Here is a 57,671-nt window from a genome sequence, read left to right as displayed (position 1 = left end):
TTGAGTATATCAATGGGATTGAGGTTATTAAAACATTTAATCAAGGCGAAAAATCTTATAGAAAATACAAGGACAATGTGTATAAAAAGGCGAATTATTATTACGATTGGATGGGAGAAAATACAAGAGACTATGCGATAAGTATGTCTATTGCTCCAGTTGGTATTTTGACAATTATACCATTTGGTTTATATTTCTGCATGGATGGTTCACTAGATGGTGGTGTATTTTTAACATTGATAATCCTTTCTTTTGGGACTATTCAAAATATTATGAGAGTAATGACTTTTGAAGATGATATTGGAAGAATGTCAACTATTTTCAAAGAGATTAAAAATATACTTTCTGCGAGAGAATTATCTCATAAAAATGAAAATGTGGATATGAAAAATTATAATATAGAGATGAAAAACGTAGATTTTTCTTATGAAGAAGATAAACAAGTCCTAAAAAATATAAATATAAATGTAGAAGAAGGAAGTGTGAATGCTTTAGTAGGCGAATCTGGTTCGGGAAAGTCGACTATTGCAAAACTAATTTCAGGATTTTGGGACGTAGATAGTGGTTCTATAAGTATAGGAAATGTAAATATTAAAGATATATCTCTTGAAAAGCTATCTACTATTATTTCCTATGTATCACAAGATAATTTTCTTTTTGATATGTCAATTAAAGATAACATCAGGATAGGAAATAAAAATGCTAGTGATGAGGAAGTAATTGAAGTATGTAAGAAATCAGCCTGCCATGATTTTATAATGAACTTGTCAGATGGATATGATACAAGAGTAGGAGAAGCTGGTAAACATTTATCTGGAGGAGAAAGGCAAAGAATATCAATTGCAAGAGCTATGATAAAGAATGCTCCGATAGTTATTTTAGATGAGGCTACCTCTTATATCGATCCTGAAAATGAGGCTTTGATTCAAGATGCAATATCAGAACTTGTCAAAGGAAAAACTCTAATTATAATTGCCCATCGTTTAAAGACAATAACAGATGTAGATAATATATTTTTAATTAAAAATGGAGAACTTGCATGTAAAGGAAGTCATGAAGAGCTTTTGAAGGAATCAAAAGATTATCATGATCTATGGGTAACTGCATTGAAAGGAGAAAAAGATGCTTAGTGTTTTTAAAAAAATATGGAATTTTTCTAATGAAGAACAAGTGTTCATAAAAAAATCAATCTTTGCTAATTTTTTCGGTTCTATTTTTAATGCTTTACAATTTGCAGCAATTTATTATGCGATTTTCGGGATAGTAAATAAGGATATAAGTTACAAAACAATTGGAATATCAAGTTTACTTTTATTAATTAGTATAGCTGGAGTAATTATTTCAAAAAATTTATCTATGCTCAAACAAACACATGCTGGATATTTTATGGCTGGACACAAGAGAGTTGAATTAGGTGAAAAAATAAAAAAAGTTCCCATGGGATTCTTCTCAAGTCTAAGTTTAGGAAATTTAACAACTATTGCGACTACTAACTTAGATAATGTAGAAACTTGGGTTCCAACTTTGTATATTATGGTTTTCGGTGGTATGCTTAATGCTATTGTTTTTATCTTATCCTTATTTTTATTTTCTTATAAGGTAGGTCTTGTAGCAATAGTTGGCTCTATTGTATTTTTGTTGATTGTTGCTCGTATGAAAAAAAGGTCTAGTAAAAATGCAGACAAGATTCATGAGATTCAAGTATCACTTACCAAAGAAGTCTTATCAACATTGCAAGGAATGCAAATTATAAAATCATACAATCTAAGAGGAAGTAACAATAAAAAACTTGATAAAAGCTTTGATGGTGCAAGTAAATATTCTTTTGATTTAGAAAAAACTATAATGCCATATAGTTTATTAGCTAAAATAATAATAGCTATAACAATTTGTTTGATGTTATTTATATCAATAAAATTATATTTTGTTGAAAACAGTCAAATAGTCAATACTATTATGATACTTATAGCAAGTTTTGTAATATTTGATGGGCTTATAACATCTGGTTCTGCTATGGCAATGCTAAGAATGGTTGAGAATGCAATAGATTCTTATTCCTATGTAAATGATATGGAAGATATGGAAGAAGGAGAAGTTTCAGAGCCTATAAAAAATCACAATATAGTCTTTAAAAATGTCAGCTTTTCTTATGATGACAGACCAATTTTAAAAAATGTATCAGCAGAGATAAAAGAAAACACCATGACTGCCATAGTTGGTCCATCGGGATCTGGTAAGACTACATTTTGTAATCTAATAGCGAGATTTTGGGATATAAATTCTGGTGAAATTTTAATAGGTGGAAAAAATATAAAAGACTATAAGATAGAAAACCTTATGAATTCAATTTCCATGGTATTTCAAGACGTCTATCTCTTTGAAGATACAATTGAAAATAATATAAAATTTGGAAGACAAAATGCAAGCCATGAAGAAGTAGTTCAAGCTGCAAAAAAAGCAAGATGTCATGAATTTATAGAAAATCTCCCAGATGGATATAATACTATTATCGGAGAAGGTGGAGCAAGTCTATCTGGCGGAGAAAAACAAAGAATTTCCATTGCAAGAGCAATGCTAAAAGACGCAGATATAATTATCTTTGATGAAGCAACTGCAAATATAGACCCAGAAAATGAAGATAAGCTTAAAGAAGCAATAGAATCATTAACAAAAAATAAGACAGTAATAATGATTGCTCATAGGTTAAAGACAATTAGAAATGCTGACCAGATTTTAGTCTTAAAAGATGGAGAAATAGTAGAACGTGGAAATCACGAAGAACTGATTAAAAATAATGGACTTTATTCTGACCTTATAAATGCAAAAGCTAAGGCAGAATCATGGAAATTAAATAATTGATAGGAAGAAAGATTTAAAGTCTTTGAATAGGAAAATTTAGATTAGAGGATTTATGCCTAGTAGCATAAGTCCTCTTTCTATTTAAAAAGAAATCTAAACAATATTTGAACTTTAACAATCGAATATATCAAGACAAGGCGTTATCAGTATTTAGATTGATACACAAAATTATTTACACTTCTAGAGAAATCTAAGGGAGTAACGAAAAGTTACACCCTTAAATAACCACAATAACAAGACTTCCTAAAAGCAGAAGTCCAGACTTCCGAAAATCAGGAAATCAAGAATTTCGATTTTCGAAAATATGGAAAAATACAAGGTAGATAGGATATAAAATTGAATAAATGTAAAATTTATGGTAAAATGATATTAATAATAGTTATCAACTGGAGATAAAAATGTTAAAAAAATTTTTTGAAAATGTAAAAAATCCTAAAAATAATTTTGGCGGTCGTTTCATGGTGAAAGGAATGAACGTTGGTCACGAAAAATTGGCGAAATGGGGCAGATCCTTTCTGCATATTAAAAGCTCGGATGTGGTTTTAGATCTAGGGTGCGGTGGTGGACGTAATGTTCAATACTTCTTAACAAAGGCTAAAAAAGTATATGGAATGGACTATTCTAAAACAAGTGTAGATATCGCAAGTTCAGTAAATAGCGAATCTATAAGAGATGGCAGGTGCAAAATTATTGAAGCAGATGTGGCTAAGTTACCTTTTGAAGATGAATCCATAAATATAGTAACTGCCTTTGAAACTATTTATTTTTGGAATAATATAGAAGTACCCTTTAAGGAAATCCATCGTGTTCTAATTAAGGACGGTCAGTTTCTAATATGTAACGAAGGAGCATATAGAGATCATAAAAATATAAAGAAATGGGCGGATATGCTAGATTTTGAAGTTTATTCTCCCGAATATCTCACAGAAACATTGAATAAGATAGGATTTAAATGCGAATACCATCTGGACGAGAAAAAGCATCTAGCTTTTTTAGCTAGGAAATTATAAAAAATTTGTGAATAATGAAAAATAAATTATAAAGAGAAGTAGAGAAAAAGTCTACTTCTTTTTTATTGCAAGGATGATTAGAATTGCAATAAATAAAAGATATTATTGGATAGAATTAAAAGAAGAATTTTTCACAGACAAAAGGATAAAAAGATTAAGGAGAATATCGAGAGGAGGAACTGATATAATAATATAAATAAAAAATACGTAAACATGAATTTTTCAAACAAAATAAGGAATGGTAAATATGAAGATTAATTATAACGGACTTTGGAAAGTACTTATTGATCAAAATATGAATAAAAAGGAATTGATGGATAAGGTAGGGCTATCACCAGCAACTGTTGCAAAAATGTCAAAAGTAGGAGAATTTAATGATATTATAACAAAAGTATTATCGACAGCTATAGTACCATTTTTACCATTTTTTATATTTGATAACTTTTCAAAGATGGCTTTTACAGGATCAGGATTTGCAGTACTTTCCATATTTTGGAAAATATTCTTATGTGTAATAGCACTTCATTTAGTATATATTTCAATACTCTTTATAATAAATGGTGTATACACAAAGAAAAACCCTATTACACTTATGAAAAACCAAGTGAAAGGATATTTAACAGCAGTTGGAACTCAATCATCAGTTGCAACAATTCCTGTAAACTTAGAATGTGTTAAGCAAAATAGTGTAACTAAAGGAATAAGAGACTTTGTAATACCCTTAGGAGCAACAGTACATATGCCAGGCTCCATGATTACAATTACAGCTTGTACATTTACAATTCTTGTAATGTATGGAATGGATCATTCTTACCTACTAATGCTAAAATATATGGCGATTTTGGGAATTGCAATGGTTGCAGCACCAGATGCACCAGGTGGAGCGGTAATGAGTGCCCTACCATTTTTACCTGTAGTAGGTATTCCATCTGAAGGAGAACTTGCATCACTTTTAATAACACTTTACTTGACACAAGACTCATTTGGAACAGCAGCAAATATATCAGGAGATACAGCAATCTCAGTTGGTATAGATAAGATATTAAAGGAAATTTTATAGAAAATTTAGCACCAATTTTTAAATCAAGAATTTTTATTTCTCCTCCGTGTATTTTAATAGTTTTATAAATAAGGGAAAGACCAAGACCTGATCCCTTTTCTTTTTGATTTTCCTTATTTATCCTATAAAAGGGAATGAAGACTTTATCTCTTTCATTATTTTCTATACCTATACCTGAGTCTTCTATAAAAATTTTAATACTTTCTTTTTTTATCTTAGAATAAATTTTAATATAGCCATCTTTTTTATTATATTTCATGGCATTTTCTATAATATTATAAAATACCCTATATATTAGGATGTCATTTCCTAGAATATAAGACTCATCACATTTATTTTCTATGCTTATATTTTTCTTATCTGAAAGGTATGCTAAGTCCTGGTTTACCTCTTCTATAAGTGATGATATTTCTATTTTTTCATCTCTTTTTATTGAATTAAGTTCGCTTATATCTAGAAGATTTGTTACAAGTTTTTTTAGTCTATCACTTTCATTTTTAATCATGTGAATTAAATCTTTAACCTCATCATCATTCATATACATCTCATCATATAAGTCTATTTGAGAATTTATTATTGCAAGTGGAGTTTTAAGCTCGTGAGCTGCTACTCTTGTAAATTCTTTTTCGGCCTTATAAGATTCATCAAGTCTTTTAAGCATTCTATTAAATGAATTTTTAATCTTTTCAAATTCTTTTATTTCTTCATCTCTTATTTGGTATTCTTTAATATTTTTCAACTCAATCTTTTCAATTTTTTGAGAAAAATCATCCAAGGGCTTAAGTGATTTTCCACTTATAATATAGGATAAGATTCCACCACTTAAGCTTATTATAAGAGTTATAAATGCAGATTTTTTTGAAAAATTTATCTTTATATTAACTACTTGGTTTGAAAATGTACTGAAAAAATCATCAATCTTATCCTCATCTATCTTTATATAAATTTTCTCATCACTTTCTACATCAGCAATATATCCATTTAAGGAGTCCATGTAGTAATAGGCTGTTTTATTAAGAAAAAAGTTCATAGCTATGCAGCTTATACCAACAAGGAGGGCTGTCATTATGGCAATTCTTAATCTTAAGGAAATTTTTTCATTTTCTTTTCCTTAAAAGATATCCTACGCCTATCCTATTTTCTATAGGATCATAGGATAGTTATTTTTTTAGTTTTCTTCTAAGGGCTGATATGTGAACTCTTATAGAATTTGATAGCATATCTATACTGGAATCCCACACATGTTCAATTAACTCTTCCTGACTTATAGGTCGACCTTCATTTATAAGTAAGTATTCTAAGATTCCTGTCTCTTTTCTGGTTAAGATAATAGATGAATTATTAATTTTTGTAAGTCTTGTTTTTGTATCCAAAGTTATTCCGTCAAAAGAAAGTAGGCTATTATTTTGAATAAATCTTCTTCTTGTTAATGACCTTATTCTTGCCTTAAGCTCATCTAGGTGAAATGGCTTTTCTAAAAAGTCATTGGCTCAATAATCAAGACCTTCAACCTTATCTTCGATTTGGCTACGAGTGGATAAAATGATTATTTTTATTTCATCATCATTTTTTCTTATAGTCTTTAATACATCCATTCCATCTATAAATGGTAGATTTAGGTCGAGTACAATTAAATCATAATTTTCAACTAAGAACAAATCTAAGGCCTTTTTTCCGTCATAGGCTGATTCAACCACATAACCTGATTCTTTTAGGCTTGTATTTATAGTCTTATTTAAAATCACTTCATCTTCAACTATCAAAATTTTCATAAGATTCACCTTTATAATAATTATAACAAAAGTCAGTAAATTTTTGCTTAATATTATTTCTTAACATAAATTTTATATGGATTTTTGTAAGATAAATCTATAAGAAAAAAGGAGTGATTATTATAAAAAAGAAAAAATATGTACAAGTTTTTAGTCTTGTTCTCGCTTTAGTATTTATAATTTATGGTGCATATCGTGGTGAAGTTGATACTGTATTTTCTAAAGCTATAAACTTGTGTTTGGAGTGTGTTGGAATTGGATAAGTTAAAATCAAAAATAATATCAAAGTATAGGTTTCTTATACAAATTTTGGCAAGTCTACTTACTAATTTTCATCTTACAAACTTCATAAAAGGAAAAATTTATAGGGGGGATTTTAAAAGAATTTGTGTACCAGGACTTAATTGTTATTCTTGCCCTGCTGCTAGTGGGGCTTGTCCTATAGGTGCTTATCAGGCAGTGGTTGGATCAAGTAAATTTAAATTTTCATATTATATAAGTGGATTTTTGATACTAATTGGAGTTTTATTTGGAAGACTAATTTGTGGATTTTTGTGTCCGTTTGGGCTTTTTCAAGAATTACTACATAAAATCCCTACTAAGAAAATTTCTACTAAAAAACTAAAACTACTTAAGTATTTAAAGTATATAATTCTTGCTGTTTTTGTAGTGATTTTACCTATTACTATAAATAATGACCTAGGGATGGGTAATCCATATTTTTGTAAATATATTTGTCCTCAAGGTGTTCTTGAAGGTGCTATTCCTTTATCTATTGTTGATACATCTATAAGGGCAGCACTTGGACCTTTATTTAATATGAAGCTTACTATCCTTATAATTTTTATAATACTAAGTATATTATTTTTTAGACCATTTTGTAAGTGGATATGTCCTTTAGGAGCCTTTTATGCTTTATTTAACAAAATTTCTCTATTTAAGATAATTTTAGATAAAAAAAAGTGTATATCTTGTAACAAGTGTGTTAAGTCATGTAAAATGGATGTAAACGTAAGGAAAAGTCAAAATCATTCTGAATGTATAAGATGTGGTATGTGTATTAGTTCTTGTCCAACTGATGCAATTAAATTTAATTTTGGACTAGAAAGAGGAAATAAAAATGATAATAAAAAATGAGAAGAAAATTAAAAAAATAGTTAAAGCATTAGCAATTACTTTAAGTCTATCTTTGGTATTAGGAGCATGTGGACATAAAAATAATGATACAGATAATAAAAATGTAGTTAAAACAGAAGAAAAAGACTCATCATCAAATACAGACGATAAAATTATAGAACTTACTAGTAAGGAAAATGACATTATTGCAAATAACAAGAATCTTTGGAATAAGGTTTTTGAAAAAGCTGATAAGAATGATACGGAAAAAAGTAAGGAGATGCCTTATGATGAATATCTAAAGAGTCTTGTTGAAAAATCAAAAGATAAGCTTAGTGAAGAAGATATGAAAAAAATAGATAATGATCTGGCACAAATAAAAGATATTGAAAGCAAACTTTCAAAATTAAAAAAAGATACTGAGAAGTCTCAAAGTTCAAATGAAGAAAGCGATGATTTACAAAAATTTCCAGCTTTTAATGCAAAAACTTTAAATGGGGAAGATATATCTAATGATATTTTTAAAGATAAGAAAGTAACTTTAGTAAATTTCTGGTTTAATGGTTGTTCACCTTGTGTAAGAGAGCTTCCAGAACTTCAAAAGCTAAATGACGAGATTGATAAAAAAGGAGGTCAAGTTATAGGTATAAATACAGAAGCAATTGATGGGAATAATACGGCTATTAAAGAAGCTAAGGATATATTAGATAAACAAGGAATAAAGTATAAAAATATATCACTTGATCCATCTAGTGATCTTGGAGAATATGCAGGAAAAATTATGTCTTATCCTACATCTATTCTTGTAGATAAGGATGGAAACATAGTTGGAGAGCCTATAGTAGGTGGAATTGATAATGAAAAAATTATGGAAAGTGTAAAAGATGGAATTGACAAAATACTTAGTAAATCTAAGTAAATAAAAAATATCGTATTTATAAAATTTTTTCATTGCTTACTTAAGTAAGTTTGTGAAAAAATGTGATTAACTTAATATTCTACCTCATATATAGGTGGAGTATTGAGCTTAACTTCAAGTGACTAAAAATCAAAATATAAAAATGAAATATAAATTTTAGTAATAGAGGTATTATATTATGTTTATATTGTAGATAAAAAGAAAATAAAAAACCACTCTTAAGAAATAGTTGGTAAATACTGTGGTTGATATAATATTTTACAGTTTAATTCTGTAAGTATATGAATTATGTATTATAGAGGCTTGTGCAAACTACCAGATAAGCTGGGAATATCTTATTTGAGACTGTGTAAAGTTTTGTGTATAGAAACCTCCTGATTAGGGTAAAGAAAAACTAACCAGGAGGAATTTTTATGCCAAGAAAAAGACCAGAAACAAAGTTAAACAAAATATCTAAGATGTTAATTAAAAAATATCAGCCTCAAAGTACACAAGATATTCAAGAAGCACTAAAGGCGATACAATGCAAGAGCTTTTAAAAGCAGAATTAGATAAGCATTTAGACTATGAGTATGGTGAAAAACCACTTTCCCTAAATACAAGAAATGGAACAAGTAAAAAAACAGTTAGATCATCGGTAAGTAAAATAACAAATAAAATACTACCAACCATAGAAGAGTGGCAAAATAGACCACTAGAAAAAATCTATCCTATGGTCTTCTTAGACGCCATACACTATCACGTAAGAGAAAACAACATAGTAGTCAAAAAAGCAGTATATATAGCCCTAGGCTACAATCTAGAAGGCTTTAAAGAAATACTAGGAATGTGGGTAGGAGAAAACGAATCAAGCAAATATTGGCTCTTAGTATTAAATCAGCTAAAAGAAAGAGGGATAGAAGATGTATTAATATTCTCAACAGACAACCTTCCAGGATTTATCCAAGCCATAGAAGCAGTATACCCAAAAGCAGAAATCCAAAAATGCATAATCCACCAAATAAGAAACTCAACTAAATATGTATCCTACAAAGATATAAAAGAATTAATGAAAGACTTAAAAGCAGTATACAAGGCACCAACAGAAGAACTAGCTTTAACAAACCTAGAAATATTTGAAGAAAAATGGGATAAAAAATACCCAATGTGTGTAAGCTCTTGGAAAAATAACTGGACTTAAACTTCTCACATATTTCAAATACCCAGAAGGAATAAGAAAACTAATATATACAACAAACGTGATGGAAAACTTCAATAGACAACTAAGAAAAGTAACCAAAAATAAAACAATATTTCCAAATGACTACGCACTACAAAAAAGCTTGTACCTTGCAATGGTATATGCCTCAAGCAAATGGACAAGTAGAATTCGTGGCTGGGATCAAATCTTATCCCAATTATCAATATTTTTTGAAGGGAGGTTTTAAAAACAGGTAAAAAAACTATAAAATCAGCTGGAAATTTTCATGAAAATTTGACAGTTTATTCAGTTCGTATAAAATTAAAATAAGCTCCATTCCTATAGGAATGGACAGATATTGATACATAAAAAATTGTATCAACCCTTACCCTTTTATCAGGAGTCAGGTTGATACACAAAACTATTTACAGACCCGACCCTCTTATTAAAGAGTAAACTTTCTTAATTCTTTCATATTTTTTATAAGGATTTTTCCCTTATCTTCTAAATCTATGATTCCCATATCCTCAAGGTAAGATAATTTTCTAGACATGGTTTCTCTTGATATACCTGCGTATGAAGCAAGCTCTTGGCGCGTTATATTTGTATCAAGTAGAATAGTTCCATTAGCTTTAATCTTTCCATAGATTCCAATTAAATCAATTAATAGCTTTGCAACTTTCATATCAGCATTTATTACAATAAGTCTATCTATGAGTTTTTCACTTTTTCTTATTCTCTTATAAGATTGGTCTATAAGTCTTCTAAGAAAAATCTTGTTGTTTATAAGTACACTAAAGTCATATTTATCAAGCTCAATTATCTTGACATCACTTGTAGCAAGACCATGATATATATAATCTTCGTTTTTCAACATGTTGTGTCCTCCAACAAATTCACCTTTGCCATAAATATATAGAATTTGTTCGCGTCCATCTGATATTAGCATAAATATTTTTATAAAACCTTCATATATTACAAACATTTTTTCTGGCTTATCTCCAGGAGAGAAAACAGTTTCTCCTTTTTTATATTCTTTTATTTTAACATCTTTAGAAAGTCTATCAAGTTCTTTTTTTGTCAAAAAATTAAATAAGTCAATTTTTCCATAATCAAGGCTCATTTTATCACTTTTGCGTTTTTTCTTTTACGCTTTCCTTTCTATACAATTCTAGCAAAGAGTTAGCGTAAGATTCAAGTGACTTAGCTTTTTTCTTATCCATTGCTTCAACACCTTTTAGTTTATAGTCTTTTCCGATTTCCTCATATTTTTTTATTCCTAGGGTGTGGTAGGGTAGAATTTCAATTTTCTCTATATTTTTACTTATTGGATGAATGAATTTAACAAGGTTTTCCATATCTTCTTTGCTATCAGTAAAGCCTGGGACCATGACATGTCTTATCCAAATAGGGGTAAAGGAGTTTTTTATATAGTCTATAAATTTTAAAAGCTTATCATTTGAAAATCCAACCATTTCCTTGAAACCTAGGATGTTATAGTGTTTTATATCTAAAAGTATAAGATCGACTTTATCTATTATTTCTTCGTAGTAATTACTATTTCCAATTCCTGATGTATCAAGACATACATGGATATTTTCTTTATGTAGACTATCTATCAATTTGATTAAGTCTTTTCCGTGAATAAGAGGTTCTCCACCTGAAATAGTTACACCGCCACCATTTTTGAAATAAGGCTTCATTCTTTTTGCTTTTTCTACAAGATAGTCTACACTTACTTCTTTACCCTTTAGTGTATTTTGGGTGTCAGGATTATGACAGTAAATACAGTGAAGAGGACAACCTTGTAAGAAAAATATAGTTCTAATTCCTGGTCCATCAACAAGTCCCATAGTCTCTATAGAATGTAATCTTAGCATATTGTCCTCTCCTTATCTTTTATTTTAATATATTTAAGCTATATCGTGGAATGTCCTTTGAAGAACTTCTCTTTTTTGCTCATTTGTTAACCTATTAAATCTTACAGCATATCCTGAAACCCTAATAGTCAAGTTTGGATATTTTTCCGGATTATTGTAAGCATCCATCAATTTTTCTCTTTGAAGGACATTTACATTTAAATGAAAGGCATCTTGTCCAAAGTAGCCATCCATTATATTTACAAGATTTTCTACTCTTTGTTTATTTTCTTTACCTAAGGCATCTGGAACTATAGTAAAAGTATTTGAAATGCCATCTTCACAAACACACTCATATGGAAGTTTAGCTACAGAATTAAGAGATGCAAGTGCACCATTTTCATCACGTCCGTGCATTGGGTTTGCACCTGGGGCAAATGGTTCACCAACTTTTCTTCCATCTGGTGTGGAACCAGTTTTTTTACCATACATTACATTTGAAGTGATTGTAAGGGCAGATAGGGTATGGTGGGCGTTTTTATATGTTGGGTGTTTTTTAAGTTCATCTGAGAAATAGGATAAAATTTCTACAGCAATATCATCAACTCTTGAATCATCATTTCCATACTTAGGGAAGTCCCCAAAAGTCTCAAAGTCAACCGCTATACCATCTTTATCTCTTATTGGCTTAACTTTAGCATATTTTATGGCTGAAAGTGAGTCAGCAGCAATTGAAAGACCCGCAACTCCACACGCCATATTTATCTTGACTTTTGTATCTAAAAGACCCATTTGTCCAGCTTCATATGCGTACTTATCATGCATGAAGTGAATAGTATTTAAAGCTTTTATATACATTTTAGCAACTTCCGCTAAAACTTTCTTGTAGTTTTTCATTACCTTATCATAGTCAAGGTAATCATCTTCAATTTTTTCTATATCATCAAATACTTTTATAAATGATCCATCCTTATTTCTCTTCTTTTCATCAATTGAACCATTTATAGAGTAGAGGAGTGATTTAGCTAGATTTGCACGTGCTCCGAAAAATTGCATTTCTTTTCCAACTTCCATAGCAGATACACAGCATGCTATAGCATAGTCATCACCATACATATTTCTCATCAAATCATCATTTTCATATTGGATTGAATCTGTATTAATTGACATTTTTGAACAGTAATTTTTCCAAGCTTTTGGTAAATCTTTTGCCCAAAGTACAGTCATATTTGGTTCAGGAGATGGACCAAGATTTGTAAGGGTGTGAAGGAAGCGGAAGGCTGTTTTTGTAACAAGACTTCTCCCATCTAGTCCCATACCACCGATTGATTCTGTAACCCAAGTTGGGTCTCCACCAAACACTTCATCATATTCAGGTGTTCTTAAGTGTCTTACAAGTCTTAGTTTAATAACAAGTTGATCTATTAATTCTTGAGCTATCTTTTCATCAATTAGTCCTTTTTTCATATCTCTTTGGATATAACAGTCTATGAATGTAGTATTTCTGCCAAGGCTCATTGCAGCACCATTATTTTCTTTAACTGCAGCAAGATATCCAAAATATAGCCATTGAACAGCCTCTTTTGCATTCTCAGCTGGTCTTCTTATATCAAAACCATACTTATCTGCCATATTGATAATTTTACCTAAAGCCCTAATTTGTTCAGAAACTTCTTCCCTAAGTCTAATGGAAGCTTCTATATCTTCTTCACTTATAGGAAGTCTATCTAAGTCTTTTATCTTTTCTTCAATTAGTCTATCCATACCATATAGAGCTACTCTTCTATAATCACCGATTATTCTACCACGTCCATAGGCATCTGGAAGACCTGTTAAAAGTCCTACTGAACGAGCCTTTCTAATTTGCTTCGTATAAGCATCAAACACACCTTGGTTGTGAGTTTTTCTGAATTCTTTAAAAGTTTTTTCTAAAGTTTTATCCATACTTTGACCATAAGCATCTAGTGCTTGTTCAACCATCCTATATCCACCATATGGATTTACAATTCTTTTAAGAGCTTCATCTGTCTGAAGACCAAATATAACTTCATTTTCTTTATCAATGTAGCCTTCGTCATATCCATCTATTGTTGCAAATCTTGTAGTATCAGCATTTCTATAATTTTCAGTGACTTCTTTTTTAATCATTTCATCAACTATATGGTGAAGTTTTTTAGTTTTTTCACTCATACCTACTAAAAAAGATTCATCACCTTCGTAGGGGGTGTAATTTTCTTGGATAAAATTACGAACATTTATTTCGTCTTTCCAAATCTGACCCTTAAAATTTTCATATGCCTTCATTGTAGCCTCCTATAATTTATGTTAATTTAAATAGTTTCTTTATTTATATGTCAATTATATAAGGAAGGGGAGAGTTAAGTCAGTGATTTAAATCACATAATAAAAATTTTTATGAATTTATAATGAATTTTAGAGAGTAATAAAAAGTAGATGAAAATTGATTTTCATCTACTTTTTTATATTATTTTTTCCTAGGATTTTCTATAGCTGCTTGTGCTGCTGCAAGTTTTGCTATAGGAACTCTAAATGGTGAACAAGATACATAGTCAAGTCCTACTCCATATAGGTATTTAACTGTAGTTGGCTCTCCACCATGTTCTCCACATATACCTAAGTGAAGGTTAGGATTTGCTTTTTTTCCCTTTTCTACTGCAGTTTCTACTAAGAAACCAACACCCTTTTGATCTAGTACTTGGAATGGGTCTTTTGCAAAGATGTCCTTATCAAGGTATAAGTCTAAGAATTTACCAGCATCATCTCTTGAAAGTCCAAATGTCATTTGTGTAAGGTCATTTGTACCAAATGAGAAGAAGTCAGTTATTTCTCCAATTTCATCAGCTGTTATGGCAGCTCTTGGGATTTCAATCATTGTACCTAGTAGATAGTCGATTTTTTTACCTTTTTCTTCAAATACTTTTTCAATTTCATCTTTTACTTCTTCTTTTACATAAGAAAGTTCTTTTGCATCAGATGAAAGTGGAATCATTATTTCTGGAATAACTTTAATTCCATCTTCATGACAATGTAAAGCAGCTTGAATTATAGCTCTTGCTTGCATTCTTGAGATTTCTGGGTATCTTACCCCAAGTCTAAGTCCTCTAAATCCAAGCATTGGGTTTACTTCTTCAAGGTCTAATATCCTTTTCTTAACTTGAGCTATTTCCATATTTAAGTCTTCAGCTAGAGTTCTTATCTCTTCTTGTCCACGTGGTAAGAATTCGTGAAGAGGTGGATCTAATAGTCTTACTGTAACTGGTCTTTCACCCATGAGTGAGTAGATTTTATAGAAGTCATCTTCTTGCATTGGAAGAATTTTATCTAGGGCTTCTTTTCTAGTTTCTTTATTGTGAGCTAGAATCATCTTTCTTACTTGGAAGATTCTATCAGCTTTAAAGAACATATGTTCTGTCCTACATAAACCAATTCCCTCTGCTCCAAATTCGAGGGCTTGTTTAGCATCATTTGGTGTATCGGCATTTGTTCTAACTTTCATATCACGATACTTATCAACCCAACCCATAAATTCACCGAAGTCACCTTCAAGTTTTGGATTTTGTGTTTCAAGCTCTCCTAGATAGATATTTCCTGTAGAACCATCTATAGAGATTATGTTTTCATCTGTCAACTCTTTACCGTCAACTAATACAACTCTTTCATCTTCTATAACTTCTATATCATGGGCACCAGATACACAACATTTTCCCATACCTCTTGCAACTACGGCAGCATGGCTTGTCATACCACCCCTTGCAGTTAGTATTCCTGTAGCTGATACCATGCCTTCTAAGTCTTCAGGGCTTGTTTCTTCACGTACAAGAATTACATCAACACCCTTAGCAGCTCTTTCCTTAGCTTCTTTTGCTGTAAAGGCAATATAACCTACAGCAGCTCCTGGACTTGCTGCAAGACCTTTTGCAATTGGGGTATTTTCATCTATTGCTTTTTGAGATAGGGTAGGGTGAAGGATTCCATCTAAGTCCTTAGGATTTACCCTAAGAATTGCTTCTTTTTCATCGAGTAGACCTTCATGAACCATATCTACAGCAACTTTTACTGCAGCTTGAGCAGTTCTTTTACCATTTCTTGTTTGGAGTAGATATAATTTACCATCTTGTATAGTAAATTCCATATCTTGCATATCTTTGTAATGTTGTTCAAGTTTTTCGCTTGTGTCATAGAATTCTTGGTAGACATCAGGCATAGCTTCCTTTAAGGTGGCAATTTCTTTAGGTGTTCTAACTCCTGCTACTACGTCTTCACCTTGAGCATTTATTAAGTATTCACCAAATAGTTTGTTTTCACCTGTAGCTGGATTTCTTGAGAAAGCTACTCCTGTACCAGAATTATCACCCATATTACCAAATACCATTGATTGAACATTTACTGCGGTTCCCATAGAATCATCAATATCATTAAGTTTTCTATAAAGGATTGCTCTTTCGTTATTCCATGATGCAAATACTGCAGTTATTGACGCATCAAGCTGTTCTCTAGGATCTTGTGGGAAGTCTTCGCCTTTTAGAGTTTTATAAACTAACTTGTATTCTTCTACAACCTCTTTTAAATCTTCTGCTGTAAGGTCAGTATCTTCTTTTACACCATTTGCTCTTTTCTTGGCTGTAAGTACTTTTTCAAAATTATTTTTATCAATTCCCATAGCAACGTCTGCAAACATTTGTATAAATCTTCTATAAGAATCATAAGCAAATCTTTCGTTATTTGTTTTTTTGCTAAGGCCTATAACTGCATCATCATTTAAACCAAGGTTTAAGATTGTATCCATCATACCTGGCATTGAAACAGGAGCACCACTTCTTACTGATACTAATAATGGGTCTTCGGTAGAACCAAAGGTTTTCTTATTGTGTTCTTCAAGGTCTTTGATATGCCTTGTGATTTCATCTTTTAGACTGTCCCAAATCTTTTTATCTTCCTTATAAAATCTTGCACAAGCTTCTGTTGAAACTGTGAAACCATATGGTACATTGATGCCCATATTTGTCATTTCTGCTAGATTTGCGCCCTTACCACCAAGTAATGAGCGCATTGATTTGTCGCCCTCGTTAAAATTGTATACGTATTTTTCTGTCATTTTTTTCCCCTTTCGTATTCATTTAACGTATTAACTATGATATCAGAAGTTTCTTCTATTGACTTATTTGTAACATCTATAATTTTACAAGATAAGTCATCCATAATATCTTTAGCATATTTAAGTTCTTTTCTTATTTCATTAATATCTGAATACTTACTTTCACTGAAGATATTTAAACTTTTCAGTCTTTCTTCCCTAAGACTTTTTAACCTATTCTCATCTATAGTGAGACCAAAAATCTTATTTGAATCTATTTCAAATAATTCTCTAGGTAGGCTTGCCTTTAATAGTATAGGTATATTACATACCTTAAGACCCTTACTAGCAAGATAGATAGATAGGGGGGTCTTAGATGACCTAGAAACTCCAATAATAGCTATATCACAAGCTTTTAGTGATCTAAAATCCTTACCATCATCATATTTTATGGCAAAGTCAAAAGCATTCATAGTCTTAAAGTGAATGCTCTCATAAAGACTTTGGCTAGAGTACCTATTTTTAGGTTTTAGTTTGAGTTTTTTTGATAAATTCCTTATAGAATATCCAGTAATGTCTACATATGATATATTATTTAGCTCACAAAAGTTATTGATATACACATTCATCTGTGAATCTTGAAATGAGTGGTAGATGAAAAAGTTTTCATTAGTCTTTCTTATAAATTCTAAGTTATTTTTCAAAGAATCAATATCTCTTATATCAGGATATATATTTATAATAGTATCAACATCAAATTGACTAAGAGAAACTTTTACAATTTGCTCAGTTGCATATCCGCTAGTATCTGAAAGAATATTTATACTTAGCTTCATTAAGCTACCACCTCCTTACATTAGATTCTAATATAATTATAGCATTTTTTTATAAAAATCCAAGCATAATAATCGTTTTCTATTTTTATATATTTATACAAGCTTATATTTAAAGGCTTTTATTTTATCTTTTCCTTTTATTCGATATTTATGGTATTTTTTCTATTTATTCATAGAAAAGTATAAAAAAAGGAATAATATAAGAATATTGACATTTTTTTAAAGTAAAATATAATGATTAAAGAATTAAATACTAAACTTTGACAAAAAGGAGTAGTAGGTGGATCTTTATAGAGAGAAGACGGTTGGTGGAAGTCTTTAAGAAAAACCTATGAAGGTTAGTTTGAAATAGTTTAATTGTAGCATGCATATATGCAAATAAGAGCCTTTTATAAAAGGAATATAGGTGGTAACGCGATAATCTCGTCCTAGAGAATGTGTTACCATTTTTTAATTTATTTTAGTTAGGAGATTTTATGCAAACAAAGTACGAACCTAAAGATTTTGAGAAAGATATTTATAAAAAATGGGAAGAGGGTGGCTATTTTAAGTCAAAAGTTAATAAGGATAAAAAACCATTTACTATAGTTATGCCACCACCAAATATAACTGGAAAACTTCATCTAGGTCATGCCTTAAATAATACTATTCAAGACATTATAATCAGATATAAGAGAATGCAAGGTTTTGAAGCTTGTTGGATACCGGGAACAGATCATGCCTCAATTTCAACTGAGGCTAAGGTTGTTGAAAAAATAAGAAATGAAGGAAAGAGCAAGGATGAGCTTGGTCGTGATGAGTTTTTAAAAGAATGTTGGGATTGGACCGAAGAATATGGTGGAACCATAAAAAAACAATTAAGAACGATAGGAGTTTCTTGCGATTGGGATAGGGATTCCTTTACTATGGATAAAAATCTTACAAAAGCTGTAAGACGTGTCTTTAAAAAGATGTATGATGAAGGTCTAATCTATAGGGGAAATAGGATTGTAAACTGGGACCCTGAAGCAAAAACTGCTTTATCAGATGCAGAAGTATATCATAAGGATCAAGAGGGACACTTATGGTATATAAAATATTTCTTTGAAAATAGTGATGATTATATAACCATAGCTACAACAAGGCCTGAAACCATGTTTGGAGATTTGGCAGTAGCAGTTAATCCAGAAGATGAGAGATTTAAGGATAAAATTGGGAAAAACTTAATACTTCCTCTTGTAGGAAGAAAGATTCCCTTAATTGAAGATTCCTATGTAGATATGGAATTTGGTACAGGTTGTGTAAAAATCACTCCATCCCATGATCCTAACGACTTTGAAGTTGGAAAAAGACATAAGTTGGGACAATGTGTAGTTATAGATGAGGCTGCCCACATTAAAGAAGGCTATGGTAAATATTCAGGTCTTGATAGGTATAAGGCAAGAGAGCTAATAATAGAAGATTTAGAAAAAGAAAATCTTTTAATTAAGACTGAAACTATAGAGCATGCTGTAGGTTATAGTGAAAGGACAAAGGTTGTTATAGAACCATTGATTTCTAAACAATGGTTTGTTAAGATGGAAGATCTTGCCAAAAAAGCAATAGAAGTCTATAAAAATGGTGAATTAAATTTAATTCCAGAATCTATAGGAAAGACCTATATGAATTGGCTTTTAAATATCAGAGATTGGTGTATATCTAGACAATTATGGTGGGGTCATAGACTCCCAGTTTTCTATACTGAAGATGGAGAGATTATTGTGTCTGAAGATGATCCAGATGAAAATGGAATGCTAGAAGGTAAGAAGGTTACCCAAGAAGAAGATACCCTCGATACTTGGTTTTCATCAGCTCTTTGGCCTTTTGCAACCTTAGGTTGGCCTGATGAAACAGAAGATTATAAATACTACTTCCCAACAGATATTCTTGTTACTGGCTATGATATAATCTTTTTCTGGGTTATAAGAATGGTATTTTCTTCTCTTTATAATACAGATAAGATTCCGTTTGACCATGTTTTATTCACAGGTCTTATAAGAGATCCTCAAGGTAGAAAGATGTCAAAATCCCTTGGAAATGGAGTTGATCCAATTGATGTAGTAAATAACTATGGCGCAGATGCCCTAAGGTTTACAATAATAACTGGGAATTCTCCAGGAAATGATATGCGTTATGATGAAAAAAGAATTATTGCAAGTAGAAACTTTGCAAATAAACTTTGGAATGCAACAAGATTTGTTTTAATGAATATAGATGAGTCTGACGATGTAGAATTTAAAGATTTTGACCTAAGTCTTGAGGATAAGTGGATACTTAAAAGATTAAATAATGTTATAGAAGAGGTATCTAAAAACCTAGATAAATATGAAATTGGTCTTGCTGCAAGTAGGATTGAAGACTTTATATGGGAAGAGTTTTGTGATTGGTATATAGAATTTGCCAAGGAAAGACTAAACTCAGAAGATGATAAGGCTAAGTCCACAGTTAAAAAAGTTTTAGTATATGTTCTAAAAGATATGATAGCCCTTCTTCATCCTTTTATGCCATTTATAACAGAAGAAATCTACAAGCAATTGCCAAATAAAAAGGATATGCTTATAGTTGAAGATTGGCCAAAGGCTAGTGATGACTTTAACTTTGATAATGAAGCAAGAATTGTAGATGGAGCAATTGAAGCTATAAAATCAATAAGAAATCAAAGACAAACTTTAAATCTTGGTTCAAAAACTAGACAAGATCTTGTAATATATTCATCTGATGAGAAAACAAGAAGTTTCTTAGATGATTTAAAGGGTCAATTTATTAATCTTTCTAAGTCTGGTGAAATATCTATAATAGCTGAAGATAAGGAAGTAGAAGATGCAGTAAATCTTATCTTTAATGACTTTAAAATATATATTCCTTTAGAAAATCTTATAGACTATGATAAGGAAAGAAAAAGACTAAGAGATGAGATTAAAAACATTGAATCTGAAATAAAAAGAGCAGAAGGAAAATTAAACAACCAAGGTTTTGTATCAAAAGCACCAGAAAAAGTAGTAAATGAAGAACGCGAAAAGCTTGAAAAATATCAAGACCTTTTAGAAAAAACAAAAGAGTCTTATAAGGTAATTGAATATAAGTAATGTATAAAGATTTTGCCTATATATATGATAAACTATCTTTTGATTTGGAATATGAAAAGTATAGCCAAAATATAAAAAGACTATGTGATGAATATAAGATAAAAAAAGTTAAGATGTTGGAGTTAGCATGCGGCACTGGTATGCTAACCCAATACTTTTTTGATGATTTTGACCATATAGATGCCCTTGACTTATCTCAGTCTATGCTTGAGGTTTTTTCTAAAAAACATCAAGAAGATAATGTAAGCTTATATAATTACAATATGGTAGATTTTTTAAATGAAAATTCGTATGATTTAATAGTAATCCTTCTTGATTCTATAAACTATGTTACTGATGAAGATGAGTTGAGAAAATTATTTAAAAATTCTTATAAGAATTTAAAAGAAGGTGGACTTTTAGTCTTTGATATAAATTCAGCCTATAAAATGGATCAAGTTTTCGGGTCGAACTCATTTGTATATGAATATGAAGATATATTCTACACTCGGGATAATATAAAAGAAGGCGACATAATTGATATGGAACTTAATTTTTTTATAAAAAATAATGATGGTTCATACAAAAGAATTGTAGAAAATCAAATAGAAAGATACTATTCAATAGATTTTATGAAAGCCTTACTTAAAAACAATAACTTCACTGATATAAAAATATTAGATGAGGACACATTTGCCCAAGTCAAGGATTATAGCTTAAGGATTTTATTTTCTGCTAGAAAGGATAAAAATGAAAGAAGGTAGGGTTAAATTTTTTGACAATAAAAGAGGATATGGTTTTATTGAAACAGATGGTGGAGAAGATTATTTCTTTCATTATTCTGAAATTATATCTGATGAGTCTTACAGGACTTTAAAAAAAGATACTAAGGTTGAGTTTGAGACAAAAGATTTTGGTAGGGGAAATACTGCCTTTAATGTAAGGGAGATTGGAAGATGAAATATATAATTGTTTTATTATTTTTTATCCTTCTACCTCAAATCTTTTATGCCTTTAAGTATAAAAATTATAAAGATTTAAAAAATGGATCTAGGTTTTTTATAAAAGAGGAAAAAAACCTTAAGGATAGGAAAAAAATAATTTTAACTAATAGCGATGGATTCGATTTATATGTAAATTTATTTGATTTAGAAAAGCCCAAAGCTGTAGTTCAGATAATCCATGGAATGCTAGAACATTCTTTAAATTATTTAGAATTTGCAAAATACCTAAATGATAAGGGATATGCTGTAGTTATAGCTGATAACAGGGGACATGGGAAAAGTATTTCAGAAAATCATCCTTCAGGCTTTATAAGAGACTATCATGAGCTTATAGATGACCAGGTAATTGTAAATAAGTATATAAGGATGCTTCATAAGGATAAAAAAATTTATATGCTTGGTCATTCCATGGGTTCCTTAATTGCAAGAAATTATTTGAAAGAGAATGATCAAACTATAGATAAATTAGTTCTTACAGGAACTGTTTCTTATATTCCAATAGCTAGTATAGGTGTATTTTTGGGAAATATAATCTCTTTTTATCTAGGAGAGAAAAGAAGGTCAAAGCTTTTAGATAAACTATCAGGAATCACTTCAAAAGATTCATCTTGGATATCTTATAATAAAGAAAATATAAGGATAAAGGAAAATGATCCAATGAGGCTTAATGGATTTCTTGCAAAAAGTAATGTTTCTTTGTTTTCCCTTGTAAAAGGACTAAATGAAAAGAAAAAATATAAACTTAGAAATAAGAAACTCCAAATCCTTTCTTTAAATGGAATAGATGATGATGTGACAGGAGGAGAAGAAGGAATAAAAAGAAGCCTTGGTATTTTAAAATCATTAGGATATGAAAATATAGACTATAAAATATATGACAAAATGAAGCATGAAGTTTTAAATGAAGAAAATAACATAGATGTTTTTGATGATATAAATAAGTTTTTTAACATTGAATAAGTCTTAATTTTTATAATGATGAAATTATAAAGATAGAATATAGTCTTTAAAATCATTAGTTTATAAAAATAAAGTATGTGTTTGGATAAAATCAAATAAAACAGAAGAAAATTAAGCATATAAGCTTTTTAAAATATTATATTTAATATTAAAATCTTTGGGTAATTATATAATAAGAAAGATAGGGGATATTATGAAGATATTAGTAACAGGATTTGATCCTTTTGGTGGAGAAACTACTAATCCTGCTATTGAGTCGGTTAAAAGAATTGATGAAAATATAGAGGGTGTAGAAGTTATAAAACTTGAAATACCAACAGTATTTCACAAATCAGCAGATGTGCTTGAAGAAAAATTAAAAGAAGTTAAACCAGATGTTATTCTTTGTGTAGGTCAAGCTGGTGGAAGGTACGATTTAACTGTTGAAAGAGTAGCTATAAACCAAGATGATGCAAGAATAGAAGATAATGAAGGAAATCAACCTATAGATGTCAAAATTAGAGAAGATGGTAAAAATGCTTACTTTGCATCAATTCCTATAAAGGCTATGGTTGAAGAAATTAAAAAAGAAAATATTCCAGCCTCTATTTCAAATAGCGCTGGGACCTTTGTTTGTAACCATATAATGTATCAAGCACTTTACTTGGCTGAAAAATATGGAAATATTAAAGCGGGGTTCATCCACGTACCATTTTTACCAAATCAAGTTTTAGATAAGCCAAATACAGCTTCTATGAACCTTGATGATATAGTTAAGGGACTAAATGCTGCGATTAGAGCTATAGTAAATCATGATGGTGATGACTTAGAAGTTACTGGTGGACAAATAGCATAGTTTTAGTTTGCTGCTATAAGGCTTTAGCTTTATAGCAGTTTTCTATATTTGATTTTTATGCTATATTTGTAAAAAAGGAGGATACGTGAAGTTAATTATAGAAGGCTTATCCAAATCATTTGGCAAAAAGGAGGTTTTAGAAAATGTAGATTATGTATTTGAAGAAGGTATAGTCTATGCACTTCTAGGAAGAAATGGCTCAGGTAAGACAACGCTTTTTTCTCTTATAAGTGAACAGATAAAAAAAGACGAAGGAAAAGTTTTCTTAGAAGAGGATGGGGTGAAAAATGAGATAAACTTCAAAGATGTATTTTTCATGGTGGCAGAACCAAATCTTCCCAAATTTCTTACAGGAAGAGAGTTCATTAAGTTTTTTATAGAAGCCAATAAGGATAGGATAAAGGATAAAAAACCTATAGAAGATTATTTTAAGATCGTAGATTTTGATATAAATGATATAGATATACTTATCCAAGGTTATTCGACTGGAATGAAAAATAAACTTCAAATGCTTATGTTTTTAATACTCAGGCCAAAGGTTATTCTTATGGATGAACCGCTTACAAGCCTTGATGTAGTAGTTCAATTTGAGATGAAAAAGATTATAAGAAAAATCCATAAAGAGCATATAATAATTTTTTCAACTCATATCCTACAACTTGCCAAAGATATTTGTGATAACATAGTTCTACTACATAATAAAAATCTTCAAAAGGTTGACGAATCTATCAAAAATGATAAAGACTTTGAAGATAAGATAATTACTCTTTTAACTACATCTGATGATAGTATAAAAGTGCTAGATAAAAACTTTAAAGATTTGGAGGATGAGTATGAATCATTATCTTAGTTTATTTTTAACAAGTGAAAGGATTAAGGTAAGTGAGGTCTTCAATGGCCTTATCTATGGGATTAGAAAAATCCCATTGATGGGTAAATACTTAGGTGATAAGTATTATTTTTATGATTTCAAACAGATAATGCATACCTTTATACCGATTTTTTCAATTATTTGGCAAATTATAAAATCTTTTTTAAGTTTTATTTTTGTAATAGCTGTAAGTGGTGTTTGGGTAAAACTTATAGGTGATATTGGAAGTGATTTAGGAATATCTATTTTAAGTTCTTTTCCTAAAAGTGGTAAAGAACTCCTTTTTACTTGTCTTCCCTTTGTCGTATATATTGCCTTTAATCTTTTAGGAAACAATATCTTGGATAATGGTTATAAGTTTAATGATTTAAGTAAAAATTTTAATTATTATCCTAAGGACTTGGCTATGATTTTTACATTTTTTGAGCCATTTTTATGCTTTATAGGTAGAAGTCTTGCCTTTTGTATAGTATCCTTATTACTTGCAGGTATTAATCCAGTCTATACTTTTTTATACAGCTTAGGTCTTTACTTTTTTATCATAAATATGACAGCCTTTTGGACAAGGATAAATGGAGATAGAAAAGAAGAATTTATTAAAAATCCTTTTGTAAAAATTATTTTGGTTTTATTTTTTGTTTTTCTTATATCATTTCTTACTCTTTTAATAAGAGTTGATATAAAAGTATTAAGCTTTGGTTTTTTGCTTTTAAATTTATTTGGAATATACTTTTCAATAAGTTTTTTAAAGAATTTTAGAGCTTATGATAATATGATAGAAAAGGCTGTAAATTCTTATAGTGAGCAAATGAGAAAGGCAGAGAATACAAATAAAAATTTAGTTGAGCTTAAAGATAAAGATATAAGGGTAAATAAAAAAATAAATGTAGAGGGATTTGAGTATTTAAATAGACTATTTTTCTTAAGACATAGGAGAATTTTATATAAACCAACTCTTATAATGACAGGTATTTTTATACTGGTTGGTTTTGGATGTTTTTGGATTTTATCAAGACTTAAAGTAAGCTCAGATGAGGTATATAAAATCTTGATATATGCTATACCAATAATATCCTATATACTTTTTAAGCAAGATAAGATTCTTATAGCTTTTTATAAAAATTGCGATTCATCACTTTTGTATTATGGTTTTTATAGGGAAGATAAGAAGTTATTAAAAATGTTTTGGTTAAGATTTAGGGCTATATTTAAGATTATGCTTATTCCAATTATTGCTATGACCTTGATTTATATGTTTTTTTTCCTTAAATTTATAGATGGGGATATAGTTAATTTTATTCTTCCTATAGTTTATATAATATTAAATGGGATATTTTTTACTGTTTTACCTTTATTTCAATATTATTTATTTCAACCCTTTGATAAGGAAGGCAATCAAAAATCAATCCTAGTTGTGTTAATGAATTTAGGAATATATTATATGTTTATCTTTGCATTTCCATCATTAATGGTTTACTTGGGGGAAATTAAGTTTATGTTGGCAATGTCGGTATTTATTTTTTTATTTGCCTTACTTGCTAGCTTTTTAATATATAAGTTTTCACCAAAAACATTTAAAATCAAAAATTAAAAAAAGAGCTGTTAGACAACTTGACAGCTCTAGAATTTTATTTATTTTCTTTTAAGTATCTTTTTCTCTCTATTCATAATAGAATCAGGTATCATTTTACTAGTTACATAAATTAAAAATGGCAAAACAATAGCATCATCTAATATTCCTAAAAATGGAATGGTATCAGCAATTAAATCAGCAGGCATAATAGCATAAGCTATTGCAAAAAGTCCAAAAAACTTTGCTAGCTTTGGTGTATTTTTATCCCTCATAGCTCTAAAGTATACTGGAATAAAAGTTGATATCTTTGAAAAATTATTTTTGAGCATATAATCCCTTTTCTTTCTTTTATAAATATATTTAATTTCTAACTTAATTATACTTTGATTTTTCTTTTTGTAAATTAAAAATCTTAAAGCTTGATTTTAATTATTGCTTTAAATAACTATATTATGCAAAATGATTTTTTCAAGTTATAATAGTATAAAAGGAGAAAAAATGACTTTACAAGTAATAAATAAAGATATTTTAAAATTGAATGTAGATGCTATTGTAAATGCAGCAAATATAGATCTTTTAGAAGGTGGAGGAATTTGTGGACAAATTTTTAGAGCTGCAGGAAGAAAAGACTTAAAAAAAGCTTGTGATAAGCTTTCACCTATAAAAACGGGGCAAGCTGTTATTACAGATGGGTTTAATTTAAAACAAAAATATATAATCCATACTGCTGGCCCAATATATAATGAAATTTATAAGGAAGTGTGTAGGAAACTTTTAGAAGATTCTTATATGAACTCCTTAAAGCTTGCCAAAGAAAACAATATTAAATCAATTGCTTTTCCTCTTATTTCAACTGGAATCTATGCATATCCTTTAAATGAAGCCTTTATGATAGCAAGGAATACTATAGAAGAATTTCTTCATGATAATGAAATGGAAGTTTATCTTTCGATTCTTGGCAATAGCTTAATTAATTTAATAATGTCTTAATCATAGAATTCTTTCAGTAAAAATATTAATAATATCTAAAGCATAAGGGCTGATTTCTAATTAGAGTAATTAAAATTAAGCCAGATATGTAAACTTATAGCAATATTACTAAAGATTGCTAAATACAGAAAAAGTTTTTGTAAAACACTTTTTGATTAGAAAATTGATACATTATTTATGGATAATTAATACTCTATAAGGCTGAAGTATATAGATAATATATCAAACTAATCTAATATTAATTGATATAGGGCTAAAAATCATAGAATTAATGATATAGTCAGTAAGATATTTGATTAAGTGAGAGTTGAAATATGATTAAAATAGAAAAAATTAAGTGATAATTACAAAATACAATTATCACTTAATCTTCAAGCTTTATCTTGCGTTTTTATTAGTCAACTAGTTTACTTGTTACATCAACAACTCTTTTGGCTTGTACTCTTACTGCACCTTCAAGGTCGTTTGCAAAACCATCATTTGTAGCTGTACCACTTGCTCCATATGGATTTCCACCTTGTGTATAAACTTCATCTGCAGTATATCCAATAGGAAGAATTATTGCACCCCAGTGAGCTGCTGTTGTATAGATTGCTTTGATGGTTCCTTCTTGACCACCATTGTTATTTTGTGCTGATGACATAGCAGAAACCACCTTATTTATAAGTTTACCTTGAGCCCAAATACCACCTTGTGCATCTATAAATGCTTTAAGTTGACTTGCTACATTTCCAAATCTAGTTGGTGTTGAAAACAAAATTGCATCAGCCCATATTAAATCATCTGATGTAGCTTCCTCTATATATTTTGATTCATCAAGGTATTTTTTCCAAGCTGGATTATTTTCAGTTAAACTTTCATCTAAAGTTTCTTTAACTTTTAGAAGTCTTACTTCTGCTCCATTTTTTTCAGCTTCCTCTTTAGCCCATTTAGCCATTTGAAAGTTGTGTCCTGTTTGTGAATAGTATATTATTGCAAGTTTCATTGTTTATTCTCCTTTTTATTTCAAAAATTATCTCTAACTAGTGATATTATAAATATAACCATATTCAGGAATTCTAAACATTATTTATTAATTAACTTTTATTTATATCTTAATAAAGCAAGCTTTACTTTTGAAATTTTGGGTAAGAATAGAAAAAGAGAAGTAGTTTAAATAAAAAAAGGATGAGATATGGAATTAACTGATAAATTTGAAAAAGACAAGTGTAGAAAACCTGTAGAATATTCATTGATACATAAGGAAATACCTCTCAAAATGACAGATGACATGGTAAATGCAATAGCATATCTTTTGTGGTACGTGCCAGATATATCATCTATTCAATCAAAATCTAACGAATTAGTTTCTAATATGGAATATGATCTTTATACTTTTATAGAAATAATGAATTATATGGAACTTAGGGATGAGGATTGTCTTTTTACTGATAAAATAGATGAGGATTTAGCAAATGAATATAGGAAAAGAATTTGTATCAATACTCAAAAGATTATTTTAACCCAATCGGATAATGAGACCAAGACTGAATCTATGCTAAGGCATATAAGAAATGCTATAGCCCATGGATCATTTACTATAGTAAATGATCTTATGATAGGATTTGACGAAAAGATAATAGGAAAAGATGAAATTCAAACTACTGCAATCTTTAAAATAAAGCCTAAAAATCTTTTAAGGGCTCTTAGAGAAATTAATGAGGATTTAACTAATGAAAAACTAATTTCGAAGGCTCTTAGAAACTCTTCTTATTGGGTTGAACCATATCAAGAAGATTATGAAAGAAGCAATAAATTTGACTTATTTGCAAAAAAGAAAAATAAAAAATATGCAATAGAGATTAGAAATTACAAAAGACAAAGAGATATTGATAAAGGATTTGCTAATAAGCTTGCTGACGATATTAAAAATATAAGGGATGATGATATAAGACCAGTCCTTGTCATAAATTCTTCTTTTTTAAAAGATGAATCTAAAAACGAGCTTATATTTAGAAATGTATTAATCTTAGATGTTAAAAATATCAAGAAGATGCTCAATGGAAGAGATATGATAAGAGAAATTGAATTAGCTCAAGATCAACATATAAATAGAAATAAAAATTAATATATTAATGTATTATGTGTTTATAAAATATATTAAAAAAGATAGAGAATAAAGGGATATACGATGGAAAAAGAAATTATATGACTTCGTTGAGCTACTTTTATTAAATTTTTGTAAGATTTATAATACCAATATATTCTTAAGTTTCATAGTTTAATATAGTTAATTTTTTGGAGATTATTTTCTTTAATAAATTCAAGAATTATATATAAGCATTTTGGAAATATATTTTGAAATATATAATATTTGCTTTTGCTTATAAAATGTAAAGGTATAATAAATAATAATAGGCTATTATAAGTAAAAAGGAGAATATAATGACTGAAAGACGTGACGACAAAAATAGTCAAAGAAAATCTTCTGATTCAAGAGAAAGCAGAAGAGTAAGAGCTACAAATAATTGTTTAAAAGATAATAAAATCTCTTGGAGTGCAATAATTGCAGGTGCAATATCATTTTCAGCTGTATTTATAGTCTTAAGTTTATTAGTTTGGGCATTGGGATTTGGGATTTTTTCTCCAAATAACCAAAATTCACTATCATCAACTGGAATAGGAGTTGCAATTGCAACTGTGATAATACTTTTAATTTCGTTTATAGTTTCAGGTTTTATAACAGGTGCTTTTTCTAAAGGACAACCGTTACTACATGGATTTATGAGTTGGGCTCTCTCAATTATTCTTCTATTTTCACTAATAACAACAATAATAGTACAAGCTTTAGGTCTTGCAGAACAACCGGTTCAAACAGTGGCTGATTCTGTTATAAGTACAGCAGGAGATGCAAGAGGAAATGTCCTATCAAGTGTTGCTGATTCTATATCTGGTGTCGATACAAAAGAGCTTGAAGAAAATATCAAGAATACTTTTTCTAAAACAGATATAGCTGAACTACAACCAGAATTTATAACAAAGAATTTAAATGAAGTAAAAGCTGAAATATCAAACGCTGGAAAGGAACTTTTAACAAATCCAGAAAATAAAGATAAAATTTTAAAAGATCTTTCTGATTCACTTGAAAAGAGAGCAACAGATATTACAAATTCTATTAATAAGGAAACTATTCAAGAAGAAGTTTATAAAAATTCCAATCTAACAGCACAAAAATCTCAAGAAGCAGTAGATAATATTTTCAATGGTTTAGAAACAGCTTCTAAAGAAGCAAGTAAACAAATTACAAATGCTAAAGAAGCTTTGAATCAAACTAATAAAGAAGCTGATAAGACTATAAAAGATGTTAAAAATGGTACTGAAAGCACTACAAATAAAGCATCATTTGCAACAGCATTAATAATCTTATTTCTAATAATTGGTCTTGGTATAGAGATTTATGTCACAAGACTTGGCGAAGAATATATGATTAAATATTAATTTAAGATTGAAAAAATCCTGAATATTTCAGGATTTTTCTTTGTTTTATTTTATATTTTCAAGTACGTAAGTTTTTGGATTGTCTGTATTTATTTTTTGATCATATTTTAGATACTTATCATTTTCATCAAGTTCATATGAATCATCTATTGAAATTACAAGTCCTGAATAATCAAGATTAAAAAAATCACTTCGTAGATAATTAATTCTATCATTTTTGCTAGTTTCACTATCTAAGGCATTTTTAACAACATATGCCTTGGATGTTTCTTTTAGAAGATGTGTTAGGGTAATAGGGGAGTTTTTAGTATTTTCATTTACAAGAATAAAAATATTTTTATTTTCAAGATCCCTATCTTTTTTTATATCTATATTAATAGTGTCGTAATACATATAATAGTCTTTGTTTATATAATCAAGTTTTTCAGGATACTTACTGGAGGGATTTTCCATAAAAGATGATGATATATTTAAATTATCTTTATTTTCCTTCATAAAACTTAGGTTTTCCTTAAGAAGATTTCCCCTATAAAAGACAAGTTTTTCCTTTTGATAATCATCATGAATTAAAAGAGAAAGTAGTCTAAAGGCATACTTATCATCTATGGACTCATTATCCGAAAAATCTAAGTAAATATTTTTTATATTTGTATTCTTTTTTAGGATATCTTTTATCTTATTCATATCTTCTTCTAAATTCATACTATTAAAGGCAGGAATTGTTATTTCAAGTATAGACCCGTTTTCATTAATATTAATTTTAGGAAGATTTGATTTTTTTCCTATGAGTCTCTTATACCTATTTACAACTTGACTATTTCCTAAAATTTTAGCTCTTGGAGAGTTTTTATCTTCCTTATAATAGTCAAAAATCATATCATATGATTTTTTATCTAGGATTTTTGTCCTATTATCGGAAAGTATGCTTAAATAAGAATCTATTATATCATAAAATTCTTGGTCAGTTTTTGACTCCTTTACTTTATTGAAATTGGAATCATAGGAGTCCGAGAACTCTTTAAAAGCTTCCTCACTATCATTATCTATAACATGATTTCTAACTATAGTTTCATAAAGCTTTTTAAAATCTTTCTCTTTCTCAGCACTTGTTAGGGATCTACCATCTGTATTTGCAACAAATACATTTTGTGTAATTGATTCTAGAAACTGATTTCTAAATTCAGGGTAATCAAAATTTTTATATTGGTTAAAGAATCCATATACAAATCTAAATATAAGGAAAATTATTAAAAATAAAATAAGAAGAAGGACTAACCTCCTTCTCATATAGGTTTTTTTCTTTTTTTTCCTTCTTATTTTATCTCTTTTTTTAGTTGAGCTTATTCTTATATCTTTTTTTCTTGTTCTTTTGTTTTTATGTCTTGATGATGATAAATTTTTTTTTCTTTTCATAGTTCACCTATAAATAATATAACAAATATTGTAATATTTCCCAAATTATTTAGGTAAAATTATTGAAAAAGTAGTGCCTTTACCAAGCTTTGACTTGAGTTTAATTTTACCACCTAGACTTTCTACAAAGTTTTTACTTATTGATAGGCCTAGTCCATGTCCATTTAGTTTGGTATTTCTTGCATCATCAATCCTATAAAATCTTTCGAAAATGACTTCTTTTCTATCTTCACTTATTCCTACTCCATTATCTTTTATATCTATATAAATATTTGTTTTATCATCAGTTAAAGATATTTTTATAAGTCCATCTTTATCTATAGCCTTGATAGCATTTGAGATAATATTTTGTATTACTTGTGTTATTTTATCCTTATCAGAAAAGATTACTACATTGTCCTTTATATCTTCAACTAAAGCAATGTTTTCTTTATTAAACCTTGGTTTTATAGTATCAAGGATTGACTTTAGATGTATTGAAAGATTAAATTCTTTCTTTCTGATTTTTACATACTCAGTATTATCATCGAAAGACTTATTTAAATTTACTACCAAACCTTCAAGCCTAAATATTTCATCAAGAATTGACTTAAGTGTATCATCATCAACTTCAATAACTCCATCTTTTATGGCTTCTATATATAATTGTAAATTTGTAATAGGAGTTCTAAGTTCATGGGATATATCTTGGGCGTATTGTTTTCTTAATTCTTTTTGATTTTTCAAATTGCTTGAGAGATATTTTATATTATTTTGTAAGTTTTCAAGTTCTATTATCTGACTATCTTTAAGTTTTATATTATAATCCCCATCTTTAATCTTTATAGTTGCATCAGAGATTTGTTTAATAGGATTTGTAATGTTATCAGATAAGATTAAAGCTATTAAAATTCCTATAGAAACAGAAATTACAATAGCTATGAGTAATGAATTTTTAAAATTACTTAAAAGTTCATTTGCAGCCATTTCTCCTGAATCATATGTCACTATAAGCTGTGCCATATAGTCATTAAGATTAGGGGAATAAAGTTCATAGGATTGAGTTTTTCCTGACTTATGATCAGATTTTCTGCCCTTAAAAATCATAACAGTTTCATTATCCTTATTTAAGATTTCTATATCTACATTTAAATTCTTAGAAAACCGATCAAGTCTTTCTTTAAAGTTATTTGGATCTTCACTTTTTAATAAATGTTCAAATTCTTTTTTTATCTCTGATGGTCTTCTAAACTCAGTTGTATCAAGGAAATTTTTAGTATAGATTCCTAAAAGATAAGATATAGCTATAGAAAAAACAAGAATACAGGCAAGAATTCCCGCAACAAAGTTTTTGATTATTTTATTTTTTAAGGATGTCATCTATCCCACCTGACTTATATCCCATTCCATAGATTGTCTTGATATAGGTAGGTTTTTTAGGATTATCTTCAATTTTTTGTCTAATATTTTTAATGTGGGTATCAATTGCCCTATCATAGGCATCATAATCATAACCAAAAGTTAATTCAATTATTTCTTCTCTAGTAAATATCTTATTTGGATTTGAAAAAAGTGTCTTAATAATTTGGAATTCATTCTTGGTTAAAAAAATTTCTTTTCCATCTTTAAAAAATCTGTTGTATTCAAGATCCATTTCAAGTCTTCCATCTGTAGTTTTTATAATATCAGCTCTTGGTATATTGTATTTTTCAATTCTTCTAAGCACTGTTTTTATCCTTTGAATTAATTCTTTAGGAGAAAATGGCTTAGTCATATAGTCATCAGCTCCAAGTTTTAGACCATTTACTATATCATCTTCATTTACCTTTGCTGTAACCATTATTACAGGTATTTCAGACTTATTTCTAATTTCTTTGATTACTTCTTCTCCTGATATTTTTGGAATCATTAAGTCGAGTAAGACTAAGTCTATTTCATTCTGTTGAAAAATTTTTAAGCCTTCTTCACCATCATATGCTTGGTAAACTTCGTAATCTTCCTTTTCTAGATATGACTTTATAATCTTTGAAATTCCAGCTTCATCTTCTATTATTAATATTTTAATATTATTCATCTAATTCACCTCTAGTATTTTTATACCCTAGTATATTTTATTTTACTATATGAAATATTTGCGTTTTTATTATGTATATTGCAAAAAAGTGGGTATATATATAATAAGACAAAAAGAAACACTTAATTAGCTTTGCTTTTTAAGGTATAGTATTAATTAAAGGAGAAGAATTATGATAGGTTCATTAATTATAGGTGCTTTATGCGGATGGATCGCTAGTATGATAATGAAAACTGATGCTCAAATGGGAGCTTTAGCAAATATTATAGTAGGTCTAATAGGTGGAGTAATAGGAGGATGGATATTCAGTCTTCTAAATATTGCTAGTACTGGACTTATTGGTGACATTATAGCTGGAGTTATTGGTTCAGTTGTACTAATTTTCATTTATAATGCAATAACTGGTAAAAATAAATAACTTTTAAGAAATTAAAATCGGCTTAGGCCGATTTTTTTAAAATGATTTTTAGGAGTATAGTGATTTTATGAATGTAAACGACAAATATATAAAAATAGCAAAAGATATATTAAATAATGGTTATGATGAAGAATCTCTTAATGAGGATGTAAGGCCAGTTTGGGAAAATGGAGAGAATGCTTATACTCTCTATCTTCCTCAACAATTTGTAAGATATGAGAAAGGAGAAGTGCCTTTAACAAGTCTTAGGAAGATTGCTTGGAAATCAGCTATTAAGGAAATATTATGGATTTACCAAGATAGATCTAATGATGTGGATTTACTTAAAGAAAAGTACAAGGTAAATTATTGGGATTCTTGGAAAAATGAAAAAGGAAACTTAGGTAAGGCTTATGGATATCAAATAAATAAAGAATTTAAGTCTCCTGAAACAGGGAAAATTACAAATCAAATTGATAGGCTTATAAGTGAGCTTAAAAACAATCCTCTTAATAGAAGACTTATTATTAATTTAATAGATGTAGATGATATGAGTGAAATGACCCTTATTCCATGTGCATTTTTAACTATGTGGACTGTTACTGGAGGTTATTTGAATTTAACATTAATTCAAAGAAGTGGGGATTTTCTTGCGGCTGCGGCTCCCGGCGGAATTAATGCATTTCAATACTATGTTCTTTTAAGAATGATTTCTCAGGTTACTGGATATAAAGCAGGGGATTTTGTTCATTTTATTCAAAATTATCATATATACAAGAAACATATACCAAGTATTAAAAAGATTATTAATATTAAACCGGATTCTAGGAATAATCCTAAGCTTTTAATAAATGAGGATATTAAGGAATTTAAAGATTTTTCTATTGATGATTTTAAATTAGAAGATTACTATCCTGATCAAACTAAGTATGATATAGATATAGCCTTATAGTCTTGAAATTTTAAAAGCTATGAGTATAGTTTCTTTGTTATGGAGGAATTATGGAGAAAATTACTATAATTGGTTCCGGAGGATCCGGAAAATCCACTTTAGCCAAAAAACTAGGCGAAAAGCTTGGTATTAAGGTATACTACCTTAATAAGATTTGGTGGAAAAATGAAAAGGAACACATATCTGAAGATGAGTTTCTAAAAATACAAGAAAATATTATAAGAAATGAGGATTCTTTTATATTTGATGGTTATTATCCAAAAACTTTAGATATAAGACTAGATGCAAGTGATACTATAATTTATTTAGATTTTCCACCTGTATCAAACTTGAAAAGATCGGTAAAAAGATCTCTTACTGAGAAAAATGATGAGGATGATCCATCTCTTGATAGGACTGAGAAGCTTAATAAAGAATATATTTCTTGGCTACTTAATTTTGATAAGAATGAAAGAAGCAAAATTTTAGATAAGCTAAACAAGTTAAAGCTTGAAAAAAGAATTGTTATTATAGATAATGACAACAAAAAAGATTTGTTTCTTGAATCAATAGGATAAAAATGCTGCTGTAGGAAGTTCCTACAACAGCATTTTTTAATTATTATTTTTTTGATTTTCTCCTTCAAGATTTTGTTTATTTTGTTGCTTTTCATCTTGATTTTGACCATCTTTATTTTCTAGATTATTTTGATTTTTATCGTCTTGTTTTTTTCCATTATTAGATTTATTATCGTCTTTAGGCTTAGGTTCAACATAACCAAGATCTGAGTACTTTTGAGGTATAGAATATTTCCAGTCTTCAGGTAAAATTCCATTCCACTTGCTTGGATCATAGCTTCCCTTCCTATCTATAAAGGCCCTATTTGCTTGTAAGTTTTTAGGAGTTTTATTTGATGCAAGTAGATTATTTCTTGTATCAACTAAGATCCAAACGTGGACATCATCTTGTTCTGTTGGTAAATTATCTTTAGAGAAGATTTCATCTTTTACGGTATTTCTTGGATCTGCGTAAGATGCTTGGGTAGGAAGTTTACCACTTATAGTGTCAACCTTAGCGTGTATAATTCCACTAGGCTCTTCAAATGAAGCTTGTTTATAGTCATGGAGTATCCTATTATTTATAACTCCCCACATTAAAGCAGTCCTATCAGTAGAATAAGAGTTAAGAGATATGTTTTGATTATCAGATCCCATCCACACTCCAACTGTGTAATAAGGTGTGTATCCTATACACCAAAAGTCTATATTATTATCACTAGTTCCTGTCTTTGTTGCATAATCTGTTCCATATAAGTTAATTGTTCCATAGTTTTTTCCAGCAGACATTAGAGCAGATGTCATTTGATAGGCTGTTTCAGGACTTGTAACCTTATTTTTCTTCTTATCTTTTTCATCAAATATTATATTTCCTTGATTATCTTCAATTTTTGAGAAGGTTAGAGGTTCTATATACTCACCATTATTAGCAAGGGCAGCATAGGCTGCTGTCATATCAAGAACTGATTGACCTTTTGTCATAGCTCCAAGTCCCATAGCTGCAAGGTTTTCATCATTTTTTTGTGAATCTTCTTCTTTTGTAACGAAATTATCATCGCCATTTTCTTTTATAAGACCAAAATTTTTCAAATATTTCTTTGAAGTATCAATGCCTATATCTTTTAGAGTTCTTACAGCATTTGTATTTACAGAATAAACCAAGGAATCCCTTAGACTTACAATCCCCTTATAAGACCTATAAACATTCTCAGGCCATATTTCTCCATTTTCATTCTTCATAAATGGAACATCATCTATACCTGTAGCTAGGTTATATCCGTGATCTAGAGCAGCTGTATAGGTTGCTAAAGGCTTTACTGATGAGCCAGGTTGTCTAGGCTGATCTATTGCTCTATTTAATATTTTTTGTCCCTTTTGATCACGACCTCCCATAATAGCCTTAACTTCTCCATTTTTTTGATCAATTACCACTGTGGATGATTGAGGTTGTATAACACCTTCTAGGTCTGTATCATAATACTCTTTATTAAAAGAAAATGATCCAGATTCATTTTGCCATACAAAATCATTATGATTTTTAAGGTAGGAGGCTGATATAAGAATAGATCCATCTTGATTTTCTCTTATGTTTTCGTTGGATGGAAATTTAACAAATCCTGTTTTATGAGTTCTTAAGTTGGAGTTTTTATCATCCAAACTGTAATAATCTTTAAATACAAGGTTTGTATTATTAAGGCTAATTTTATTTGAATTTATAATCAAATTAGAATTTTCATCATAGTAAGCTTCATCACTTGAAATAGTAAAGTCATTATTATCATTCATAACATTACTTTTAGCATAATATATTAAAGTTCCATCGTTTTTAACTATATTTCCCCAATTATCATATCTTAAGTCAAGTAAAGGAGCTGAACCCCATCCTTGTGTATTACCTAGAATGCTTTCTGAAAAATTTTCATAAACATCTTCAAGTTTACTTTGCATATCATTATCTACAGTAGTAGTAATTTTAAGACCGCCATAGTAGAGTTTATCCCAGGCTTGTCTTTCTCCAATGTTTAGGGTTTCTTGAAGCTTTTTAACAACTTGTTTTTCTAAAAGAGTATTAAAGTATGAGGCCATAAGTGGAGACTTATCTTCAGGTGGTTTAATATTACTTGCTACATCTTCTGATAAGGCTTCTTTGTATTCACTATCTGATATATAGCCCTCTTCAAGCATTTTTGAAAGTACATACTTTTGTCTTTCAAAAGGCTTTTCATTATATACTGCTGAATATTTTTGTCCATCTATAGAAAATTCTCCAAAAATTCTTTCATCTGTAACTTCGCTTGTCGGAACAGCCTTAAATAAGGCGTATTCTGTTGGAGATTGAACTATACCTGCAATTGCAGCTGCTTCTGCAATTGTAAGCTCTGATACGTCTTTTGAAAAATAAGTTTTGCTAGCGGCTTGAACACCAAAAGAATTTTGCCCAAGAAAAACTCTGTTCATATATGCTTCAAGAATTTCATCTTTACTCAAATATTGTTCAATTTTTAAGGCTAAATAAATTTCTTTAATCTTTCTTTCATATGTTTGATCGTTGGAAAGGTATGTATTTCTTGCCAACTGTTGAGTTAAGGTTGAACCACCTCTTACAATAGAACCACTTTTAAAATTTTGGATAGCTGAACCTATAATAGAGATAGGATCTATACCATTATGTTTTAAAAATCTCTCATCTTCAACAGCTATAAAGGCATGTTTTAAATGTTCTGGCATTTGTTTAAAATCAACTATCTCTCTATTTTCACTAGTTCTAATAGAGTCTATCTCATTTCCGTCTTTATCAACTATAGTAGAATTTTCACTCATTTCATATTTTATATTTTCTGGATCTATATCTGGGGTTTTTTTCATAACTTGTAGAATTCCACCACCTATCAGTCCAGAAAACACTGTTCCTAGACCGATTAAAACCAGTATTGTAATAAGTAAAACTTTTAAAACTATAGGGGAGACTTTTTTATTCATTTTGACCTCCTTGTTTAAAGTCTTATCTTTAAAAATAATAGAATTACACTATTATTTTATCATCTTTTAAGTATTTAATCTATAAAATTACATATTTTGATAATAGAATTTTGTCTATCTTTAAAATAAGCCAAAAAAATGTATAATTTATTAAAGAAAGGAAATTTATGCAAGAAGTTATACAAGTTAATGTTTACAATGAAAAAGAGAATCCAAATAAGAGTTTTGAACTTGAATCTTTGATAAATACAGCAGGTGCTAAGTCTGTTGCAAAGATTAGCCAAGTTATAAATAAAGTGAATCCCTCCTATTACATAGGAAGTGGTAAGGTTGAAGAGATAGAAGATATAGCAAAAAAGCTTGATGTAAAAACTGTTGTATTTGATGTAGAACTTTCAGCAAGTCAGCTTAGAAATCTAGAAGAGAAGATGAAGCTTCATGTGGTAGATTGGACTACTTTAATTCTTGATATATTTGCCCAAAGAGCTAATACAAAAGAAAGCAAGTTAAAGATAAAACTTGCTCAGTTAAAATATCAACTTCCGAGAATTAACAAGTGGTTTTCTTATCTATCTCGTCAGTCTGGTGGAATTGGTACAAGGGGACCAGGTGAAACCATGCTTGAAACAGATAAGAGGGCTATAATAAGAGATATAAGATCAATTGAAGAGAAATTAAAGAATCTAGAGAAGACAAAAGTGGTCAACAGAAAGAGTCGAGAAGATATTTTAAATATATCTTTATTAGGATATACAAATGCAGGAAAATCAACGATTCTTAACCAAATGCTAAAATTATATGGGAAAGAGAAATATGTTTATTCTGATGATTTGTTATTTGCTACTCTTGATACATCAACAAGAAGACTTGATTTTTCAAATACAAAAGTAACACTAACAGATACAGTAGGTTTTATTGATAATCTTTCCAAGGAACTTAATGATTCATTTCTAACAACTCTAGAAGAGATAAAATTTGCTGATATGCTTTTGGTTATTATTGATTCATCATATGATATTGAAACTCAGCTAAAAACAATAGATAAGGCTATAGATGATATAGATGTAGGAGAAAAGAAAATTCTTTATGTATTTAATAAGCTTGATATTGTAGATGACAAAATGAATATATTAATTAATAGAGCAAAGGCTGAGAAAATCTATATGTCAGCAAGAGATAAAAATGATATAGTTAGACTTAAGGAAAAAATAGTTGATTTAATTAAAGAAGAATATATAAAAGTTATTATGGAAATTTCATATAAGGATGGGAAAATTTTAGATTATATAATGTCAAATTATGATGTAGACAATAAGGATTATAATAACGATGGGATTGTTCTCAAGCTAAATATTTCAAAGAAAGATTATAATAAGTATGAGAGATATATCAAAAAAAATTAGTGAAGATTACAAAACTATAAAAGGGGAAATCATTGATGAATTTGAGATAGAAAAGTCCACCTTTATTACTAATATTAAATATGTAGAGACAGAAGCTGAGGCTTTAGACTTTATTGAAAAAATAAAGAAAAATTACAAGGATGCAAGTCATAATTGTCATGCCTATATCATAAATGAAAAGCCTGAAATTAAAAGGTATTCTGATGATGGTGAGCCACAAGGATCAGCTGGACTTCCTATGTTATCAGTTCTTGAGAAAGAAAAAGTTTATAATGTGGTATGTGTTGTAAGCAGATATTTTGGAGGTAAAAAACTTGGCAAGGGAGGGCTTGTACGTGCCTATACTAAGGGTGTAGCAGATTGTATAGAAGGAAATATTACTTATAGAAGAAGATATATAGACAGTAAAATTACTTTTAATTATACTTTACTTGGAATAATAGAAAATTTCCTAAATGAAGGAAATTATATTATTATAGATAAGGATTATCTTCAAGATGTATCAATAAGACTTTATATAAAATATGATAAATTTGAAGATTTTAAAAATGAATTAATAGACATGACAAGTGCTAACATAAAAATAGAAGAAAAAGAAATTGTTATGTTATTTAAGAATTAGGAGGATATATGTCAGGACATAATAAATGGAGCAAAATAAAAAACAAAAAAGGTAGCGAAGATGCAAGACGTGGTAAGATATTTACCAAATTAAATAGGATTATCTCAGTTGCAGTAAGGGAAGGTGGAGATAACCCTGAATATAATCCTGCACTAAAAGCTGCTATTGATAAGGCTAAGGCAGAAAATATGCCTAACGATAATATTGAAAGAGCTATTAAAAAAGCAAGTGGTTCAACAGATGGAGCAAATTTTGAAAGAGTCATATATGAAGGTTATGCTAAAGATGGGGTAGCTGTAATAGTTGATTGTCTTACAGATAATAAAAATAGGACTGCTCCAGATATAAGACATTTATTTGATAAGTTTGGAGGAAACCTTGGAACAGATGGCTCAGTAATGTTTATGTTTAATAGAAAGGGTATTATAGAAATTGATAAGGATGATTCTATAGACTTTGATGAGCTTATGCTTGAGGCAATTGAGTTTGGCGCAGAAGATGTAGAAGAGGATGAAGATGTATATCAAATAACAACTAGCGTTGATGAATTTCAACCAGTGGTAGATAAATTTAAAGAAGCTGGATATAAGTTATCAAAAGCTGACTTATCTTATATAGCAGACAATCTAATTGAAGCTCAAGAATCAAACTTAAAACAAATAGCTAAATTGATAGAAAATCTTGAAGATAACGATGATGTTCAAGAGGTTTATACAAATTGGAAAGTACCTGAAGATTTAGGAATTGATTAATATGTTAGATTTTAAAATTGATAGGGTTGCTTTCTCTATATTCGGTATAGATGTATATTGGTATGCAATTATTATTATTACAGGAATTTTAATAGGCGCAAAATTTGCTCAAAAAGAGTTTTCAAGAAGGGGATTTAGTGAGGATTTCATTTATGATATTTTATTTGTAACCTTACCTTTTGCAATAGTTGGGGCTAGGCTTTGGTATGTTGTATTTGAATGGGATTTATATAAAAATAATCCTATAGAAATTTTAAACTTTAGGGCAGGAGGTCTTGCTATTCATGGAGGAATTTTATTTGCGATAATTGCCTTATATTTTTATAGTAAGAAAAAAGAAATTCCACTTATTGATATAACAGATGTTATGGTACCATCACTTGCTTTAGGGCAAGCTATAGGAAGGTGGGGTAATTTTGTAAATGGTGAAGCTCATGGTAGTGCAACAAATCTTCCTTGGGCAATCCTTGTTGATGGGGTAAGAGTTCATCCTACTTTTCTCTATGAATCTATTGGAGATTTTCTTATATTCTTATTTTTGATAAATTATAGGAAAAAAGAACCTGCCAAGGGAAAGCAAACTGCTATATATTTTATGGCATATGGAGTACTTAGATTTTTTGTAGAAGCTTTAAGGACAGATTCTTTAATGATAGGGCCTATAAGAATGGCACAATTTACAAGTGTAATTTACCTTATTTTAGGCATATATTTGTTTGTAAGATATAAACATTTGAACATGGGACAATTCATAAAGAAGAATAGATGCTAGATTTTTAAGGATATTCGATACTTAGCTTACAATTTTATATTCATACTGGGGCTGTTGCACAATGATAGAAATTCATAATTTTGCAATAGCCCTTTTATTTTTTATTTTTGGGTTTTTCTACCACCAAACATTAATTAGTTTGAATTTATAGTCAAAAGTTGAAATTTATTCTTAAAAATATTTTTTTTAAGTCTTTACAATTTGTAGGCTTTGTTATAAGATATAAGTGAAGTGGAAATATGTGGTAGAAGGTGGGTCATGTTTTTAGGAGAATTCATTCATAAAGTAGATTCTAAAAATAGAATAATGATGCCAAGTGACTTTAGAGATGACTTGGGAGATGAATTTTATATTACAAAGGGCCCTGAAAACTCTTTAGTTATTTATACTATAGAAGAGTTTCAAAATCGTGCAAAAAAGTATGAAGAACTATCCTACCAAAACAAAAACAACAGGGCAATGAAAAGATTGTTTTTTTCTTCCACTATCAAAGCTTATTTAGACAAACAAGGACGTGTTCTAATAAATAAGCAATTACGCGAATATGCCAAATTAAAAGACGAAGCTATGATAATTGGTAACAATACCAACATAGAAATATGGGATTTGGATAATTGGAACCAATATATAGAAGATGTAGAAGGAAACTTATCAGAGATAATGGATCAGTAGTATGAAATTTTCACACATATCAGTTTTGTTAAATGAATCAATTGAAAACTTGAATATAAAAGAAGATGGTATTTATGCTGACCTAACTTTAGGTAAGGGAGGTCATTCTAAAGAGATTTTGGAAAGACTTAATGAAGACGGACTTTTAATTGGACTAGACCAGGATAAAGAAGCTATCAAAGCAGCTAAGGAGAACTTAAATAACTTCTCGAATGTATTGTATTTTAACCGAAACTTTGAAAATATACAAAATGTTCTCCTTGAAGCAGGCGTAGATAAATTAGATGGCGCTTTGATGGACATTGGCGTAAGTTCATATCAAATTGACAAGGCAGATAGAGGTTTTTCTTATATGAAAGACGGTCCTTTAGATATGAGAATGGACAAAGATAATGAGTTAACAGCAAAGCATATTGTCAATGATTACTCTTTGGATGAGCTTTGGGAGATATTCCAAAATTTTGGCGAAGAAAGATATTCTAAAACTATAGCCAAAGCCATTGTAGATTACAGAAAAAATGAAGAAATTAATACAACTTTACAACTCCGAAATATTGTTATGAATTCTGTAAACTCAAACGAAGCTCATCCTGAAAAAAGAGTATTCCAAGCTTTGAGAATCGAAGTTAATCGTGAACTTGAAGTTTTGGAAAATACTTTAGAAACTGTAGTAGACAATCTTAAAAAAGGTGGAAGGTTATGTGTTATTACATTTCATTCGCTTGAAGATAGGATTGTTAAAAATAAATTTAAAGAAATGAGCAAAGACTGTATTTGTCCACCAGATTTCCCGGTTTGTGTGTGTAACCACAAAAGGAAGGTAAAAGTAATTACAAAAAAACCAATTTTACCTAAAAAGTCTGAGCTTAAGGAGAATAGAAGGTCTCATAGTGCAAAGCTTAGAGTAGTTGAAAGGGTTTGATATGCAGGAAGCTTTAAGAAAAAGAAAACAAAATAGAAAAAGAATTAAAAAGCTAAGTTTGCAAAATCAAACTGATTATAATCTAAAGCTTAAGTATAATAAGTTTAAAAAAGAAGATAAAAAGTTTAAAGCAAATATTTTAGCTTTATTATTTTTATCTTTTATAGTAATGGGCTTTATTACTATTAAAAATTACATAAAATTGAATAATACAAGAAACGAGTATAATAGTTTACAAAGTCAATATACATCTTATCAACTTACACGTGATAGGCTTAATAAAAACCTAGAAGATACAGTTGATTTAAAAGAAATTCAAAGATATGCAATAGAAGAATTGGGTATGGTATATGAGAACAAGAACAATATTGTTTATCTTGATATTGATAGGTAGGAGAAATGAAAGATATTTTAAGAATAATTTTACTAACATTAATACTAACACTTATACTTGGAAGAATTATTATTCCAATCTTAAGAAATAGCCATATAGGGCAAAATATTAGAGAAGAAGGGCCAAAAAGTCACTATGAAAAAGCGGGTACACCGACAATGGGTGGTATTATATTTTTGATATCAACGCTTGTAATGACATTGATTTTTGTTCCTTTTTCTATGAAAACTTTTATATTGCTTCTTGCAACATTTGGTTTTGGAGCAATAGGTTTTGTTGATGATTTTAGAAAGCTTGTTTTAAAAAGGTCACTTGGACTTACTGCCAAACAAAAAATTGTATTGCAAGTAGGATTATCGTTTGTAATCGCACTTTTATGTTTTATATTTCAAAATGACACCATAACTAAACTCTGGATACCATTTACTCATACCAGAATTAACATCTCAATATTTGGCATACCACTTATGATGTTTATAATGATAGGAACATCTAACGCAGTAAATCTTACGGATGGACTTGATGGACTTTCTTCATCAGTTTCTATTCCTGTTTTTATTTCGTTTATAATTCTTGCAACAAGTGTTGAAGATAAATTATTTGCAAGTATTATGTTGGCTGGACTATTAGGATTTTTATTTTATAATTCAAATCCTGCATCAGTATTTATGGGTGATACAGGTTCTATGGCTATAGGTGGGGCTGTAGTAGCACTTGCACTAAATATGGAAATGGCTCTTTTTTTAGTGATATTAGGAGGTATATATGTAGCTGAAGCTGGTTCAGTAATCCTACAAGTAGGCTCATATAAGCTTAGAAATAAAAAGAGAATTTTTTTAATGACACCAATCCACCATCATTTTGAATTGAAAGGATACAAAGAACCAAAAATAGTTACTGGTTTTACAATAGTATCAGTAATCTTATCTTTGATTACTTTATTGGCAGCAATATGAAAAAAGTTTTAGTATATGGTTTAGGAATAACAGGTATTTCAACGGTAAAAACATTAGCAAGTAAGGGATATAAAGTTTATACTTTTGACAAACTCAAAAAAGAAGACGATAGATTAAAGGGCTATGACTATAGCCCTATTTCTGATGTAAAAAAAGAGGATAAATTTGATTTTGTAGTAAAATCCCCTGGTATAAAACCGGATGATGAGATAGTAAAAGTTCTTGAAAAAAATAATGAGATAATATCAGATATAGAATTATCTTATAGAATTTTTAATAATAAAGAATTTTTGGCAGTAACTGGAACAAATGGCAAAACAACAACAACTTCACTTATAAGCCATATCTTAAATGAGTCAGGAAAAAGAGCTATAGCAGTTGGAAATATTGGTGAAGGTATTCTATGGCAAATGTATAAAAATGAAGCAGTCTTTGTAGAAGAAGTTTCATCTTTTCAACTACATAATACAAAGTTTTACAAACCTCATATTGGAATCATTTTAAATATTACACCAGATCATATAGACTGGCATAAAAGTGAGGAAAACTATATTAAAGATAAGTTAAGTATAGCTAGAAATCAAGATCAAAAAGATTATATTATTATAAATCATGATGATAAAATATTAAGTAAAAATAAAGAAAACTTCAATGCAAATATTTATGAATTTTCAACAAAAGATAAGATATCTAATGGTATATACCTAGATGGTGATGATATAGTTTTAAACATAGATGAACCTATAAAATTATTTTCTAGGAATGATTTAAAAATTGTAGGTAATCATAATATATCAAATGCCATGGCAGCAGTCTTGGCATTATATCTATACGGAATTGATATAAATGAAATAGTTAAATATATTAAAACATTTAAGGCTATAAGTCATAGACTTGAATTTGTTACAGAAATTAATAATGTTAAATTTTTTGATGACTCAAAGGCAACCAATGTTGATTCTGCAATAAAAGCCTTAGAAAGTTTTGATAAGAATGTAATTTTAATAGCTGGAGGTTATGATAAAAATATAGACTACAGACCCTTATTTGAAAGTTCAAGTAAAAAAATAAAAGCTATTATTTTAATTGGTCAAACTAAAAATATTTTAAAATCTGTCAGCGAAGATTATGGTATAAAATATTTTATAGAAGATACCATGAAAGATGCTGTTGATAGAGCATTTATGATAATGAAGAAAAATGATATAGTCTTATTATCTCCAGCATCAGCAAGTTGGGATATGTATAAAAGTTTTGAAGAAAGAGGAAATGACTTTAAGAATTTAGTAAAAGAAAGAGAGCCAAGATGAAGATAATAGTATCAGGCGGAGGAACGGGAGGGCATATCTATCCAGCCATTGCAATATGCCAAAAATTAGAAAAGGAAATTGATGATCTTGAAATTCTTTATGTTGGAATAAAGGGTGGACCTGAAGAAAAAATTGTAAAAAAGTATGATTATAAATTCCATTCTATAGAAGCTATGGGTCTTCCAAGAAAGATATCTAAGAGATTATTCAAATCTCTTATTACAAATTTAAAGGGTTTTTCTAAGGCTAAAAAAATAATCAATGATTTTAAACCAGATCTTGTCATAGGAACTGGAGGATATGTTTGTGCTCCAATTATTTATCAAGCATCTAGAAAACATATAAAAACTATGATTCATGAGTCAAACTCATTTCCTGGAATAACAACAAGGTTTTTATCTTCTAGGGTAGATGCGGTTTGTATATCATTCGAAGAGGCTAAAAAACACCTGAAAAACAAAGATAATATTTATATTACTGGAAACCCTGTAAGAACAAACTTTAATGAAGATTTTTCAAAAAAGGATTTAGATAAGCTTGGTATAAAAAAGGATATACCAGTAGTATTTTCGTTTGGTGGATCAAACGGCTCATATGCATTAAATGAAGCAGTAAAAGAAATGAGCCAACTTATGAAGGGTGATTTTTACCTACTTCATCAAACAGGAAATATGTATTTTGAAAATTTCAAAAAAGAAGTATATAATAATGAATTTCTTAAAATTTTTTCTTATATAGATAGTATTGACCTTTTTTATGCTGTAAGTGATTTAGTTATAGCCTCTTCTGGAGCTATGAGCTTGACTGAAATTTCATCCTTAAAAAAGGCTTCTATTTTAATTCCAAAGGCTTATACAACAGAAAATCATCAAGAATTTAATGCAAGAAACTATTTTGAACATGGTGCAAGCCTGATGATTCTTGAAAAAGATTTAACTGGTCAAAAATTATATGATAATATAAAAGAGATAATCAATGACAAGGATAAATTAAAAAACATGGGAGAGAAGGCCAATAGTTTACAAAATCCTAAAGCAGCTGATGAGATTTATAATATAATCAGAAAACTTATGGCAAGTTAATTATGGAAAAAAGAAAAAGAAGAAAAGTAAAGAAAAAAAGAAAAGAAAAAGTTTTTACATCTTTGTTCATGATTTTTTTATTAATAATTAGTTTTATTGTTATTATTTATAATATATTTAAGAATGATTATTTTAAAATTTCTCAAATATATATTGAAGGCAATAAAATTTTAAGCGATGAAGAAATCTTATCTAAATTAAATAATCCTATAGGAAATAATATTTTTTTCTATGATGCGAATAAGAGTATAGAAAACTTAAAAAAAGAAGAAATTATTAAAGATGTCGATATACAAAAAGAATATCCAGATAAGATACTTATAAATGTAAAAGAAGAATTTGCATTTATGACAGCAACATTCAACAATAAAGAGTATATAATATCAAATGAATCTAAAGTTTTAGATAAGACAAGTAATAAGAATGGCCTAGTTGTATTAAAAGGGATAGAAAAAAAACCAAAACTTGGTGAAAAGTTTACAGATAATAAGCAAGTTCTTGGTTTTATAGAGAAAATTCAAGAATATAAGTATAGCCTTAACTTAGAAGAAATAGACTTGGAAAACAATCAGGATATTGGTATAATAATAAATGATATTCATATTAATTTTGGAGATTTAAATAATTATGATTATAAGCTGAAACTACTCGATTCAGTTTTAAAAGATATTAGTGATAAAGGGCTTAAAGCCTACACTATAAGACTTGATAAAGGTAAAGATCCTGTAGTTGAAGTCGATAAAACAAGTCTAGATCAAGATAATGAGAAATAAAAGTTATGAAACGGGGGAGGAATATGGCAAATATCAATATGGAAGTAGAAAATAATGCCTTAGCCAAAATTAAAGTAATAGGTGTAGGTGGTGGTGGAAATAACGCCATAAGCCGAATGAGAGAAGGAGGACTTTCTGGAGTTGAGTTTATAGCGCTTAATACAGACCTTCAAACATTAAATGAAGCTAATGCTGATATAAAATTACAAATTGGTGCAAAGCTTACAAGAGGACTTGGAGCAGGTGCTAATCCTGAAATTGGAGAAAAGGCTGCTGAAGAAAGTGAATCTGAAATAGATGAGGCACTTAAAGGAGCTGATATGGTTTTTATCACTGCTGGAATGGGTGGTGGAACTGGTACAGGTGCGGCTCCAGTAGTTGCTAAAAAAGCAAAAGAGCAAGGTATACTTACAGTAGGAGTTGTTACAAAACCTTTTACATTTGAGGGAAGAAAAAGACAAACATCCGCAGAAGGTGGTATAGAAGCACTTAAGGATAGTGTAGATACATTGATTACAATTCCTAATGATAGACTTTTACAAATAGTTGAAAAAAGAACATCTATGGTAGAAGCATTTAAAATGGCTGACCAAGTACTTATGGATGCTGTAAGTGGTATATCAGAACTTATAGCTATACCAAATGTTATTAACCTTGACTTTGCAGATGTTAAATCAATTATGTCAGACCAAGGTATTGCTCATATGGGTATTGGTAGGGCAAGTGGTGAAAATAGAGCAGTTGATGCTGCAAAAGCTGCTGTAAACTCTCCACTACTTGAAACATCAATAGAAGGTGCAAATGCAGTATTATTAAATGTTACTGCAGCAGAAGTTGGACTTATGGAAGCAAATGAAGCAGCAGAGTTAATAAGAGAGCATATCGATTCTGATGCCAATATCATTTTTGGTGTTGGAAGTGATGAATCCCTAGGTGACGATATTAAGATTACTGTAATAGCAACAGGTTTTGATCAAGATTCTCAAAAAAGAAGAGAAGTTATTGAAAATAGAAGACAAGCACCAGCGAAAAATACAACAAAAAGACAGAATTCACAAAAAATATCAAATCCATTTGATGATATAGATCTTCCTGACTTCTTAAAATAAAATGAAATGTCCATATTGTGACTCAAATGATACAAAAGTTATAGATTCGAGGGCTACAGAAGATAATACTGCTATAAGAAGAAGGAGGCTTTGCCAAAGCTGTAACAAGAGATTTTCAACTTATGAAAGGTATGAAGACAGGACACTTATGGTTATAAAAAAAGATGATACAAGGGAATCTTTTGATAGGTCAAAGCTTATAAATGGTATAGTAAAATCTTGTGAGAAAAGACCAGTTTCTATCGATCAAATTGAACAAATAGCAAATGAAATAGAACTTGAAATAAATCATTTGGGAAAAAAGGAAGTATCTTCCACTACAATAGGAAAATTTGTTTGTGATAAACTTAAAAATATAGATCCAGTAGCATATGTTAGATTTGCTTCAGTATATAGAGAATTTAAGGATGTAGAAAGTTTTTACGAAGAATTAAAAAATTTAAAAGATGAAAATTGATGTTATTCATGAAGGATAGCATCTTTTTTTTAAAGATAGGAAAAGCATGGATTTATTTGAATTAAATAGGATAAGAGAAATTGAAAAATCAGCTCCCTTAGCAGATAGGCTAAGACCTAAAACACTTGATGATTTTATTGGTCAAGAACATTTGATAGGTGAAGGAAAGATTTTAAGAAGGATGATTAAGGCAGATAGGATTTACTCATCTATTTTTTATGGACCTCCAGGAGTTGGTAAGACTACACTTGCAGAAATCATATCAAATACTACTGATATGGCTTTTGAAAAAATATCTGCTGTAGCAAGCGGTATATCCGATCTAAAGAAAAAAATAGAAATAGCAAAGGATAATCTTAAATTTGAAAATAAAAAGACTATACTTTTTATAGATGAAATTCATAGGTTTAATAAATCACAACAAGACTATCTTCTGCCTTTTGTAGAAGATTCTACAATTATATTAATTGGGGCAACAACAGAAAATCCATATTTTGAAGTAAATAAGGCATTGATATCTAGAATGTATGTTTTTGAGCTGAAAAGTCATAGCTATAATGATTTAAAGATGCTTATAGATAGAGCAATAAATAAGGATAGAATACTCCAAAGAAAAAATATAAGTATAACAAATAATGCAATAGAAACCTTAATATCCTATTCAAATGGAGATTGTAGGGCACTTTTAAATGCTTTAGAGATAGCTGTGTTTTCACAAGATGATAATAAAGGTATAATAGAAATTGACCGCCAAACTATCTTAGATTCAATTCAAAAAAAGATTTCAATATATGATAGAAATGGTGACAGGCACTACGATACAATATCTGCTTTTATAAAATCTATGAGAGGTTCAGATGTTGATGCAAGTATCTATTATTTAGCAAAAATGCTTAACTCAGGTGAAGATATAAAATTTATAGGAAGAAGGATGATGATTTTTGCTGCAGAAGATATTTCTCTTGCAGATCCAAATGCATTAAATATTGCAACTAATGCTTTTAATGCGTCAATAGCAGTTGGAATGCCTGAAGCAAGAATTATTTTAGCAGAGGCTTGCGTTTATCTTGCACTTAGTCCTAAAAACAATTCCACATATCTTGCTATAAATAAGGCTATGGATTTTGTTAAAAATAAGAGGGATTTAGAAGTTCCAAATAAATTAAAAGATACTCACTATAAAGATAGCAAAAAATTAGTAAAAGATGAGTATCTTTACCCTCATAACTATAATGGCTATGTTAAACAAGATTATTTACCAGATGAGTATAAAAATGAAAAATTTTATGAGCCAAAAAATATTGGATATGAAAAAGAGCTTGTAGAAAAATTAGAAAAAGTTAAGAGAGGATTAGACAAATGAAATTAAGAGAAATTCAAAGAGATTTAGAAAAATTTATTGATAAGGAAATTACTCTTGAAGGATGGATAAGACAAGCGAGGTTTACTAAGAATGTAGGTTTTATAGAACTAAACGATGGAACTATATTTAAGAACCTCCAAGTTGTGTTAAGTAAAGACTTAGATAACTTTGAAGAACTAAAAAAAGAACATCTTTCAGCATCATTAAGGGTTAGTGGGTTATTGGTTAAAACAAATAATGCAAAACAAGCCTTTGAACTTCAAGCAAATAAGGTTATTGTACTAGGCCATAGTGATGAAAAATTCCCTATTCAAAAACAAAAACAATCTCTTGAATACATGAGAACTATTCCTCACCTAAGAGCAAGAACAAATACTTATAGGGCAGTATTTAGATTAAGAAGTAAACTTGCATTTGCTCTTCATAATTTCTTCCAAGAAAGAGGATTTATCTACTTAAATGCACCTATAATTACAGCATCTGATACTGAAGGAGCAGGAGAGATGTTCCAAGTTACAACCCAAAATCTTGAAAAACCTAATCTAAATGATGAAGGAAAAGTTGATTATTCTAAGGATTTTTTTGGAAAGAAATCATATCTTACAGTATCAGGTCAATTGGAAGCAGAAGATTTTGCTCTTGCTTTTTCAGACATTTATACATTTGGACCAACTTTTAGGGCAGAGGAGTCAAACACACCAAGACATGCAGCTGAATTTTGGATGCTTGAGCCAGAGATTGCCTTTGCTGACTACAATGATTGTATGGATGTAGCGGAAAATATGATTAGGTATATGATTGACTATGTTCTTAAAAATTGTAAAGATGAGATTACTTTTTTCAATGAAAAAATTGATGATACACTTATAGAAAGGCTTGAAAAGGTAAAAGATGCTAAATTTGCAAGAATTACCTATACTGATGCTATAAAAAAACTAAAAGAAGCCAATGTAGATTTTGAATATCCAGTAGAATGGGGAATGGACCTTCAAACAGAACATGAAAGATATTTATCAGAAAAGATTGTAGATGGACCTGTTTTTGTTACAGACTATCCAAAAGACATAAAGGCTTTTTATATGAGAAGAAATGAAGATGGGAAAACTGTAGCTGCTTTTGATCTATTAGTTCCAGCTGTAGGTGAGCTGATAGGGGGAAGCCAAAGGGAAGAAAGATATGATGAACTTGTAAAATCTATGGAAGATAATGGACTTAACATAGATGAATATCAAAATTATCTAGATCTTAGAAGATATGGTTCTGTTGTTCATTCAGGATATGGACTTGGTTTTGAAAGAGCTGTAATGTATCTTACTGGAATGAAGAACATTCGTGACGTAATACAATATCCAAGAACAGTTAAGTCATTTGCATCAAAAAACTAAGGAGTAATTATGAGGGAATATAATCCAAATGCTATTGAGAAAAAATGGCAAAAAATATGGGATGATGAGGAAACATTTAAAGCTGTTATAGATAAGGATAAAAAGAAATTCTATCCATTAGTAGAATTTCCATATCCATCAGGTCAAGGTCTTCATGTAGGCCATCCAAGACCTTATACGGCTTTAGATATAGTAGCAAGAAAGAGAAGACTAGAAGGAGAAAATGTAATTTATCCAATGGGTTGGGATGCATTCGGTCTTCCAACAGAAAACTATGCTATAAAAAATCATATACACCCAGCAATAGTTACAAGAGATAATATTAAAAATTTCAAGTCGCAAATGAAATCAATTGGTTTCTCATTTGACTGGTCAAGAGAAATTAATACAACTGATCCAAATTATTATAAATGGAGTCAATGGATATTTATACAACTCTATAAACATGGGCTTGCCTACAAAAAAGAAATGCCAATAAACTGGTGTCCATCATGTAAGATAGGACTTGCTAATGAAGAAGTAGTTGATGGTAAGTGTGAACGATGTGGCTCAGATGTAACCCATAAGGTTAAAAATCAATGGATGTTAAAAATTACAAAATATGCAGACAGACTCATAGATGATTTAGATGATGTTGACTATGAAGAAAAAATCAAAACTCAACAAAAAAATTGGATTGGAAGAAGCTATGGTGCAGAAATAGACTTTAAATTAAAGGATAAGGATTATAAATTAAATGTCTATACTACAAGACCTGATACAATTTTTGGCGCAACTTATATGGTAATAGCACCAGAACATCCTATGCTTGAAAAATTTAAAGATGATATTAAAAATCTCGATAAAGTTAAAGAATACCAAACTTTTGCTAAGAAAAAGTCAGATTTTGAAAGAAGTGAGCTTTCTAAGGAAAAAACAGGGGTTAAACTTGATGGAATATCTGCCATAAATCCTGTAAATGGAAAGGAAGTTCCAATTTGGATATCTGATTATGTACTTATATCTTATGGTACAGGTGCGATTATGGCAGTACCAGCCCATGATGAAAGAGATTTTGAATTTGCTAAAAAATTTGATATGCCAATAATTCCTGTAATTGACAATGGGGATGAAGAACTTCCTACAATATCAAATGACAAGGGACTTATGATAAATTCAGATTTTTTAAATGGTCTTTCAGTTGATGAAGCCAAAGCTAAGATGATAGAATATGTTGAAGATAATGAGATAGGCTTTGCAAAAGTAAATTACAAACTTCGAGATTGGGTATTTTCTAGACAAAGATATTGGGGTGAACCAATTCCTATGATTTATTGTCAAGAACATGGTTGGGTTCCAGAAAAGGAAGAAAATCTTCCTATAGAGCTTCCTGAAGTAGAAAGCTATGAGGTGACAGATGATGGAGAAAGTCCATTATCAAAAATAGATGACTTTGTAAATACTACTTGCCCAATCTGCGGAAAGCCTTCTAAAAGGGAAACAGATACAATGCCACAATGGGCAGGCTCTTCATGGTATTATTTAAGATACACAGATCCTAATAATAGTAAGGATATTGCAAGCAAAGAAAATCTAGAATACTTTACACCAGTTGATTGGTATAATGGCGGAATGGAACATACAACACTTCATTTACTCTATTCAAGATTTTGGCACAAGTTCTTATATGATATAGGTAAGGTTCCTACAAAAGAACCATATCAAAAAAGAACATCTCATGGAATGATTCTTGGAGAAGACCATCAAAAAATGTCTAAATCAAGAGGAAATGTAGTAAATCCTGATGACATAGTAAGAGATTATGGTGCTGATACTCTAAGAGTATATGAAATGTTTATTGGTGATTTTAGATCAACTGCTCCTTGGTCAGACGAGGGGGTTAAAGGTTGTAGGAAATATCTTGAAAGAGTATTTAACCTTTATGAATTAGTAGAAGATGGAGAAGAATATTCAAAAGATTTAGAAATTCTTATAAATCAAACTATTAAAAAGGTTTCTGATGATTATGAATCACTAAAATATAATACAGCTATAGCCGCTTTGATGAGTCTATTAAATGAATTTAGAAATAAAGGGACAATCACCAAAAAAGATTATAAGACTTACTTAATTTTATTAAATCCAGTTGCCCCTCATTTAACAGAAGAATTATGGGAAGAGATAGGATTTGAAGGTGAGCTCAATCAAGCATCATGGCCAATTTATGATAAATCTAAGCTTGAATATGATACAATTGAACTTCCAGTTCAAGTAAATGGCAAAGTTAGGACTAAACTTAATATAAGTAAAGATGCAGATCAAGAAGATGCTGTAAGTAAGGCAGAAAATGATAAAAACATACAAAAATATATAGATGGAAAAGATATATTTAAGGTAATATATGTACCAGGCAAGATATTAAATCTACTTGTAAAATAAAGACTAAAAAATGGACTATTCATAAATTTATGAATAGTCCATTAATATTTTTGATTTTGTATAGCGGATATAATCTTAGTAATCTTTTCACTAGAATCTAAATCTCCTGTAGAAATATTTTTAATATATTCAATCAAATCCATACTCTTACTAACAAATTTTAAATAGTCATCTCCAACTATAAAATCAATTAAAAGCTTATCTTCAATTTTTTCTAATGAAAAAACATAAATACCTTCTAAATATTTGGTATTTCTCAAAAATACACCCTGATTTGGAAATCTTTCAAATCCATCAATAAAAACTTCTTCCTCTTCTATATTTATGTCGAGACCAAGCTTTATAATCTTTTCAAAAAGTTCTTTAAAAGCTTTTAAATCAAAATTTTCATAAAAATTATCTACCTTAATTCGAGATTTATTTTTTTCTATTGAAAGGCTTATGTTCTTGTTATTATAGAATTGATAAAAGATAGCCTTAAAAATATAAAATGCAGTATTATAATATAAATTTTTAAGTCTTGCTTTTTTATCAATTTTTAAGTAGACTTCCTTTTTCTCTATATTTCCTTCAATTGTATATACAATATCTTTTTCAACCATCTGTATGTTTTTTATTTTAAATGAGGATATTTCGGGATTTTCATCCAGAAGATAGGCGGTTTTCGGAATAAAAATGCTTCTATCTAAGATAAGTTTAGTATAAGGATAATTATATTTTTTCTTTTTTATATTTGCACTAATTTCATCTATTAAGGGATGACTTATGTATAATAAATCTTTCATACTATAATTATATCATATGTTATAATTTAAGTGGGAGATAGATATGAGAAAAATATTATTTTTAAGCTTATTAGGTTTTATTTGTGGAATAGGTTTTTTTGTATATTTTGAAGGTCTTAATTTAGTCTTGATTTTAGGACTTTTTTTCCTATGTCTTTTATTTATGAAAAAAACAATTTTTTATTTTTTTCTAGCAGTAATTTTAGGAAATTTCATAGCAGGAATAAATTTTAATTCTTTTAAATTGAACAAATATGAAAAACTAGACTTATCACTTTTAGTAGTGGATAAGTCTAGCACTAATGATAGATTTATTTATACAGTTAAGGCTAAAGATAAAATTTATAAAATAGATGAAAAATCAATTCTTATATCAGACAAAGAATTTAATCTTGGAGATAGACTTATAGGAAATTTTGAAATAGATCTAGTCTCTAAGAATACCAACCCTTATCTTTTCAACTATAGGAATTACATGCTTGGAAAAGGGGTTAAATCAAGACTTAAAATTATAGATTTGAAGAGAGTAGAAAAAACGAAATATCTTAATTTAAGACTTAAAGAAAAATTTAGTTTTTATATAAAATCTATCTTTGACAATAATTTAAGTGAGGATGCATCTGATTTTGTAAAGGCTGTGGTTTTATCAGAAAAGTATAAGAATATAAGTGAATTATCATCTTTAGGTATTTCCCATTTACTTGCTGTATCTGGTCTTCATATAGATATAATATTAGGGTTTATGATACTTATACTTATAAAATTTGGGCTTTCTTATAAAGTGGCTCTGCCTTTAGGATTAATTTTTTCAGTATCTTATGGATATTTGATAGGATTTCCTTTCTCTATTATGAGAGTAATCTTACTTCATAGTATTATATATTTGGGTTTTTTACTAAAAAAAGGAAAGGATATGTATAAAATTCTAATGGCATCTTTTCTATTAATTATTTTTATAAATCCTTTTGCTATATTTCATGCATCCCTAATACTTTCATATTTGGCAGGTTTTGCCATATATATAATTTATCCAAAATATAAGAATAAAGGTTCATTTATAAAGAAAAATTTGGTTTTTATAGGCTCGATTCAACTTGTTATGTTCCCGTTTTTAGTCTATTATTTCCAAAGTTTTAATTTTCTATCAATAATTACAAATTTTTTAATTGTACCTATATTTCAAATATCAGCCTATCTTATTTTTATAATAATTTTGGCATATCCATTTTTGGGAAAGTTTTTATTTATTATATTTTGGAGTTTGAATTTTTTGATAAAATCAATAATAAATATGGCTTTATTTTTAAATTCTATAGATGTATTTAAAATTAGTTTTCCAAAAGAATCAATTCTTATATCGATTTATTTTCTAATAATTATATATCTATTTCTGGAACTTAAAAGCAAAAGACTTAAAAATTTAAGAAAATATTTAATATATTCAATTCTAATAATAGTTTTTTCTATTACTTGTGATTTAAATAGGCCTATAAGTTTTTCGATGATAGATATTGGACAAGGCGATTCATTTATCTTAGAGACTGGAAAAGATATATATCTTTTTGATTGTGGTGAGATTTCTTTTGGTAATTATAACTCTACTGATAATATTCTCATTCCTCTTTTAAAAGCAAAGGGAATTAGAAAAATAAAGGGGGTTTTTATCT

Annotated in this window: 49 protein-coding genes and 4 pseudogenes (2 of these 53 cut by a window edge); 39 read left to right on the top strand and 14 right to left on the bottom strand. The window is 29.2% G+C overall.

The features are described from left to right. From HV819_RS08520 to HV819_RS08505, 5 genes and pseudogenes are all read left to right on the top strand, one after another. Positions 1-1,130, top strand: partial view of an ABC transporter ATP-binding protein gene (locus tag HV819_RS08520; protein ID WP_154542071.1) — the 3' portion only. It extends 589 nt beyond the left edge of the window; 1,130 of the gene's 1,719 nt are visible here — the last part of the coding sequence; the start codon falls outside the window, past its left edge; the stop codon is at positions 1,128-1,130. After that, a complete protein-coding gene (locus tag HV819_RS08515; protein ID WP_176270003.1) occupies positions 1,123-2,859 on the top strand; it encodes an ABC transporter ATP-binding protein in 1,737 nt (578 codons plus the stop codon). The genes HV819_RS08520 and HV819_RS08515 overlap by 8 nt, the downstream gene beginning before the upstream one ends. Before the next feature lie 398 nt (positions 2,860-3,257). Continuing rightward, positions 3,258-3,869, top strand: a complete 612-nt coding sequence (locus HV819_RS08510; protein WP_154541764.1) for a class I SAM-dependent methyltransferase — start codon at positions 3,258-3,260, stop codon at positions 3,867-3,869. 82 nt (positions 3,870-3,951) lie between these two features. Next, positions 3,952-4,062: pseudogene (locus HV819_RS11970) on the top strand (phage replisome organizer N-terminal domain-containing protein); the annotation flags it as partial. Positions 4,063-4,107: 45 nt separating this feature from the next. Beyond that, the gene (locus HV819_RS08505; RefSeq protein WP_326831254.1) at positions 4,108-4,929 is read left to right on the top strand and encodes a cation:dicarboxylate symporter family transporter; all 822 of its coding nucleotides are present in this window, start codon (positions 4,108-4,110) and stop codon (positions 4,927-4,929) included. Between the two features lie 43 nt (positions 4,930-4,972). Here HV819_RS08505 and HV819_RS11635 read toward each other — a convergent pair. Both HV819_RS11635 and HV819_RS08495 read right to left on the bottom strand, forming a co-directional pair. Beyond that, positions 4,973-5,590, bottom strand: a pseudogene (locus tag HV819_RS11635) (sensor histidine kinase); the annotation flags it as partial. Positions 5,591-6,026: 436 nt separating this feature from the next. Continuing rightward, positions 6,027-6,701: pseudogene (locus HV819_RS08495) on the bottom strand (response regulator transcription factor). 116 nt (positions 6,702-6,817) lie between these two features. Between HV819_RS08495 and HV819_RS08490 the strand changes: the two are divergent. The 4 genes and pseudogenes from HV819_RS08490 (at position 6,818) to HV819_RS08475 (ending at position 10,163) form a co-directional block, all read left to right on the top strand. After that, positions 6,818-6,964, top strand: coding sequence for a CD1871A family CXXC motif-containing protein (locus HV819_RS08490; RefSeq protein ID WP_320595417.1), 147 nt, complete (start codon positions 6,818-6,820; stop codon positions 6,962-6,964). Continuing rightward, positions 6,951-7,838, top strand: a complete 888-nt coding sequence (locus HV819_RS08485) for a 4Fe-4S binding protein (protein ID WP_216629239.1) — start codon at positions 6,951-6,953, stop codon at positions 7,836-7,838. The genes HV819_RS08490 and HV819_RS08485 overlap by 14 nt, the downstream gene beginning before the upstream one ends. After that, a complete protein-coding gene (locus HV819_RS08480) occupies positions 7,822-8,736 on the top strand; it encodes a TlpA family protein disulfide reductase (protein WP_154541758.1) in 915 nt (304 codons plus the stop codon). Before HV819_RS08485 ends, HV819_RS08480 begins: the two co-directional genes overlap by 17 nt. Positions 8,737-9,149: 413 nt before the next feature. Further along, positions 9,150-10,163 (top strand): annotated as a pseudogene (locus HV819_RS08475) (IS256 family transposase). Between the two features lie 198 nt (positions 10,164-10,361). Here the strand turns inward: HV819_RS08475 and HV819_RS08470 are convergent. The 5 genes from HV819_RS08470 to HV819_RS08450 form a co-directional block, all read right to left on the bottom strand. Then, positions 10,362-11,039, bottom strand: a complete 678-nt coding sequence (locus tag HV819_RS08470; protein ID WP_154541186.1) for a Crp/Fnr family transcriptional regulator — start codon at positions 11,037-11,039, stop codon at positions 10,362-10,364. A 4-nt stretch (positions 11,040-11,043) separates the two neighbouring features. Next, entirely contained in the window at positions 11,044-11,796 is a 753-nt protein-coding gene (pflA, locus tag HV819_RS08465; RefSeq protein WP_176270001.1) for a pyruvate formate-lyase-activating protein, read from the bottom strand. Between the two features lie 33 nt (positions 11,797-11,829). Next, on the bottom strand, positions 11,830-14,079 hold the full coding sequence (gene pflB / locus HV819_RS08460; RefSeq protein WP_176270000.1) for a formate C-acetyltransferase: 2,250 nt from the start codon (positions 14,077-14,079) through the stop codon (positions 11,830-11,832). Between the two features lie 181 nt (positions 14,080-14,260). Beyond that, positions 14,261-16,891 (bottom strand): pyruvate, phosphate dikinase, encoded by a 2,631-nt coding sequence (ppdK, locus tag HV819_RS08455; protein ID WP_176269999.1) that lies wholly within the window; start codon positions 16,889-16,891, stop codon positions 14,261-14,263. Further along, positions 16,888-17,706: a pyruvate, water dikinase regulatory protein gene (locus tag HV819_RS08450; RefSeq protein WP_176269998.1), complete on the bottom strand. Its 819-nt coding sequence runs from the start codon at positions 17,704-17,706 to the stop codon at positions 16,888-16,890. Before HV819_RS08450 ends, ppdK begins: the two co-directional genes overlap by 4 nt. A gap of 476 nt (positions 17,707-18,182) precedes the next feature. Here HV819_RS08450 and HV819_RS08445 point away from each other — a divergent pair, with 476 nt between their 5' ends. The 7 genes from HV819_RS08445 (at position 18,183) to HV819_RS08415 (ending at position 26,050) form a co-directional block, all read left to right on the top strand. Beyond that, positions 18,183-20,810, top strand: coding sequence for a valine--tRNA ligase (locus tag HV819_RS08445; RefSeq protein ID WP_154541176.1), 2,628 nt, complete (start codon positions 18,183-18,185; stop codon positions 20,808-20,810). Further along, positions 20,810-21,553, top strand: a complete 744-nt coding sequence (locus HV819_RS08440) for a class I SAM-dependent DNA methyltransferase (RefSeq protein ID WP_154541174.1) — start codon at positions 20,810-20,812, stop codon at positions 21,551-21,553. The genes HV819_RS08445 and HV819_RS08440 overlap by 1 nt, the downstream gene beginning before the upstream one ends. Next, complete coding sequence (locus HV819_RS08435; RefSeq protein ID WP_176269997.1) at positions 21,540-21,749, top strand: cold-shock protein; 210 nt, start codon at positions 21,540-21,542, stop codon at positions 21,747-21,749. The genes HV819_RS08440 and HV819_RS08435 overlap by 14 nt, the downstream gene beginning before the upstream one ends. Continuing rightward, positions 21,746-22,753 carry an alpha/beta fold hydrolase gene (locus HV819_RS08430; RefSeq protein WP_154541170.1) on the top strand — a complete coding sequence of 336 codons (1,008 nt, stop codon included), beginning with the start codon at positions 21,746-21,748 and terminating at the stop codon, positions 22,751-22,753. The genes HV819_RS08435 and HV819_RS08430 overlap by 4 nt, the downstream gene beginning before the upstream one ends. A gap of 193 nt (positions 22,754-22,946) precedes the next feature. Next, positions 22,947-23,588, top strand: a complete 642-nt coding sequence (gene pcp / locus HV819_RS08425) for a pyroglutamyl-peptidase I (protein WP_154541168.1) — start codon at positions 22,947-22,949, stop codon at positions 23,586-23,588. 85 nt (positions 23,589-23,673) lie between these two features. After that, positions 23,674-24,438 (top strand): ABC transporter ATP-binding protein, encoded by a 765-nt coding sequence (locus HV819_RS08420; RefSeq protein ID WP_176269996.1) that lies wholly within the window; start codon positions 23,674-23,676, stop codon positions 24,436-24,438. Next, positions 24,422-26,050: a hypothetical protein gene (locus HV819_RS08415; protein ID WP_154541164.1), complete on the top strand. Its 1,629-nt coding sequence runs from the start codon at positions 24,422-24,424 to the stop codon at positions 26,048-26,050. The genes HV819_RS08420 and HV819_RS08415 overlap by 17 nt, the downstream gene beginning before the upstream one ends. A 41-nt stretch (positions 26,051-26,091) precedes the next feature. Here the strand turns inward: HV819_RS08415 and HV819_RS08410 are convergent, their stop codons facing one another. Then, complete coding sequence (locus HV819_RS08410) at positions 26,092-26,361, bottom strand: YkvA family protein (RefSeq protein WP_176269995.1); 270 nt, start codon at positions 26,359-26,361, stop codon at positions 26,092-26,094. 169 nt (positions 26,362-26,530) lie between these two features. Between HV819_RS08410 and HV819_RS08405 the strand changes: the two genes are divergently transcribed. Further along, positions 26,531-27,022 carry a macro domain-containing protein gene (locus tag HV819_RS08405; protein WP_154541160.1) on the top strand — a complete coding sequence of 164 codons (492 nt, stop codon included), beginning with the start codon at positions 26,531-26,533 and terminating at the stop codon, positions 27,020-27,022. Positions 27,023-27,416: 394 nt separating this feature from the next. Here HV819_RS08405 and wrbA read toward each other — a convergent pair whose 3' ends face one another. Beyond that, positions 27,417-28,007 (bottom strand): NAD(P)H:quinone oxidoreductase, encoded by a 591-nt coding sequence (wrbA, locus tag HV819_RS08400; RefSeq protein ID WP_176269994.1) that lies wholly within the window; start codon positions 28,005-28,007, stop codon positions 27,417-27,419. A gap of 189 nt (positions 28,008-28,196) precedes the next feature. Between wrbA and HV819_RS08395 the strand changes: the two genes are divergently transcribed. Together HV819_RS08395 and HV819_RS08390 are read left to right on the top strand one after the other, a co-directional pair. After that, positions 28,197-29,129 (top strand): hypothetical protein, encoded by a 933-nt coding sequence (locus tag HV819_RS08395; protein WP_176269993.1) that lies wholly within the window; start codon positions 28,197-28,199, stop codon positions 29,127-29,129. A 317-nt stretch (positions 29,130-29,446) separates the two neighbouring features. After that, positions 29,447-30,499, top strand: coding sequence for a TIGR04086 family membrane protein (locus HV819_RS08390; protein ID WP_176269992.1), 1,053 nt, complete (start codon positions 29,447-29,449; stop codon positions 30,497-30,499). A gap of 45 nt (positions 30,500-30,544) precedes the next feature. On the opposite strand, the gene HV819_RS08385 is transcribed toward HV819_RS08390, so the two are convergent. Genes HV819_RS08385 through HV819_RS08375 form a run of 3 tightly spaced genes read right to left on the bottom strand, consistent with a single transcriptional unit; the run spans position 30,545 to position 33,965 of the window. After that, entirely contained in the window at positions 30,545-31,912 is a 1,368-nt protein-coding gene (locus HV819_RS08385) for a hypothetical protein (protein ID WP_176269991.1), read from the bottom strand. Between the two features lie 45 nt (positions 31,913-31,957). After that, positions 31,958-33,271: a sensor histidine kinase gene (locus HV819_RS08380; protein WP_176269990.1), complete on the bottom strand. Its 1,314-nt coding sequence runs from the start codon at positions 33,269-33,271 to the stop codon at positions 31,958-31,960. Next, positions 33,252-33,965, bottom strand: coding sequence for a response regulator transcription factor (locus HV819_RS08375; RefSeq protein ID WP_154541148.1), 714 nt, complete (start codon positions 33,963-33,965; stop codon positions 33,252-33,254). Before HV819_RS08375 ends, HV819_RS08380 begins: the two co-directional genes overlap by 20 nt. Before the next feature lie 172 nt (positions 33,966-34,137). On the opposite strand from HV819_RS08375, the gene HV819_RS08370 reads away from it, so the two are divergent. From HV819_RS08370 to HV819_RS08360, 3 genes are all read left to right on the top strand, one after another. Next, positions 34,138-34,383, top strand: a complete 246-nt coding sequence (locus HV819_RS08370) for a GlsB/YeaQ/YmgE family stress response membrane protein (RefSeq protein WP_154541146.1) — start codon at positions 34,138-34,140, stop codon at positions 34,381-34,383. Positions 34,384-34,450: 67 nt separating this feature from the next. Then, entirely contained in the window at positions 34,451-35,314 is an 864-nt protein-coding gene (thyA, locus tag HV819_RS08365) for a thymidylate synthase (protein WP_154541144.1), read from the top strand. A gap of 50 nt (positions 35,315-35,364) precedes the next feature. Further along, positions 35,365-35,871: a P-loop NTPase family protein gene (locus HV819_RS08360; protein ID WP_154541142.1), complete on the top strand. Its 507-nt coding sequence runs from the start codon at positions 35,365-35,367 to the stop codon at positions 35,869-35,871. 36 nt (positions 35,872-35,907) lie between these two features. Here HV819_RS08360 and HV819_RS08355 read toward each other — a convergent pair whose 3' ends face one another. After that, positions 35,908-38,829 carry a transglycosylase domain-containing protein gene (locus HV819_RS08355; RefSeq protein ID WP_176269989.1) on the bottom strand — a complete coding sequence of 974 codons (2,922 nt, stop codon included), beginning with the start codon at positions 38,827-38,829 and terminating at the stop codon, positions 35,908-35,910. Between the two features lie 167 nt (positions 38,830-38,996). On the opposite strand from HV819_RS08355, the gene hflX reads away from it, so the two are divergent. From hflX to leuS, 16 genes are all read left to right on the top strand, one after another. After that, a complete protein-coding gene (gene hflX, locus HV819_RS08350; protein ID WP_154541138.1) occupies positions 38,997-40,232 on the top strand; it encodes a GTPase HflX in 1,236 nt (411 codons plus the stop codon). Continuing rightward, on the top strand, positions 40,207-40,854 hold the full coding sequence (locus HV819_RS08345) for a YigZ family protein (protein ID WP_154541136.1): 648 nt from the start codon (positions 40,207-40,209) through the stop codon (positions 40,852-40,854). Before hflX ends, HV819_RS08345 begins: the two co-directional genes overlap by 26 nt. 8 nt (positions 40,855-40,862) lie before the next feature. Further along, positions 40,863-41,606, top strand: coding sequence for a YebC/PmpR family DNA-binding transcriptional regulator (locus HV819_RS08340; protein ID WP_154541134.1), 744 nt, complete (start codon positions 40,863-40,865; stop codon positions 41,604-41,606). A gap of 1 nt (position 41,607) precedes the next feature. Further along, entirely contained in the window at positions 41,608-42,378 is a 771-nt protein-coding gene (lgt, locus tag HV819_RS08335) for a prolipoprotein diacylglyceryl transferase (RefSeq protein WP_154541132.1), read from the top strand. Between the two features lie 258 nt (positions 42,379-42,636). After that, the gene (mraZ, locus tag HV819_RS08330) at positions 42,637-43,050 is read left to right on the top strand and encodes a division/cell wall cluster transcriptional repressor MraZ (RefSeq protein ID WP_154541131.1); all 414 of its coding nucleotides are present in this window, start codon (positions 42,637-42,639) and stop codon (positions 43,048-43,050) included. A gap of 1 nt (position 43,051) precedes the next feature. Beyond that, complete coding sequence (gene rsmH / locus HV819_RS08325; protein WP_154541129.1) at positions 43,052-43,972, top strand: 16S rRNA (cytosine(1402)-N(4))-methyltransferase RsmH; 921 nt, start codon at positions 43,052-43,054, stop codon at positions 43,970-43,972. 1 nt (position 43,973) lies between these two features. Then, the gene (locus tag HV819_RS08320) at positions 43,974-44,366 is read left to right on the top strand and encodes a septum formation initiator (RefSeq protein ID WP_154541127.1); all 393 of its coding nucleotides are present in this window, start codon (positions 43,974-43,976) and stop codon (positions 44,364-44,366) included. Positions 44,367-44,371: 5 nt separating this feature from the next. Further along, positions 44,372-45,322 carry a phospho-N-acetylmuramoyl-pentapeptide-transferase gene (gene mraY / locus HV819_RS08315; RefSeq protein ID WP_154541125.1) on the top strand — a complete coding sequence of 317 codons (951 nt, stop codon included), beginning with the start codon at positions 44,372-44,374 and terminating at the stop codon, positions 45,320-45,322. Then, a complete protein-coding gene (gene murD / locus HV819_RS08310; RefSeq protein ID WP_154541123.1) occupies positions 45,319-46,632 on the top strand; it encodes a UDP-N-acetylmuramoyl-L-alanine--D-glutamate ligase in 1,314 nt (437 codons plus the stop codon). Before mraY ends, murD begins: the two co-directional genes overlap by 4 nt. Then, complete coding sequence (gene murG, locus HV819_RS08305; protein ID WP_154541121.1) at positions 46,629-47,714, top strand: undecaprenyldiphospho-muramoylpentapeptide beta-N-acetylglucosaminyltransferase; 1,086 nt, start codon at positions 46,629-46,631, stop codon at positions 47,712-47,714. Before murD ends, murG begins: the two co-directional genes overlap by 4 nt. A gap of 2 nt (positions 47,715-47,716) precedes the next feature. Beyond that, positions 47,717-48,487, top strand: a complete 771-nt coding sequence (locus tag HV819_RS08300; protein WP_154541119.1) for a cell division protein FtsQ/DivIB — start codon at positions 47,717-47,719, stop codon at positions 48,485-48,487. Between the two features lie 23 nt (positions 48,488-48,510). Next, entirely contained in the window at positions 48,511-49,596 is a 1,086-nt protein-coding gene (ftsZ, locus tag HV819_RS08295; protein ID WP_154541118.1) for a cell division protein FtsZ, read from the top strand. A gap of 1 nt (position 49,597) precedes the next feature. Beyond that, positions 49,598-50,053, top strand: a complete 456-nt coding sequence (nrdR, locus tag HV819_RS08290) for a transcriptional regulator NrdR (protein WP_154541117.1) — start codon at positions 49,598-49,600, stop codon at positions 50,051-50,053. A 46-nt stretch (positions 50,054-50,099) separates the two neighbouring features. Beyond that, entirely contained in the window at positions 50,100-51,416 is a 1,317-nt protein-coding gene (locus HV819_RS08285) for a replication-associated recombination protein A (RefSeq protein ID WP_154541116.1), read from the top strand. Continuing rightward, positions 51,413-52,801: an asparagine--tRNA ligase gene (asnS, locus tag HV819_RS08280; RefSeq protein WP_154541115.1), complete on the top strand. Its 1,389-nt coding sequence runs from the start codon at positions 51,413-51,415 to the stop codon at positions 52,799-52,801. The genes HV819_RS08285 and asnS overlap by 4 nt, the downstream gene beginning before the upstream one ends. 9 nt (positions 52,802-52,810) lie before the next feature. After that, the gene (gene leuS / locus HV819_RS08275; protein ID WP_176269988.1) at positions 52,811-55,219 is read left to right on the top strand and encodes a leucine--tRNA ligase; all 2,409 of its coding nucleotides are present in this window, start codon (positions 52,811-52,813) and stop codon (positions 55,217-55,219) included. A 41-nt stretch (positions 55,220-55,260) separates the two neighbouring features. Here the strand turns inward: leuS and HV819_RS08270 are convergent, their stop codons facing one another. Beyond that, the gene (locus HV819_RS08270; RefSeq protein WP_154541113.1) at positions 55,261-56,004 is read right to left on the bottom strand and encodes an alanyl-tRNA editing protein; all 744 of its coding nucleotides are present in this window, start codon (positions 56,002-56,004) and stop codon (positions 55,261-55,263) included. 43 nt (positions 56,005-56,047) lie between these two features. On the opposite strand from HV819_RS08270, the gene HV819_RS08265 reads away from it, so the two are divergent. Further along, on the top strand, positions 56,048-57,671 hold the 5' portion of the coding sequence (locus tag HV819_RS08265) for a DNA internalization-related competence protein ComEC/Rec2 (protein ID WP_154541112.1). The gene runs 545 nt beyond the window's last position; only the first 1,624 of its 2,169 coding nucleotides appear in the window; the start codon lies at positions 56,048-56,050; the stop codon falls past the right edge of the window.

The organism is Anaerococcus faecalis, from assembly GCF_013371425.1.
Lineage (GTDB): Bacteria > Bacillota > Clostridia > Tissierellales > Peptoniphilaceae > Anaerococcus > Anaerococcus porci.
The sequence above is the reverse complement of the archived record's forward strand: the minus strand, read 5'-3'. Positions and strand labels throughout refer to the sequence as shown.

Bases quoted from the DNA above. Each gene is read 5' to 3' on its own strand.
- HV819_RS08445 (WP_154541176.1), top strand. From the start codon at position 18,183: ATGCAAACAAAGTACGAACCTAAAGATTTTGAGAAAGATATTTATAAA.
- leuS (WP_176269988.1), top strand. From the start codon at position 52,811: ATGAGGGAATATAATCCAAATGCTATTGAGAAAAAATGGCAAAAAATA.
- HV819_RS08515 (WP_176270003.1), top strand. From the start codon at position 1,123: ATGCTTAGTGTTTTTAAAAAAATATGGAATTTTTCTAATGAAGAACAA.
- HV819_RS08450 (WP_176269998.1), bottom strand. From the start codon at position 17,706: ATGAAGCTAAGTATAAATATTCTTTCAGATACTAGCGGATATGCAACT.
- ppdK (WP_176269999.1), bottom strand. From the start codon at position 16,891: ATGACAGAAAAATACGTATACAATTTTAACGAGGGCGACAAATCAATG.
- HV819_RS08380 (WP_176269990.1), bottom strand. From the start codon at position 33,271: ATGACATCCTTAAAAAATAAAATAATCAAAAACTTTGTTGCGGGAATT.
- HV819_RS08395 (WP_176269993.1), top strand. From the start codon at position 28,197: ATGGAATTAACTGATAAATTTGAAAAAGACAAGTGTAGAAAACCTGTA.
- HV819_RS08285 (WP_154541116.1), top strand. From the start codon at position 50,100: ATGGATTTATTTGAATTAAATAGGATAAGAGAAATTGAAAAATCAGCT.
- HV819_RS08440 (WP_154541174.1), top strand. From the start codon at position 20,810: ATGTATAAAGATTTTGCCTATATATATGATAAACTATCTTTTGATTTG.
- mraY (WP_154541125.1), top strand. From the start codon at position 44,372: ATGAAAGATATTTTAAGAATAATTTTACTAACATTAATACTAACACTT.
- HV819_RS08480 (WP_154541758.1), top strand. From the start codon at position 7,822: ATGATAATAAAAAATGAGAAGAAAATTAAAAAAATAGTTAAAGCATTA.
- HV819_RS08430 (WP_154541170.1), top strand. From the start codon at position 21,746: ATGAAATATATAATTGTTTTATTATTTTTTATCCTTCTACCTCAAATC.
- HV819_RS08340 (WP_154541134.1), top strand. From the start codon at position 40,863: ATGTCAGGACATAATAAATGGAGCAAAATAAAAAACAAAAAAGGTAGC.
- hflX (WP_154541138.1), top strand. From the start codon at position 38,997: ATGCAAGAAGTTATACAAGTTAATGTTTACAATGAAAAAGAGAATCCA.
- HV819_RS08270 (WP_154541113.1), bottom strand. From the start codon at position 56,004: ATGAAAGATTTATTATACATAAGTCATCCCTTAATAGATGAAATTAGT.
- HV819_RS08320 (WP_154541127.1), top strand. From the start codon at position 43,974: ATGCAGGAAGCTTTAAGAAAAAGAAAACAAAATAGAAAAAGAATTAAA.
- HV819_RS08435 (WP_176269997.1), top strand. From the start codon at position 21,540: ATGAAAGAAGGTAGGGTTAAATTTTTTGACAATAAAAGAGGATATGGT.
- rsmH (WP_154541129.1), top strand. From the start codon at position 43,052: ATGAAATTTTCACACATATCAGTTTTGTTAAATGAATCAATTGAAAAC.
- HV819_RS08410 (WP_176269995.1), bottom strand. From the start codon at position 26,361: ATGCTCAAAAATAATTTTTCAAAGATATCAACTTTTATTCCAGTATAC.
- thyA (WP_154541144.1), top strand. From the start codon at position 34,451: ATGAATGTAAACGACAAATATATAAAAATAGCAAAAGATATATTAAAT.
- HV819_RS08415 (WP_154541164.1), top strand. From the start codon at position 24,422: ATGAATCATTATCTTAGTTTATTTTTAACAAGTGAAAGGATTAAGGTA.
- nrdR (WP_154541117.1), top strand. From the start codon at position 49,598: ATGAAATGTCCATATTGTGACTCAAATGATACAAAAGTTATAGATTCG.
- murG (WP_154541121.1), top strand. From the start codon at position 46,629: ATGAAGATAATAGTATCAGGCGGAGGAACGGGAGGGCATATCTATCCA.
- pflB (WP_176270000.1), bottom strand. From the start codon at position 14,079: ATGAAGGCATATGAAAATTTTAAGGGTCAGATTTGGAAAGACGAAATA.
- HV819_RS08300 (WP_154541119.1), top strand. From the start codon at position 47,717: ATGGAAAAAAGAAAAAGAAGAAAAGTAAAGAAAAAAAGAAAAGAAAAA.
- HV819_RS08505 (WP_326831254.1), top strand. From the start codon at position 4,108: ATGGTAAATATGAAGATTAATTATAACGGACTTTGGAAAGTACTTATT.
- HV819_RS08405 (WP_154541160.1), top strand. From the start codon at position 26,531: ATGACTTTACAAGTAATAAATAAAGATATTTTAAAATTGAATGTAGAT.
- murD (WP_154541123.1), top strand. From the start codon at position 45,319: ATGAAAAAAGTTTTAGTATATGGTTTAGGAATAACAGGTATTTCAACG.
- ftsZ (WP_154541118.1), top strand. From the start codon at position 48,511: ATGGCAAATATCAATATGGAAGTAGAAAATAATGCCTTAGCCAAAATT.
- HV819_RS08360 (WP_154541142.1), top strand. From the start codon at position 35,365: ATGGAGAAAATTACTATAATTGGTTCCGGAGGATCCGGAAAATCCACT.
- wrbA (WP_176269994.1), bottom strand. From the start codon at position 28,007: ATGAAACTTGCAATAATATACTATTCACAAACAGGACACAACTTTCAA.
- lgt (WP_154541132.1), top strand. From the start codon at position 41,608: ATGTTAGATTTTAAAATTGATAGGGTTGCTTTCTCTATATTCGGTATA.
- asnS (WP_154541115.1), top strand. From the start codon at position 51,413: ATGAAATTAAGAGAAATTCAAAGAGATTTAGAAAAATTTATTGATAAG.
- pflA (WP_176270001.1), bottom strand. From the start codon at position 11,796: ATGCTAAGATTACATTCTATAGAGACTATGGGACTTGTTGATGGACCA.
- HV819_RS08470 (WP_154541186.1), bottom strand. From the start codon at position 11,039: ATGAGCCTTGATTATGGAAAAATTGACTTATTTAATTTTTTGACAAAA.
- HV819_RS08390 (WP_176269992.1), top strand. From the start codon at position 29,447: ATGACTGAAAGACGTGACGACAAAAATAGTCAAAGAAAATCTTCTGAT.
- HV819_RS08355 (WP_176269989.1), bottom strand. From the start codon at position 38,829: ATGAATAAAAAAGTCTCCCCTATAGTTTTAAAAGTTTTACTTATTACA.
- pcp (WP_154541168.1), top strand. From the start codon at position 22,947: ATGAAGATATTAGTAACAGGATTTGATCCTTTTGGTGGAGAAACTACT.
- HV819_RS08370 (WP_154541146.1), top strand. From the start codon at position 34,138: ATGATAGGTTCATTAATTATAGGTGCTTTATGCGGATGGATCGCTAGT.
- HV819_RS08345 (WP_154541136.1), top strand. From the start codon at position 40,207: ATGAGAGATATATCAAAAAAAATTAGTGAAGATTACAAAACTATAAAA.
- mraZ (WP_154541131.1), top strand. From the start codon at position 42,637: ATGTTTTTAGGAGAATTCATTCATAAAGTAGATTCTAAAAATAGAATA.
- HV819_RS08385 (WP_176269991.1), bottom strand. From the start codon at position 31,912: ATGAAAAGAAAAAAAAATTTATCATCATCAAGACATAAAAACAAAAGA.
- HV819_RS08375 (WP_154541148.1), bottom strand. From the start codon at position 33,965: ATGAATAATATTAAAATATTAATAATAGAAGATGAAGCTGGAATTTCA.
- HV819_RS08510 (WP_154541764.1), top strand. From the start codon at position 3,258: ATGTTAAAAAAATTTTTTGAAAATGTAAAAAATCCTAAAAATAATTTT.